This window comes from Azospirillum sp. A1-3 (assembly GCF_023806445.1).
Lineage (GTDB): Bacteria > Pseudomonadota > Alphaproteobacteria > Azospirillales > Azospirillaceae > Azospirillum.
Genome location: NZ_JAMSLU010000001.1, coordinates 170,328 through 225,441, shown reverse-complemented (window position 1 = coordinate 225,441; position 55,114 = coordinate 170,328). Strand labels below are relative to the sequence as shown.

The window sequence follows — 55,114 nt, the reverse complement described above, 5'->3', positions numbered from 1 at the left end:
CCGAGCGGGACGTCGATATCGCCCCGGCCGCGGCCCTGCTCGGCAAGGGCTACATCGCCTTCACGGTGGACCAGGGTCAGGACACCGACCGCTACCAGGGCATCGTCGAGCTGTACGGCAAGACACTGACCGACTGCGTCCAGCATTACTTCCGCCAGTCGGAGCAGATCGACACCGGCCTGACCGTCTCGGTCGACCGCGAAGTGAAGCCGGACGGCACGCCGGGCCAGTGGCGCACCGGCGGCATCATGATCCAGCGGCTGCCGCAGGAGCAGGGTCTGGTCGCGTCCGACAAGGAAGACGACTGGCGCCGCGCCATGGTGCTGATGGCCAGCGTCACCGGCGACGAGCTGCTGTCGACCGACCTCGCCGGGTCCGACCTGCTTTATCGCCTGTTCCACGAGGACGGCGTGCGGATCTACGAGGGCCATGCGCTGCGCTTCGGCTGCCGCTGCTCGCGCGAGCGGGTGGAAAACATGCTGCGCAGCCTGCCCCGCGAAGAGGTGCAGGAGCTGAAGATCGACGACGGCCGGGTCGAGGTGACCTGCCAGTTCTGCTCGACCGACTACCACTTCACCGACGCGGACCTCGACCGCGTGTATGGGGCGTAAGCAATGCGATGGTGGCCGGTGCCTTTGGGCGCCGGCCGTCCGCTTGCGCTTCCCGCCCTCCTCCCCCATACTCTATGTCAATTATTGACATAGAACCCTTAGGGGATGACGGCGATGGCGACGAACGTCCATCTGACTCCGGAGTTGGAACGCTTCGCCCGCGACTGTGTCGAAGGCGGACGCTACAACAATGTCAGCGAAGTGGTGCGCTCCGGCCTGCGGCTTTTGCAAGAGGCCGAGGAGCGGCGGCAAAGCTTCAACGCCATGCTGCTCCAGGCCGAAGCCGAAGCCGACCGCGACGGCAGCATCGCCATCGACGACGTTTTGGCAGAAGCCGACGCGATCATCGACTTCGGCACCCACTCCCGCGACCAATGACCGCCGCACTGCTGTCGCCAGCGGCGCGCCATGACCTGCTGGCGGCAATCCGCTGGATCGCCCGCGACAATCCCGGTGCCGCCCGCGCCTTGCGCGATACTGTCGCCCGGACGGCACATCGCATCGGCACTCATCCCTTGGTCGGAACGCCCCGCCCGGAACTGGCCGAGCCCTCCTATCGCTTCGTCAGCCTGATCGGCTTTCCCTACATCATCGTCTACAATGCCGAACGCCGGCCGCCGTTGATCGTCCGCATCCTTCATGGCGCCCGCGACCTGCCAACCTTGCTCGGCGACCTGTCCTAAGCCCCCTCGCAAGGCCGGCACATTCCGTATGGGAACTCACCGGAATAGGCGTGATGCACCCCTCCGCCTTGCCGGCTATAGTGCGGCGCAATCTTCAACCACCCTCCCTCACCCGGAGCCCCCATGCTGTCGCGCCGCTTTGCCCTCGCCGCCGGAATGGCCACCCTCCTGCTTTCCGCCTGCCAGAGCGCACCGCCGCGGCCGGCGCCGCGGCCGGTCGATTTCTCCAATTTCGGGCCGATCGTGCTGAATGCCGGCACCATTGACGTGGTCGACGCTTACCGCCCGGTTGGCGGCAAGCATGTGGAGAACCGCTCCGCCGTTCCGCCGGCCGAGGCGGTGCGGCGCTGGGCGGCGGAGCGGCTTCAGGCCGCCGGCGGGCCGGGCCGCGTGCGCGTCACCATCCGCGATGCCAGCATCGTCGAGGTGCCTCTGCCCACCAAGAAGGGCATCACCGGCTATTTCACCAACGACCAGGCCCAGCGCTATGACGGGCGCATCGAGGTGGAGATCGCCGGCGAGGTGCCGGACACCGGCAACGGCGGCTTCCGCGGCGTGACCCGTTCCACCGTCACCCACTCCACCACCGTGGCGGAGAACATCTCGCTGGCCGACCGCGAGGCAACCTTCCTCGACATCACCCGCCGGATGATGGAGGATCTGAATGCCCGCCTCGACGCCGGCATCCGCAAGGATCTGGCGCCGATGGTCCGGCGGTGATTTCCCGGCGGTGACCTCTCCATAGGAGTTGGCCCGGCCCTTGCGATGGGCACTCGACCTTTCGTCAGAACGGAGAGTGCCCATGCCGAAATTCGACCTCTACGTCGTCAGGCCGCCGGAGGGATCGGCCACAATCACCGCCATCCCCGAGGAAAAACAGCAGGCGTCCCAGGCGGCGCTCCGCAACCTCAGCCGCTCCGGCTGCGTGGTGAAGTCCTTGGGCGACATCGATCTGTCCTTCGTCAAGAAGTCGGAGGCGCAGATCAAGCTGGAGTTGGCGGTCCGGCAGATGTTCGCCGCCTCCGCCTACAAGCCGCCGGTATCCATCGTCTGGTGAAGGCCGTCTGGTGAACACCGGCCAGTAGCGGCATGAGGCGGGCGGCGTTCGGGCGGGGGCGGCAGAAACTGCCCCCGCCCGCCGCCCCACCGGGAATGTCTGGCCGGCAAAGACTGCCTCAGATCTCCAGCTGCATGCCCAGCTCGACCACCCGGTTGGGCGGGATGCAGAAATATTCCGACGCGCTGGACGACAGCTTCGACAGGAAGATGAACAGCGGTTCCTGCCAGCGCGGCAGGCCGGACTTGCCGTGGGTGCGGATCAGCGTCTCGCGGCTGACGAAATAGGTCGTCTCCATCGACTCGAACGGCAATCCCGGGATGCGCCGGGCCTCCAGCGCCTGCGGGATGTCGGGTTCGTCCTTGAAGCCGAAATGGACGATCAGCCGGAAGAAACCGGCGGACAGCGCCTTCAACTCGAAACGCTGGTCGTCCGGCACATGGGGCACGTCCTCGATGTCGACGGTCAACAGCACTACCCGCTGGTGCAGCACCTTGTAGTGCTTCAGGCTGTGCAGCAGCCCCGGCGGCAGGCCGCGCGGGTTGCCGGTCAGGAAGACGGCGGTGCCCGGCACCCGCTGCACCGACCCGCCCTTCAGCCGCTCCAGCAGCATGTCGAAGGGCAGCGCGTCCTCGGCCAGCCGCTTGCGCACCACCTCGCGCCCACGCCGCCACGTCGCCATCAGCAGGAAGACCATCGCGCCGACCACCAGCGGGAACCAACCGCCCTCCTCCACCTTGATCAGGTTCGACAGGAAGAAGGCGAGATCGACCGACAGGAACACCACCAGCGCCAGCACCGCCTGCCACAGCTTCCAGCGGCCGAGCGAGCGCGCCACCTTGTAGGCCAGCAGCGTGGTCGCCACCATCGTGCCGGTGACCGCGATGCCGTAGGCGGCGGCGAGGTTGCTGGAGGTCTGGAAGCTCAGCACCAGCACGATGACGCCGGCCAGCAGCAGCCAGGTCAGCTGCGGCATGTAGATCTGGCCCTTCTCATGCTCCGAGGTGTGCATCACCTCCATCCGCGGCAGGTAGCGCAGATGCATCGCCTGCAGCGTCACCGAATAGGCGCCGGAGATCACCGCCTGTCCGGCGATGATGGTGGCGGCGGTCGCCAGCAGCAGAAGCGGCACCTGCGCCCAGTCCGGCGCCAGATGGAAGAAGGGGTTCTCGATCGCCTGCGGTTCGTGCAGCAGCAGGGCGCCCTGGCCGAAATAGCACAGCAGCAGCGACGGCAGCACGATGGTGTACCAGGCGCCGCGGATCGGCTTGCGGCCGAAATGGCCCATGTCGGCATAGAGCGCCTCCGCCCCGGTCACCGCCAGCACCACCGCACCCAGCAGCAGGAAGCCGTGCCAGCCGTGGTTGAACAGCATCTCCACCGCATGGCCGGGCCACACCGCTCCCAGCACACCGGGATAGCGGATGATCTGCCCGATACCCAGCGCCGCCAGCGTCAGGAACCAGACCATCATCACCGGGCCGAACAGCTTGCCGACCTTCTCCGTCCCGAACCGTTGCAGGACGAACAGCCCGACCAGGATGGTCAGCGTGATCGGGATGACGTAGCTGTCCAGGGCGGGGGCGACGACATGCAGCCCCTCCACCGCGCTCAGCACCGAGATGGCGGGGGTGATGAGGCTGTCGCCGTAGAACAGCGAGGCGCCCATCACGCCGATCGCCATGACCATCCCGGTCCGCCGGTGGCCCGGCCGCATGCCGCGCAGGGCCAGCGCGGTCAGCGCCAGGATGCCGCCCTCGCCCTGGTTGTCGGCGCGCATGATGAAGACGACGTACTTCACCGTCACCGTGATGATCAGCGCCCAGAAGATCAGAGACAGCACACCCAGGATGACCTCGGGCGTCAGCGGGAAGCCGCCGCCCTCGGTCAGGCATTCGCGCAGCGTGTAGAGCGGGCTGGTGCCGATGTCGCCATAGACGACACCCAGCGCCCCCAGCGCGAGCGCGCGCAGCTTCGCCGCATGCTCCCGCCCGTCCATGCTTGCTTCCATACCCGGTCCGCTCCGATCGTTTCGTACACACGGCCATGCCTAAGGTGGCTTGGCGTCGCCACGCAAGCCCCGAATGGCGAAACGCGCAACCGGCCCGACCGATCCGCCAACAAATGCGCCGCCGGATCCAGGGCCGATTTCGCCGCACATGATTCGAAACGATGTAGACCGGGCGCGGCACTCGGCACCGTTGCATCGACGGCGGCGGCATGGTTCTATCCTTACGTGTACCGTGGACAGTTCCGAGCCGGCAGCCATGTCCCATGATCTCCTGTTCGCCTCGGACGAGTCTCCCGACCCGCGGAATGCCTCCGCCGCGGCGGATGCCGCCGATCCCGGCGCTCCGCCCTGGCTGGTGCTGGTCGCCGACGACGAGCCGGAGGTGCATGCCGTCACCCGGCTGGCGCTCGCCCGGCTGCGCTTCCGCGACCGTCCCGTCCGCCTGCTCGACTGCGCCAGCGCGGCGGAGGCGGAGCGCATCCTGCGCGACACCCCGGACATCGCCGTCATCCTGCTCGACGTGGTGATGGAGACCGAGGATGCCGGCCTGCAGCTGGTCCGCCGCATCCGCCAAGACCTGGGCAACCGCGCCATCCGCATCGTCCTGCGCACCGGCCAGCCGGCCCGCGTGCCGGAGGAGGATCTGGTCCTCGCCTATGAGATCGACGGCTATACCGCGAAGACGGAACTGACGGCGCGCCGCCTGTTCACCAGCGTGGTCACGGCACTCCGCGCCTATGCCGAGCTGGCGGCCCTGGAACAGAAGCTTGCCGAGCGCAGCCGCGCGCTGGAGGAGGCGACCATCCGCCTCAACCGCATGGCGACGCTGGACCCGCTGACCGGCGTGTGGAACCGCCGCCGTTTCCTGGAGTTGGCGGCGGCGGAACTGGCGCGGGCGCGCCGCTATGGCCGGCATCTCGGCGTCTTCCTGCTCGACCTCGACGGCTTCAAGGCGGTCAACGACACCCATGGCGACGCTGCCGGCGATGCGGTCCTGCGCGCGGTGGTGAAGCGGGTGCGGGCGGCGTTGCGCATCTCCGACCACATCGCCCGCTCCGGCGGGGCGGAGTTCGTCGTGCTTCTGCCGGAAACCGACGGGACCGGCAGTGCCGTGGTGGCGGAACGGGTGCGCGCCGCCCTGGCCGACAGCCCCATCCTGCTGGAGGAACGGGCGATCCCCGTCACCGCCAGCATCGGCGTCGCCAGCTGGCTGCCCTTTGAGCCCGGCGTCGAACAGACCCTGCATCGCGCCGAGCATGCGCTGCACGCCGCCAAACAGGCCGGCCGCAACCGGGTGGAACGGGCGGAGGGATAAGGCATTCGTCCCCTACCGGCATGTTTCATGTGAAATATCGTTACAGCGCCGCGATTGAACCACGGCAAGCGAGGGGGTACTCCTTAGGGTCGGAAGCATCCACCCGGATTGCATTCCCGATCGGGGACTCGCACATGTGGCAGGACTATACCAACGCGCTGATCACCGCCTTCGGGTTGTCGGGGCTGGGGTTCGGCATCGGCAAGCTCGTCATCGTGTTCGGCGAACGCGCGATCGAACGCCGCCACGGGTCGGAGGGGGTGCGCGACGTCATCGCCCGCCGCGCCAAGATGGAGACGAAGTTCGAAGCCCGCCGCGGCGATCGCATTCGCGAGCTGAAGGAACTGGACGGCGCGGTCGAGGATGTGCTGCGCCGCCGCAAGGTGATGGAACGCCAGATCGAGGATGCGCGCCAGTCCGGCGAACGGCTGGTCCGCCTGATCGGCGAGGAGGTCCAGGGCAGTCCCTGCTACGTCGCCATGGTGGTGAACAAATATGTCGGCACCGGCGCCGTTCAGCAGAGCCAGCACGCGCTGGTCGACCCGACTTGGGCGCAGCCGCAGATGATCGAGGTGTGGGCGCGCTCGATGGCGGAAGCGCGGACCGAGATCGAGCGGCGCTATCCGCCCGCCTTCGGCTATGCGGTGACGCGGATGCAGGAGTTCCTGTCCGCCGACACGCCCGTCGCCAAAGCGAGCTGAGATAGAGGACGCGCCATGGACAGCATGCCCTACATCTTCGCCGGCCTCGTCGGTCTCGCCTCGCTGGCGGTGTCGCTGCTGCTGGCCCTGCGCCGTCTGAAGACGTCGGAGGAGCGGATCGCCACCGCCGTGGCGCGCAAGCAGGCGCAGGTGGAGCGGATCAAGAAGATCGCTCGCGTCACGCTGCAGCAGGCCCGCGACCTGCGAGATGCCCGCCGCCGCAAGGCGATGGCCGAGCTGGGCTGCGAGGATCTCGAACAGCGCCTGAAGGCGGCCGGCGCCGCCGACCGCCGCATCTATGTGCTGGACGACCGCCGCACCCAAAAGGACCAGGGCTGGCTGCTGCGGGTGGTCAACATCGAATACGCCTCCCGCGTCAACGCCAGCCTCACCCCCACCGCGCTGGACAGCTGGAAGCGCGGCCGGCGCTTCCTGGTCTGGGCGCTGGACGAGAAGAAGGCCCGCGAAAAGGTCAACGCCCGCTTCCCGGAGAACAAGGGCTTCGCTGTCATGGGCGTCGAGTCCTATCTGGGGTGAATGTGGGGCTGCCGCGGGTGCCCCCTCCCCATCCCTCCCCCGCTTCGCGGGAGAGGGGGCAGGAGCTTTGCGGAAGTTCAGCGGCAGTCCCCTCTCCCGCGTTAGCGGGGGAGGGTTAGGGAGGGGGCATCGTCAGCCGACACCTATCCTCTCCCCCGCCACAATAATGACACCAATCCCATTTTCGGACTATCATCCCCGCGCGCACCCATCCACGCGCGCCGGGGAGCCTTGCCATGATCCGTTACGCCGAGTTGCAGGTCGCCACCAACTTCAGCTTTCTGGAGGGAGCGTCGCACGCTGACGAGCTGGCAATGACGGCGGCGGCGCTCGGGCTGGCGGCGGTGGGGGTGACGGACCGCAATTCGCTGGCCGGCGTGGTGCAGATGCACGCCGCGGCGAAGAAGGCGGGCATCCGGGCGCTGATCGGCTGCCGGCTGGACCTGACCGATGCCGACAGCCTGCTGGCCTACCCGACCGACCGCGCCGCCTATGCCCGGCTGTCGCGGCTGCTGACGGTGGGCAAGATGCGGGCGCCGAAGGGGGAGTGCTTCATCGCCCGCGCCGATGTGCTGGCCCATGCCGAAGGCATGCTGTTCCTGCTGCTCGCCCCCCACCAGCGTGACGAGTCGTTCCTGCGCGAACTGCGCGCCTGGCGCGGCGGGCTGGCGCGCGGGCAGCTCTATCTGGCGGCGAGCCACCGCTACCAGGGCGACGATTCCCGGCGGCTGCGCTGGCTGGCCGGGCTGGCGGAGGCGGAGGGGGTGCCGCTGGTCGCCACCAACGACGTGCTCTATCACGGCGCCGGGCGGCGGGCACTGGCCGACGTGATGACCTGCATCCGCCACCACACCACCATCGACGAGGCCGGCTGGCGGCTGTCCGCCAATGCCGAGCGTCACCTGAAACCGGCCGTCGAGATGGTGCGCCTGTTCCGCGACCACCCCGACGCCGTCGCCCGCACCCTGGAGATCGCCGAGGCCTGCCGCTTCTCACTGGACGAGTTGCGCTATGAATATCCCGACGAAGTGGCGGAGGGCCGCGATCCGCAGGACACGCTGGTGACGCTGACCTGGGAGGGGGGTGCAAGACTGTATCCCGGCGGCATCCCTGACAAGGTCCGCGCCGCCGTCAAGCATGAGTTGGCCTTGATCGGGGAGCTGCGCTACGCCCCCTATTTCCTGACCGTCCACGACATCGTCCGATTCGCGAGGGGCCAGGGCATCCTCTGCCAGGGGCGCGGCAGTGCCGCCAATTCCGCCGTCTGCTATTGCCTGGGCATCACGTCGGTCGATCCGACCGAGGTCGATCTGCTGTTCGAGCGCTTCATCTCCACCGCCCGCGGCGAGCCCCCCGACATCGACGTCGATTTCGAACATGAGCGGCGCGAGGAGGTGATCCAGTACATCTACGATAAATACGGCCGCGCCCGCGCCGGCCTGACCGCCACCGTCATCCGCTATCGCGCCCGCAGCGCCCTGCGCGAGGTCGGCAAGGCGATGGGGCTGTCGGCCGATCTGGTGGCGCGGCTGACCGGCTCCATCTGGGGCTGGAGCCGCGACGGCGTCGACGAGGAGCGCGCCCGCTCGCTCGGCGTCGATCCCGACGATCCAAGGCTCAAGCGCACGCTGGAACTGGCACAGGAGCTGATCGGCTTTCCCCGTCATCTGTCGCAGCATGTCGGCGGCTTCGTCATAACCCGCGGCCCGCTGTCGGATCTCTGCCCCGTCGCCAACGCGGCGATGGAGGATCGCAGCACCATCGAATGGGACAAGGACGACATCGACGCGCTGGGCATCCTGAAGGTCGACGTGCTGGCGCTGGGTATGCTGACCTGCATCCATCGCGCCTTCGACCTGATCGAGCAGGTGCACGGGCAACGCTGGACGCTCGACAGCCTGCCCAAAGAGGATCCGGCGGTCTACGAGATGCTGGGGCGGGCCGACAGCCTGGGCGTCTTCCAGGTCGAAAGCCGCGCGCAGATGAGCATGCTGCCCCGGCTGAAGCCCAAGAAATTTTACGATCTGGTGATCGAGGTCGCCATCGTCCGCCCCGGCCCGATCCAGGGCGGCATGGTCCATCCCTACCTGCGCCGCCGCAGCGGGGCGGAGGACATCACCTATCCGATGCCGGCGCTGAAACCGGTCCTCTACAAGACCCTGGGCGTGCCGCTTTTCCAGGAGCAGGCGATGAAGGTCGCCATGGTCGGCGCCGGCTTCACCGCCGAGGAGGCCGACCAGCTGCGCCGCGCCATGGCCGCCTTCCGCAAGACCGGAAAGGTCCAGCTGTTCCACGACAAGTTCATCGCCGGCATGATCGCCAACGGTTGTGACCCCACCTTCGCCGAGCGCTGTTTCCAGCAGATCGAGGGATTCGGCGAATACGGCTTCCCGGAAAGCCACGCCGCCAGCTTCGCTCTGCTGGTCTATGTCTCCGCCTGGATCAAGCGCCACCACCCCGCCATCTTCGCCGCCGCCCTGCTGAACAGCCAGCCCATGGGCTTCTACGCCCCGGCGCAGATCGTCCGCGATGCAAGGGAGCACGGCGTGACGGTGCTGCCGCCCGATGTGAACCTGTCGGGCTGGGATTGCGCGGTGGAGGTTGCTCCCTCTCCACAATCCCCTCTCCCCCCCGGGGAGAGGGGGACGCACCCGCCGGACGTCTTCGGCTGCGCCGACCCCCCTCATCCCGACCTTCTCCCCGGGGGGGAGAAGGAGAAATCGGGGGCATTAAGCCTTCATCTCCGACTCGGTTTCCGCCTGATCAAGGGCTTCACCCCGCAGCACGCCGAGTCCCTCGTCCTCTCCCGCGCCGGCGGCTATCGCGACCCCTACGATTTGTGGCGGCGCGCCCGCCTGCCGGTCGCGGCCCTGGAAAAGCTGGCAAAGGCCGACGCCTTCCGCTCCGTCGGGCTCGACCGTCGGGCGGCGCTGTGGGCGGTGCGGGCGCTGGGCGACCAGCCGCTGCCGCTGTTCGCCCGCCTGGACGGCCCGCTTGCCGAGGAACCCGAAGCGCCGCTGCCGGCCATGGCGCTCGGCGAGCATGTGGTGATGGACTACACCAGCCTGTCCCTGTCGCTGAAGGCCCACCCGCTGTCGCTGCTGCGCGACGGCCTGCCCGGCATCACCCCGGCGGAGCGGCTGGTCCAGGCCCGCGACGGCCGCCGCCTGACCACCGCCGGCCTCGTCCTGGTCCGCCAGCGGCCGGGCAGCGCCGAGGGCGTCGTCTTCATCACGCTGGAGGACGAGACCGGAGTCGCCAACCTCGTCGTCATGCCCGACGCCTTCGAGACCTTCCGCCGCCCGATCATGACCGCGCGGCTGATGGCCGCCACCGGCCGGGTGCAGAACCACGAAGGCGTGGTGCATCTGCGGGTGGAATCGCTGATCGATCTGACCCACCGGCTGTCCGAACTGACCGGCGAGGACCGCCATGCCGCCCCTAATGAGACTCATGCCCCATTTCCCAAGGGCCGCAATTTTCATTGAAGGAGCTGATTGCTCCTGACATCACGCTGTCAGGAGGGGGTGTGCTATCAAGGGGACGTGCCGGCACGAACCACGAACATCCCACTCCCCTCTGTCAGGAGCCAATCCGATGAACATCCCGCACGTCGTCACCTGGTTCGAGATTCCGGTCACCGACCTCGCCCGCGCCGTCGGTTTCTACGAGACCGTCTTCGCCGCCAAGATGGTCCAGGAACCCTGCCCCAGCGGCATGACCATGGCCGTCTTCCCGGCCGAAGGCACCGCCGTCAAGGGCTGCCTGATCAAGCACGAGGCCTGCAAGCCCAGCGCCGACGGCACCACCGTCTACCTGAACGGCGGCGACGACCTCTCCGCCCCGCTGGCCCGTGCCGAGCAGGCCGGCGCCCGCATCATCGTGCCGAAGACGCTGATCACCCCGGAAATCGGCTATTTCGCCCAGTTCATCGACAGCGAGGGCAACCGCGTCGGCCTCTATTCGATGCACTGATCCCGCTCACCGGAGCCGCCGCCATGCGCCGCGCCGACCGCCTGTTCCAGATCGTCCAGCATCTCCGCAAGGGGCGGCTGGTGACGGCTGCCGAGTTGGCGCGCTGCCTGGAGGTGTCGGAGCGCACCGTCTACCGCGACATGCGCGACCTCGCCTCCTCCGGCGTGCCGGTGGAAGGCGAGGCCGGCGTCGGCTATCTGCTGCGCGACGGCTACGACCTGCCGCCGCTGATGTTCACTCAGGACGAGGTGGAGGCGCTGGTGGTCGGCGCCCGCCTCGCCCGCGCCTGGGTCGGCGGCGGTCTGGCCGATGCCGCCGCCCGCGCGCTCGACAAGGTCGAGGCGGTGGTGCCGGAGGCGCGGCGGCGCGAGTTGGCCGACAGCCGCGTCTTCGTCCCCGACTTCTCCTTCCCCGCCCCCTTGCGCGAGCGGATGGACGTGCTGCGCTGCGCCATCAACGCCAGGCGCGTCGTGCTGTTCGACTACCGGCGGCAGGACGGCACCCATTCCGCCCGCGCTGTCCAGCCGCTGGGCCTGTTCTTCTGGGGCCGGGTGTGGACGCTGGGCGCCTGGTGCGAGCTGCGCGAGGAGTTCCGCAGCTTCCGCATCGACCGCATGGAAACCCTGATGCCCCTGGAGCGCCGATTCGACGAGATCCCCGGCCGCGGTCTGGACGACTATCTCGCCCGCTGGCGGCAGGAGGGCTGTCCGCGCGGGTGAGGCCGCAGGTCACTCCACCAGCCTGATCTCCGTCGTCGCCACGCCCGACGCCCCGACCGCCACCGCGTAATCGTCGAAGCCCGGCGGGCCGAAGCTGCCGCGGGCGGAGCGGCTGAAGCCGTGCGGTTCGGCGGGGATGCCGAACAGGCCGGTGGCAAGCTCGCCGTTGTTGTCCAAATCCTGGAAGGCGATCAGCCCATAGCGGCCGGCCGGCAGGTCGGGGAAGACCACCTGCAACTCCGGTCCCAGCGCCGCGACGAAATAGCCGGCGCGCGGCCTCTTCGCCGCCTGCGCCTCGGCGCTGTCGAACAGCGCGACCATCACCTTGCCCTGATTGGGCTTGACGTTGCGGACGGTTGCGCGAAGCTCCCCGGCGGCGGCCGGACCAGCGGCGGCCAGCGCCAGCAGCGTCACTGTCACCGTTCCTGGGGCGACCATCCTTGCAGACCAACGCGCAACCCAACGCCGAAACCTCATCCCCCGCCCTCCCCTGGCAGTCGCCGCCCGTTCCCTATGGCCGGCGCGTGCTGCGCCGCCGCCTGCAGTTGCTGGCGGCCTCCATCCTAGCATTGGCTCTGCTGGGACCGTTCGGCACCTTCCGTGACATGGGTTTCGCCGTCCGGCTTGCCTACTGGGGCGGGCTGATCGCCACTGGCTGGTCGATGTTCGAACTCGTGATTCTGGTCGCCCGCCGCGTGCTGCCGAACCTGGAACGCACATGGCCGCTGATGCTGGCTGCGGCCTTCCTGACCGTCAGCGTCGTGCAGACCCTGGTGGTCGCCCTGCTGGAAAGCCGGCTGCGCAGCCAGGATTTCCTCACCCCCGCCGGGCTGGCCGAGCTGTATGGCTATGTGCTGGTCATCACCCTGCTGGTGTCGGCCCTGCCGGTGTGGCTGGAGCTGCGCGACCATGGCGTGGTCGGCCACCAGCCCCCCGCCCCGCCGCAAGCGTCCGTCCCCGGCGGCGAACCGGCCACCAACCGCCCCGCCCCCTTCCTCGACCGCATCCCCGCGAAGCTGGGGCGCGACCTGCTGGCGCTGGAGATGGAGGACCATTATGTCCGCGTCCACACCGCGCTGGGCAGCGACCTGATCCTGATGCGGATGCGCGACGCGGTGGCGGAGCTGGCGGGCATCGACGGCCGGCAGGTCCACCGTTCCTACTGGGTCGCAGCATCGGCGGTCGCGGCGGTGGAGCGCAAGCCGGACGGCAAGCTGTCGCTGCGCCTGACCAACGGCCTGCTGGTCCCGGTCAGCCGGACCCACGCCCCCTCGGTGCGCGCCGCCGGCTGGACCGAGAAGGCGGTCTCCTAAACGCCGTTAAACGCCTTCACCGCGGAAGGGACGGGACAGCAACCCCTCGATGGTTTCGTCCAGCCCGGCGCCGCGGTTCAGGATGGCATCGACCGCCGTGCAGATCGGCATGTCGACGCCCAGCTTCGCCGCCAGCCCGACCACCGCGGCGGTGGTATAGACGCCCTCTGCCACCGACCGCCGCGCGGCCAGGATCTCGGACAGCGCCTTGCCCGCGCCCAGTGCCGCCCCCAGCGACATGTTGCGCGACTGCAGGCTGGAGCAGGTCAGCGTCAGGTCGCCCAGCCCGGACAGTCCCATCAGCGTCTCCACCCGGCCGCCGAGCGCCAGCGCCAGCCGGGTGATCTCGGCCAGCCCGCGGGTGATCAGCGCCGCCCGCGCGTTGTCGCCCAGCCGCCGCCCCTCGACGACGCCGCAGGCGATGGCCAGCACATTCTTCACCGCCCCGCCGACCTGCGAACCGATGACGTCGTCCGAGCGGTAGGGCCGGAAGGTGTGGCTGCCCAGCGCCGTGACCAGCGCCCTGCCCAGCGCCTCGTCCGCACAGGCCAGCGTCACCGCCGTCGGCAGCCCGCGCGCCACCTCCGCCGCGAAAGTCGGGCCTGACAGGATCGCCACCGGATTTCCGGCCGGCAGCGCGGCGCCGACCGCCTCGCTCATCAGCGCGTGGCTGTCCAGCTCGATCCCTTTGGCGCAGACGACGACCGGCGCCCCCGGCTTCAGCAACGGCGCCATCCGCGCGGTGACGCTGCGCGCATGCTGGGCCGGCGACACCAGCAGCACCGCGTCGCAATCGCCGAGATCGGCCAGATCACCGGTGACCCGCAGCGCGTCGGGCAGCGGCACGCCGGGCAGGTAATCGCGGTTCTCGCGGCGGAGGCTCATCGCCTCCACCACCGCCGGCTCGCGCGCCCACAGCAGCGTCTCGCGCCCGGCCCGCAACGCCGCCAAGGCCAGCGCCGTTCCCCAGGCGCCGCCACCGACGACACCGATGCGGTTGAGGGCGGAGGGGGGCACGGCACTCATGGCAGGTCTCTCACGCTGACGAAGTCCATCACGCCTTCACCCCCGCACCCACCCCTGCGCGCCCGATCACCGGCGCGGCATTCGGGTCCAGCGGCCAGCGCGGGCGGGGGGCGAAGTTCAGCGGGTCGCTCTCTCCCAGCCGGAAGCGCTCGATCCCGGCCCAGGCGATCATCGCCGCATTGTCGGTGCACAGGCGCAGCGGCGGCGCCACGAATTGCATGCGCTGCTTCTCCGCCAAGGTCGACAGCCGGCTGCGGATCGCCTTGTTGGCGGCGACGCCGCCGGCGACCACCAGGGCGCCGCCCTGCGGGTGATCCTCCTTGAAGCGGCGGATGGCGCGGGTGCAGCGGTCGGCCAGCACCTCCGCCACCGTCGCCTGGAAGGCGGCGGCGAGGTCGTCGCGATCCGCATCGGACAAGACGCCCCCAAGTTCCTCCACATGCCGCCGCACCGCGGTCTTCAGCCCGGAGAAGGAGAAGTCGCAGCCCGGACGCCCCAGCATCGGCCGCGGCAGCTCGAACCGCGCCGGGTTGGTGGCGCGCGCCGCCGCCTTCTCCACCAGCGGCCCGCCGGGATAGCCCAGCCCCAGCAGCTTGGCGGTCTTATCGAACGCCTCGCCCACCGCGTCGTCGATGGTGGTGCCGAGCCGGCGATAGCGCCCGACCCCCTCCACCGCCAGAAGCTGGCAATGGCCGCCCGACACCAGCAGCAGCAGGTAGGGGAAGGCGACGTCGTCGGTCAGCCGCGCCGTCAGCGCGTGGCCTTCCAGATGGTTGACGGCGACGAAGGGCAGCCCGCGCGCGGCGGCGATGGCCTTGGCGGTCATCACGCCGACGATGACGCCGCCGATCAGCCCCGGTCCGCCGGTGGCCGCCACCGCGTCCAAATCGCCGAAGCCGATCCCGGCCTCGTCCATGGCGCGGCGGATCAGCCCGTCCAGATGTTCAAGATGGGCGCGAGCGGCGATTTCCGGGACGACGCCGCCATAGGGCGTGTGGTCGTCCAGCTGCGACAGCACGACGTCGGCGCGGATCTCGCGCGCGTCGGTGACGACGGCGGCGGCCGTCTCGTCGCAGCTCGTTTCGATTCCAAGAACGATCATGGCGCCAACCTAGCCGCCTTGGCCGTCCGGGTACAGGATGGAGTTGCGGACAAGTGCGCGCATGAAATTTGATCCGCCTCAATCTTCCGTATGACCGGGCGACGAATCCTTGCAAAGCTGCGCGGATCCCCTAGAACACGCCCTATGACGACCCACCCGCTCCGTATCGGGACGCGCGGCAGCCCGCTGGCGCTGGCGCAGGCCCATGAAACCCGCGACCGCCTGATCGCCGCCCATCCGCATCTCGCTGCGCCCGGCGCCATCGAGATCGTCGTCTTCAAGACCACCGGCGACCGCATCCTCGACCGCACCCTGGCGGAAGCGGGCGGCAAGGGCCTGTTCACCAAGGAGCTGGAGGAGGCGCTGTTCGACGGCCGCGCCGATCTGGCCGTCCATTCGATGAAGGACGTGCCGACCCAGCTTCCCGACGGGCTGGAGATCGCCACCCTGCTGCCGCGCGAGGACCCGCGCGACGCCTTCTTCTCCCGCTCCGGCGGCGGTCTGGCCGATCTGCCGGCCGGCGCCGTGGTCGGCACCGCCGGCCTGCGCCGTCAGGCCCAGGTGCTGGAGCTGCGCCCCGACCTGAAGATCTTCCCGCTGCGCGGCAACGTGCAGACCCGCCTGTCCAAGCTGGACGCGGGCGAGGTGGACGCCACCCTGCTGGCGCTGGCCGGCCTGCGCCGCCTCGGCCTGACCGAGCGCATCAGCGCGGTGCTGGAACCGGAAACCATGCTGCCGGCGGTAGCCCAGGGCGCCATCGGCATCGAGATCCGCAGCACCGACGACGCCACCCGCGCCCTGCTGGCCCCGCTGAACTGTGCGGAGACCATGGTCCGCGTCACGGCGGAACGCGCGCTGCTGGCCGCGCTGGACGGCTCCTGCCGCACGCCCATCGCCGCGCTGGCGATGCTGGACGGCGACGACCTGCATCTGCGCGCCAAGGTGCTGTCGACCGACGGACGCATCATCTTCCGGGCGGAACGCCGCGGCAAGGCCGCCGACGCCGAGTCGCTGGGCGCCGATGCCGGGGCCGAGATCCGGGCGCAACTGCCGCCCGATTTCTTCGCCGCGGCACCGCACTGACCGCCATCCGGGCCGGGTTTTCCGCATGACGGGAAAGCAGCCTCAATCCTCTTCCGCCGACCGCCGTACGCGCCTTCTGGTGACGCGACCGGCGGAGGATGCCGAGCCGCTGGTCCGCCGGCTGGAAGCGCTCGGCTTCGCCACGGCGGTGGAGCCGATGCTGTCGATGGTCTGGCTCGACGGGCCGGAACCCGACCTGTCCGACGTACAAGCCCTGCTGTTCACCAGCGCGAACGGCGTACGCGCCTACACCAAACGTACAAGTCGGCGCGACCGTCCGGTGCACGCCGTCGGCGACGCCACGGCGCGGGCGGCACGGGCCGCCGGCTTCGCCCAGGTCGACAGCGCGTCCGGCGACGTGTACGCGCTGGCAGAGCATGTCCGCCGATTGTGCGATCCGGCCGCCGGTACGCTTCTTCATGTGGCCGGCAGCAAGGTGGCGGGCGACCTCGCCGGCCTGCTGGGGGCGGGCGGGTTCACGCTGCGGCGCAGCGTGATGTACGATGCCGTACCCGCGCTAACCCTGTCGGACGAGACCGCGACATTTTTGCGTACGTCCGGGCTCGATGGCGTGTTGTTTTTCTCTCCCCGTACCGCCGCATCCTTTGTTAGGCTGCTCGCCGAGGCGGGGCTGGTCGATTGTTGTCGTACGGTCGATGCGTTCTGCCTCAGCCCCGCGGTCGCGGAGGCTGCCCGTGCGTACGGCGACGAGGGAGTGATGCCGTGGCGAAGCGTACGGGTGGCGGCGCGGCCGGAGCAGGACGCCCTGCTCGATCTGTTGCCGGTCGCCGGATAAACCCGGCGCGGTCCGGCCGTACGGCTTACACCCCTGGTGCGTCCGGGTGGGTGGGTCAGCCGTACGGGGGACGAGGGGGACCGGTCAGGGGGCTGTGACGTTAAAACGAACAACAGCGAACCGAAGGTACAGCCCATGACCTCTCGTCCAGGCCCCGAACGCCCCGGCACCGACCGTGACGGCGACGGCGCCAGCACCGGCAATGCGGCGGTCGACCGCATCGTCGAACGTTTCGGCGGCATCCGCCCGATGGCCCACAAGCTGGACACCCCGGTGACGACGGTCCAGGGTTGGAAGAAGCGCGGCGCGATCCCGCTGGCCCGCCATGCCGACCTGCGCACCGCCGCCGCCAAGCACCGCATCAAGCTGGACGACGCCGACCTGGACGCGGCCACCCCCAGCGAGGATCGGCCGACCGACGCCTCCGCCGCGTCCGTCATCACCCCGGCCGCCGCGACCGCCACGACGGTCGACGCCGCTCCGGTGGTGGAGCCGGTGCCGACCGCTTCCCCGGCCGACACCATCCCCGGCGCCGAGCCCCCGGCAGCCGAAGCGACCACAGGTGCCGTGACCGAACTGCAATCGTCCGATGCCCTGATCCCGCCGGTCACGCCGATCGGCGCGACCGACAGCCTCGCCGACACGCCGAAGGGCGACGCGGAGAAGGCCGAGGAAGCCAAGGACGAAGCCGTCAAATCAGGCTCCACCAAATCCGACGAGTCGAAGACCACCACCGGCAGCTGGACGCCGTCCGGCACCAGCGGCAGCGCGGGCTACAGCCGCAGCGCCGATGCCGAGCCGGCGCGTCCGACCATCGCCCCCACTATCGCCCCTACTCCGTCCTACCTCGACGAGCCGCGCTCCGGCAGTGGGTTCGCCACCGCCCTGTCGGTGGTAGCACTGCTGGTCGGCGCCGCCGCCCTGTCGGCGCCCTGGTGGGGTCCCGCCCTGCCCGGCTGGCCGTCGCCGTCCGCCTCCTCCACCGCCTCCGCTCCGGCCGACCCGGCGCTGAAGGCACAGATCCAGCAGCTCACCGACCGCATCGGCAAGCTGGAGCAGCGTCCGGCCGCCGCGAACACCGGGGGCGGCAACGGCGCCGACCTCTCCGCGCTGACCCAGCGGATCGACGCGCTGGAGAAGCGCCCGGCCGCCACGCCCGACACCGGCGCCGCCGACGCCCAGAAGGCGCTGGCCGACCGCATCGCCGCGCTCGAGCAGAAGGTCTCCGCCGTCTCCGGCAACTCCCAGGCGGCGCAGGAGCTGCGCAGCGAGGTCGACTCGCTGAAGCAGCAGGTCACCAGCGTCAACCAGGCCGTCAGCGAGCGCCAGGACGCCGCCTCCACCGCGCAGGCGCTGGTGCTGGCCGCCGGGCAGCTGCGCGCCTCCCTGTCGGGCGGGCAGCCGTTCCAGCAGGACCTGCAGGCGGTCCGCGCCCTCAACATCTCCGACGCGGGCGTGACCCAGCCGCTCGACGCCGTGGCGCCCTATGCCGCCAAGGGCATCCCGACCCGCGCCCAGCTGACCGACCGCTTCCAGCCGCTGGCCGGCGAGATCGTCCGCGCCGACATCCGCGGCGAGGGCAAGAGCTGGATCGACACGGCGGTCGGCAAGCTGTCCACCCTGGTCACCGTCCGCCAGGAGGGCGGCGGGGTGGTCGGCACCACCGCCAACGCCATCGTCGCCCGCGCCGAGGCCGCTCTGAACGAGGGCAACCTCGCCAAGGCGGTGGAGGAGCTGTCGGCCCTGCAGGGTCCGGCCGCGCAGACCGCCGCCCCGTGGCTGGCCGACGCCAAGGCGCGTCTGGCCGCCGATCAGGCCGCGCGTCAGCTGAACGACCGCGCCATCGCCCTGATGACCACCGCCGCCGGCGGGAAGGGGACGGCCCAATGATCCGCGCCCTCTGGTTCCTTCTGAAGGTCGCGGTGGTCATCGCCGCCGCGATCTGGCTCGCCGACCGTCCCGGCACCGTCAGCGTCCATTGGCTGGGCTACGCCGTCGAGGCGCCCTTCTGGGTTGCCCTGCTGGTCACGATCGTGGCGCTGGGCATCGCGGCGCTGGGCTATCGCCTGATCCGCGGGCTGATCCGCACGCCGTACCGCATCCGCCGCCACAGCCGGGTCCGCCGCCGCGAGCGCGGTTACCGCGCCCTGACCCAGGGCATGGTCGCCATCGCCGCCGGCGACGCGCAGACCGCGCGCAAGATGGCGCGCAAGGCCGACGGGCTGCTGAACGAGCCGCCGCTGACCATGCTGCTGTCGGCGCAGGCCGCCCAGCTGCAGGGCGACGAGCGCGCCGCCAGGGAGTATTTCACCGCCATGCTGGAGCGGCCGGAGACGGCCTTCCTCGGCATGCGCGGGCTGCTGACCCAGGCGATCAAGTCGGGCGACCGGGTGGAGGCGCTGACCCTCGCCCGCAAAGCGCGCGGGCTCCAGCCCAACACGCCCTGGCTGCTCGGCACGCTCTATGACCTGGAGGCGCAGGCCGGCGACTGGGCTGCCGCCGAAGGCACCTTGCAGCAGGCGATCCAGGCCGGGGCCATCCCGACCGACGAGGGCCGCCGCCACCGCGCCGTCCTGCTGCTGGAGCGCAGCTTCGAGGCGGAGCGCCGCGGCCGGGCCGACGCCGCCCTGTCGCACGCCCAGGCGGCGCACGACATGATGCCGGGCTTCGTCCCCGCCGCCGTCCGTCTGGCCCGCCTGCAGCTCGCCGCCGACCGGCTGAAGCCGGCCGCCAAGGTGGTGGAGCGGGCATGGCGCCACTCGCCGCATCCGGAGCTGGCCGACATCTACCGGTCGATCGTCTCCAGCTACGACCCGCTGACCCGCGTCCGGCTGTTCCAGAAGCTGGTGCGTCAGTCCCCGGACTCGGCCGAATCGCACCTCGCCGTCGCCCGCGCCGCCATCGACGCCCAGCTGTGGGGCGAGGCGCGCCAGCACCTGAACCGCGCCATGGAGATCGGCCCGACCCGCCGCACCTACCGCCTGATGGCCGAGCTGGACCGCGGCGAGCGCCACGACGAGGATGCGGCGAAGGACTGGCTGGCCAAGGCCGCCAACGCGCCGGAGGATCCGGTGTGGACCTGCAGCTCCTGCGGGGCGGTCAGCCACAACTGGGGCGGCCTGTGCGGCCATTGCGGCGCCTTCGACACGCTGACCTGGAAGGCCCCGACGGTCGCCGTCCCGCTGATGGAGCCGACCGACATCCCCCCGGCGCTGGCCCGTCCGGCGACCGCGTAAGGGATCGATGCAAGGTGCAAGAAAAAGCGCCCTTCCCCACCGGGAAGGGCGCTTTCTTCTTTTCAGGATGTCCGTCGGCTTTGGCGGTCTCCCGTCCACCAAAGCCAACGGCCGAATGAGGATCGCTCCAGCCTGTTGCCTCTACCGCATCCCCTCCGGTCCGACACGGTCGAGAGGCAGTTCCTTCTTCGCCAGCAGGCGGTCGAGCAGGCGCCCCCCGGCCGGGGCGTTCGCGGCCCTGGCGGCGCTGGCTACAGCGGCGGCCTCCGCCGTGGGCGCCGCGTTTTCCAGCTGCGTGTTCTCGACCCGGTACTCGCCGCCGGACAGGCTGTTGACGACCTGCTCCTTCGCCGACGGGCCGGCCACCACGTTGCCGTCGGCGACATTGCCGTGCATCCGGCCGGCCGGGCCGGCGCTGGGCACCCATTCCAGCCGCAGGAAGCGGTCCTTGCCGTCGTTCATCATGGTGATGTTGTCCGACACCCGGTTGTTGTCGCCGCCATGCAGGAAGATCGCCGCCATGCCGGTGTTCTCCAGCAGGTTGCCCTGTACCGTCACGCCGCTGGTCATGTCGTCCAGATAGATACCGAAGCCCTTGTAACGGACCAGCCAACGCCCCTGCGCGTCGGTGGCGAGGCCGCCGGTGTCGCGGATGTCGTTGAAGCGGATGATGCTGCGGGTGTCGTTGCCGCTGCGGCCCAGCATCTCGATGGCACCGGCGTCGGCGGTCTGGCGGGCGGTATCGCGGATGCGGTTGAACTCAATGGTGTTGTCGCTGTTCACCGTCTGCGGGTTCCAGTTCTTGATCGAGATGCCGTAACGGGCCGACCGGCGGATGTCGTTGTGGGCGATCAGCGTGTTGCGGATGCCGGCGCCCATGACGCCGCCGCTGAAGAAGCGCACCTCGCCGATGTCGCTGATGCGGTTGGCGAGGATGCGGTTGTCGCTGCTGCCCGGCGCCAGCACCACGCCGGAGCGGCCGAGATGCTCCATCCGGTTGCCCGACACCTCGCTGCGGCTGGCGCCGTCGAGCATCACTGCGGTGCCTACCAGCAGGAAGCGGTTGCCGGCGATCCGCGTGCCGCTGCCGCCCTTCACCAGCACGGCGTTGCCGTCCCACGGCACATCGGTGAAGGTCAGCCCCTCCACCGTCACGTTGCGCGCATTGTCGAGCCGCAGCAGCACCGGCTGCCGCGCCACCACCAGCTCCGCCCCGGCGCTGTTCAGCCCGGTCGGCGGCTTCACCAGCAGGCGCTTTGCCTTGGCATCCCAGGCGAACTCACCCGGCCGCGTCAGGAAATCGGGATGGCCGAGCAGCCGCACGGTCGAGCCGTCGCGGTAAGGATACTGCCCATCGCCGCCAAGGGTCAGCAGACCGTTCGGATCGGCGGACGCCACGCCCAGCAGGTCGTCGGACAGCCGTTCACGGTCCAGCGCCTGCGCCCGCACCCCCGGCCCGGCCCAGCCGGACTTCAACACGCCGGCGGGAAGCCGCATCTGCCGCTTGCTCCCCGGACTTTTGGGATCGGACTGCACCGCCTTGGCCGGGAACCAGCCGCTGCGCGGGTCGCCGGGCGTGAAATCGCCGCTGCGCGCGGCGTCCAGCCGCTGCCCGCCGACCGAGACGTCCAGCCCCGGATCGCGCGCCAGCGGCGCCGACAGCAGGCTGTTCGCCATCTGCGCCCCGCCCACCGCCTCGCCCCCCGACAGCACCGGCTGCTCCCCCTCCACCGCGGTCAGCCGCAGCCCCGGCAGGGAGGCATCGACCACCAGCGGCGCCGTCAGCCGATAGGTGCCGCCATGCAGCCGCACGGTGGCCGGGCCACTTCCCTTGGCGGCGGCCAGCGCGCGGGCCGGGGTGGCGAAGGGACCATCGCGCCCGTCCGCCGACGGCTGGGACAGGCGTCCCGACCAGCGGTCATTGCCGGTCGGCGACACATAGAAGGTCATCTCGGTGAATGTGGTCTGTGCCGCCACAGCCGGCCCCCATCCGGCAGCGGTCAGCAGAAACGCAGATGTCAGCAAAATCCGAGGCAGGATTTGGGCCGCTCCACTCCGATGACGAGGTTGGGAACGGAACATGGGAGAACCTCCTCCAAGACAACGGCGAAGCCGCCGAAGGGGGGAGACTGACCCAGCCCTGCCGCACCGGCAAAAGCGCGAAGGGGGTGTGCGGGTGCGAAGGGGCCACGCCCTCTGCACCCCTGCCGGACCGGGACGGGGCGTATAGGCTGGCTTTTCATCCTAGCCTGACCGGCCGGTCGTACCCGCTTGCCCGCGGGCCGCGCGCCCCGTTCAGGCGGAGCCTAATTACCGGGGACTGTTTGCCGATGATCGAAATGGCGCTGATCGCGCAGGTCCTGGTGCTGGTGCTGGTAACCGTGGTGTTCCTCAGCTCCGGCAGCGCATCGATGTTCCATCCGCTGACGCTGTACCTGATCTTCCACGCCCTGGTCTTCGTCATGCGGCCGATCCTGGTCCACACCCAGAATTTCGACGATGTCTGGCTGTTCATGGGCTTCTGGCCGAACGAGCAGCAGTTCGTCATGACGCTGGCGGTCAGTTCGGTGGGGCTGATCGCCTTCGCCGCCGCCTGCATGTGGGCCGGCCTGGTCAAGCCCGACTGGACCCCGAACGGCGAGCCGGCACCGGCCTTCTCCTTCGACCGCGTCGACGTCGTGGCCTTCCTGACCACCGCGCTGCTGCTGGGTCCGCTCGCCATCTATTCGGCGATCCAGCGCCAGGGCGGCGCCAGCTTCGACGGCACCGGCGACGTGCAGATGGAGCGCGACCCGCTGACCGGCCAGCCGATCTACACCAACACCACCGGCTACATCGCCGAGGCCCATTCGATGGGGCTGCCGCTGACGCTGGGGCTGATCTGGGTCTGCCGCTTCCACCCGCTGTCCTTCATCCCCTTCGCCGGCTTCGTCGCCTACCGCGCCTATCTGGGCTGGGGGCGCTGGGCGATCATCATGGGCATCCTGGGGCTGGTGCTGCTGATGCTGTACCGCACCCGCACCAAGTGGTTCCGGCTGTGGCATGTGCTGGCCGCGATCCCGGTGATGGGGCTGTTCACCGTGCTGGGCAACAACCGCGACGCCTTCCGCGATGTGCTGGCCGGCGACGCCCCGGTCTCGGTCCTGCTGAAGTTCAACGGCGGCAGCGGCAGCGGCCGGGCGCTCGACGCGCTGGCCGGGCAGGATTTGGCGAACTTCGACTTCCTCGCCTACATCCTGTGGGTGGTGCCGAAACAGTCGGCGACCTACACCTGGTTCACCCAGTATCTGCAGCTGTTCACCGAACCGATCCCCCGCCTGCTGTGGCCGGGCAAGCCGGTCGGCGCGCCGGTGAAATGGGTGGACCTGAACGACTACGGCGTCTTCTACAACCTGACCACCTCGCTGCCCGGCGACGGCTGGATGAGCGCCGGCTGGATCGGCATGATCGTCACCATGGTGGTGGTGGGGCTGATCCTGGGCCGTATGCACCGCTGGTTCTGGACCAGCGGATTCCGCAACCGCTACGCCGTGCTGTTCTATTGCGCCTTCCTGCCGCTGTGCCTGCAGTGGTTCCGCGACGGCAACATCACCATCGTGAAGTTCGGCTTCTTCTCGCTGCTGCCGATCCTGCTGTGGATCGGGCTGACCCGCGCGCTCCGCGCCTGGGGAATCCTGGACGACGACCCGCTGCGCCCGGTGGTGGCGCCACCCAATCTTGTCCGGCCCAATCTCGCCAGAAGGGAGCCGTCATGACGCTGACCGTCAGCGCCGTCATCGCCACCTACAACCGCGGGCCGGAGCTGCGCATCGCGCTGACCCGGCTGATGAACCAGACCACCCCGCCGATGGAGATCATCGTCATCGACGACGGCTCCAGCGACGGCACCGGCGCGATGATGCGGGCGGAGTTCCCGACCGTCCGCTATGTCCGCCAGCCGCACAATGGCGGGCTGATCCTGGCCCGCAACTTCGGTTTCGTGAACACCACCGGCGACTGCATCCTGTCGGTCGACGACGACAGCTGGTTCGAGGATCCGGACGGGCTGGCCCGCTGCGTCGCCTATCTGGAACAGAACCCGGAGGTCGCCGCCGTCGCCTGCAACATCGAGACGCGCGACGGGCTGGTCTATTTCCCCAAGGGAGCCGCCCCCTTCGATGTGCCCTGGTATGTCGGCTGCGGCCATCTGCTGCGGCGCACTGCCGTGGAGCAGGTCGGACTCTACATGCCCGAACTCTACCGCCAGGGCGAGGAGAAGGACCGTTGCCTGCGGCTGGTCGGCGCCGGCTATCGCGTCGTCGCCCTGCCCGACGTCATGGTCTACCACGACAAGAGCGAGAAGGGCCGCAAGCCGGGGATGGAGCGCTTCTACAACCACCGCAACGACCTGATCCGCGAGGTGGCGCGCTGCCCATCCTCGCTGATGGCGTGGCGGCTGGCGCGATCCTGGGCCGGCAACAGCTGGAAGAACCTGCGCCACGGTCCGCGGATAACCGATCTGAAGGTGCTGCTGGCCCTGCCGCAGATCCTCCGCATCGGCCTGAAGCACCGCGCACCGGTGAGCCCCGACGCCTACCGCCGCTGGCTTCATCTGGCGAAGACGGCGGCGCCGGCCAGTGCCCCACCTGCGGAGAAGCCCGTCAGCCGGGCTGCATCCCGCCCAGTTGCAGCAGAACGGCCCAGCCCAGCACGATCAGATTGACGGTCAGCGTCATCGCCATGCCCGGCGCGCGGGCGAAGGGATGCACCAGATAGCCTGTCCAGAACAGCAGCCGCCCCAGCACGAACAGCGCGGTCGCCGCCACCGCCGCCCCCAGCGAGGGCTGCGGCAGGGTGGCGACCAGAGCGGCCAGCGCCGGGACGAAGATGGCGGACTGCTCCACGCTGTTGGCGAGCACCCGCTGGGCGACGCGCTGACCACGCGATTCGGGATCCTCGATGGGGTTGAAGGCCTGGGTGCGGCCGCGCATCGCCATCACGCCGACGACCATGCCGAACAGCACCAGCGCCGGCCAGACCACCAGCCGCGCCCACAGCGCCATCCGCGCGCCCGGCGCGTTGACGCCCATCGGCGGCGCCACCAGCGACAGCAGCAGGACGAACAGCAGCACCGTCACCACCGCCGACGCCCCGTTCAGCATCAGGGCGCGGAGCACCAGGGATTTGCGCCTTCGGGGGGCGCTTTGGCGAAGACTGGTATCGGACATCGGGGCGGGGCTCCGTCAAAGGCCGGGGATTCGACAAAGGGCCGGCCCCTTCCCATCTGGAAAGGACCGCACCCTGTTCCTTCGACCAATAACGGCCCGGCTCGTGATTTGGATCAAGGCCCGGGCGACGCGGAGGGTGTCCCATGACGCTATGTTCGGCGGCGTCTACTGGGGGGCTGCCCCGATGGGAGAGATGTTGTCAGTCTCTCTTTTCGCTACCATGTTCTAACCAAGTGCTTCACCATGTGGGTGAACACGGGGATCTCGATGGTGGAGGGCCTATGATGGATCTCGTTCTGCTCGGTGGTGCGGTGGCGACGGCTGCGGCGTTGGCCGGTCTGATCGCCACGATGCCCACACCGAAACCGATCCCGATCCGCGTCCGCGACCGGCGCCGCCAGCGGCGCTGACGACACCGGCCCCCGGCCTTTGCGGTCGGGGATCAGCGGTTCGGTTTGTCTAAGGCAATCAGCGATCCAGATCGCGGATCGCGCGGTTCAGTTCGAATTCCTTCGAGGCGACGTAGGCCTCCATTCCGACGATCCGCTTCTCCATGTCGCGGAAGCGCTGGGTCAGACCGGCGAGCGTCCGGTCGGGCTTGGTCGACACCGTACGCCAGAAGGCCTCTTCCTCGGCATCGCGATACAGCTGCGCCGGACGCACCGGCAGCACCATCAGCGCGATGACATAGGCGATCACCAGCGGCACCGAAAAGAAGAACAGGGCGAACAGCATCGCCAGCCGGACCACGGCCGGCTGCACGCCGAAGTAATCGGCAACACCCGTGCACACCCCGCCCAGCACCCCGCGCTGCGGATCGCGGTAGAGCCGATGCGGATTCGGCGAGTCGTAGGGGGACGCGCGGTCCATGGCGGGCTCGGTCCTTTCGTTGAGTTTCGGGTTGGGAGGTGTCGGCTTCGATTGCCCCCTCCCCATCCCTCCCCCTCTTCGAGGGAGAGGGGGCAGGATGCTTGTCAGCGTGACGTACCTGCCGAAGCTGCGGCAGTCCCCTCTCCCGCGAAGCTCTCGCACAAACCTTCGGTTTGTGCTGACGCGACAGGCGGACCGTAGGTCCGCTGAGAGCGGGGGAGGGTTAGGGAGGGGGCTCCGTCCGCACCCCTCACACCTTGTCGCGCCAGTTCGGCGCCTCGGTATCCAGCACGCGCTCCAGCGAGTGGACGCGGGCCTCCAGCCGGTTGGAGATCTCCCACAATTCGGCCAGAAGCCGTTCGTCCTGCGCGGTCAATCCGCGCTGGGAGCGCCATTTGGTGATGTAGTGGAAGACGATCCAGACCGGCGCCACCACCACCATGAACAGCACCGCGAGGACGAAACCCAGGAACCCCATGGTCGTCGGGCCTTCTTATTGTCGTGAGAAGAGCGGGCGGGGCGTCACCGCCCCACCCCGGCAGCCGGGTCCGGCCGGCCGTCAGCCGTTACGGCGGGCGGCGATGCGGGCCTTCAGCGCGGCCAGATCCTCTTCGACCTTGTGGGTCGCCTCAAGCTCGGCGATCTCCTCGGTCAGGCTCTTGGTGCGGCCGACGTCATAGGCCTCGACCCGGCCCTCCATCTCGTCAAGGTTACGCTCGACCTGCTCGAAGCGCGAGAGGGCGTCGTTGATGCGCTCGTCATGCAGGACAGTGCGGACCTTGACCCGGTTGCTGGCCGTCTGGGTGCGGGCGACCAGCGCCTTCTCGCGGGTCTTGGCGTCGGTCAGCTTGGCCTGCAGGCGGCTGATGTCCTCATTGGCCTTGGACAGCGCGGCCTCGACCTGCACCAGCTGCTCGGCCAGCGCGTCGGCCTGCTCGGCGACCTTGGACTTCGCCATCAGCGCGCCCTTGGCCAGATCCTCGCGGTCGCGGGTCAGCGCCACCTCGGCCTTGCGGTCCCACTCGTCGCGTTCGCGGTGGAGATCGGCGACGCGGCGTTCGATCTCCTTCTTCTCCGCGATGATCTTGACGGTGGAGGAGCGCACCTCGACCAGCGTGTCTTCCATCTCCTGGATGATCAGGCGGATCAGCTTCTCCGGCTCCTCGGCGCGGTCGAGCAGGGAGTTCAGGTTCGACTGCACGATGTCGGTCAGGCGCGAAAAGATGCTCATGGTCGGTGTCCCGTGAATCAGCCGAGGATGGCGCCGGCGACGATGCCGGCGAAGAAGAACAGCCAGCTTTCCGCCGGCCGGGTGGCGAGATAGTTGCGCACGCGGCGCGCCAGCGGGCGGCCCTGCGTGGTGTTGAAGCGGTCACCGCCATAGCGGCGGCGGAAATCGCTGAAGTCGCTCATGGATGACCTCCTTGCCATGCCACCGGTATCGCAACCGCCGTGCCAATCCAGGCGCATCGGCTCCAAACCCTTGGAACGCCTGGGCTTGCCAAGCTTGCGCCGGTGAGCGTCTCCTGTTGCCGCATCGCCAATATGGCGATATCATCGCCAATTCAGCGAAACAGTCGCGAAAAGCACGATGAGCATCACTCCCCCGTCCCTGCTCGGCGAATCGCCGGCCTTCCTGGCGGCGCTGGCGCATGTGTCGCGGGTGGCGCCGCTGGAGCGGCCGGTGCTGGTAATCGGCGAGCGCGGGACCGGCAAGGAGCTGATCGCCGCCCGCCTGCACTACCTGTCGCAGCGGTGGGACCGCCCCTTCATCAAGGTCAATTGCGCGGCGCTGCCTGAATCGCTGCTCGATTCGGAGCTGTTCGGCCATGAGGCCGGGGCCTTCACCGGCGCCACCCGCCGGCAGATCGGCCGGATCGAGCAGGCCGACGGCGGCACCCTGTTCCTGGACGAGATCGCCACCGCCTCCCCCGCCGTTCAGGAAAAGCTGCTGCGCGCCGTCGAATATGGCGAGATCGAGCGGGTCGGCGGCCGCACCGCCACCGTCGATGTCCGGGTGGTCGGCGCCACCAACGCCGACCTGCCGGCGCTGGCCGCCGCCGGGCGCTTCCGCGCCGACCTGCTGGACCGGCTGGCCTTCGACGTGGTGACCCTGCCGCCGCTGCGCGCCCGTCCCGACGACATCCCGCCGCTGGCCGAGCATTTCGCGCTGGGCATGGTGCGCGAGCTGCAACGCCCGCTGTTCCCCGGCTTCACCGCCGCGGCGCTCGACCGCCTGCGCGGCCATGACTGGCCCGGCAATGTCCGCGAGCTGCGCAATGCGGTGGAGCGCTCCGTCGCCGCCGCCGATCCCGACGAGTCGCTCGACCACATCATCCTCGACCCATTCGAATCCCCCTGGCGTCCGGCCACGGCGCCGTTTGTCCGCCCGGAGGCGGCACCCGCCGCCGCGCAAGTCCCCGCACCCGCACCCGACGGCGGCATCCTCGATCAGGTCCGCGCCTTCGAGGCCGCCCGACTGCGCGAGGCGCTGGAGCGCAACCGCTTCAACCAGCGCCAGACCGCCGAGGCGCTGGGGTTGGGCTATCACCAGCTGCGCGGCATGCTGAAGAAGCACGGGCTGATCCCGCCCGCCCATCTGCGACCTTAGGCCGTCCCCGGATTGTGCGTTTCCCGTGCTATACCGGTTGCCCAACCGTCGAGAGAACGGTTCGTCACGATACGGGAAGGGGAGCAGCACGATGGCCAGCAGCATCTCAGGTCTTGAAATCCGTGGTCCGATCAAGCCCGGTTTCGAGGAAATCCTGACGCCGGAGGCGATGGCCTTCCTGGCGGAGCTGGAGGGGCGCTTCGGCAGCGAACGGCTGCGGCTGCTGGACGTGCGGACCAAGCGGCAGGCGCTGCTCGACCAGGGCCACAAGCCTGATTTCCTGCCGGAAACCCGTGCGATCCGCGAGGCCGATTGGACCATCAGCCCGCTGCCCGTCGATCTGCTCGACCGCCGGGTGGAGATCACCGGCCCGGTCGACCGCAAGATGGTCATCAACGCGCTGAACAGCGGCGCCAAGGTGTTCATGGCGGATTACGAGGATGCGACCTGCCCGACCTGGACCAATCTGGTCGAGGGGCAGATCAACATCCGCGACGCCGTGCGCCGGACCATTTCGTACGAGGACCCGGCCAGCGGAAAGAAATACCGCCTCAGCGATCAGCCCGCGGTGCTGAAGGTCCGGCCGCGCGGCTGGCATCTGGAAGAGCGCCATGTGCTGATGGACGGTGAACCGATGTCGGCTGCGCTGTTCGACTTCGGCCTGCATGTCTTCCACAACGCCAAGGAGCTTCTGGCGCGCGGCAGCGGTCCCTATTTCTACCTGCCCAAGCTGGAGAGCCATTTCGAGGCGCGGCTGTGGCGCGAGGTCTTCCTGGTGGCGGAGGAGTATCTCCACCTGCCGCAGGGCTCGATCAAGGCGACGGTGCTGATCGAGACCATCCTCGCCGCCTTCGAGATGGACGAGATCCTCTATGAGCTGCGCGAGCATTCCGCCGGCCTGAACTGCGGCCGCTGGGACTATATCTTCAGCTTCATCAAGAAGTTCCGGAAGGACCCCGCCGCCGTCATGCCCGACCGGGCGGAGGTGACGATGGCCACCCCCTTCCTGTCGGCCTACAGCCAGCTGGCGGTCAAGACCTGCCACCGCCGCGGCGCCCCGGCCATTGGCGGCATGGCCGCCTTCATCCCGGTGAAGGACAACCCGGAAGCCAACGAGGCCGCCTTCTCCCGCGTGCGCGCCGACAAGGAGCGCGAAGCGTCCAACGGCCATGACGGGACCTGGGTCGCCCATCCCGCCCTCGTCCCGGTGGCGCGCGAGGTGTTCGACGCCTACATGACCACCCCGAACCAGATCGCCCGCAAGCGCACCGACGTGACCGTCACCGCTGCCGACCTGCTGGCGGTGCCCGCCGGGCCGAAGACGGAGGGGGGCTTGCGCAACAACGTGGCGGTCGGCATCGGCTATATCGAGGCGTGGCTGCGCGGCCAGGGCTGCGTCCCGCTGTTCAACCTGATGGAGGATGCCGCCACGGCGGAGATCAGCCGCACCCAGGTCTGGCAGTGGCTCCACACCGGCACGGCGCTGGACGACGGGCAGGCCGTGACGCTGGACCTCGTCGACCGCGTCATCGCGGAGGAGCTGTCGGCCTGGAAGGCCCGCGTCGGTGCCGACACCTACGCCAAGGGCCGCTACGCCGACGCCGCGTCCCTGTTCCGCGATCTGGTCGCGCGCGAGGACTTCACCGACTTCCTGACCCTGCCGGCCTACGAGCGCGTGGTGGCGGAGGGGGCGTAAGGGACCTCGCCTTGCTACCCCCTCCCTCCCACGCTGGCGCGTGGGTCCCTCCCTCCCCCGCTTCGCGGGAGAGGGTAGATTCGCAAAGCGGCGGCAGTTCCCTCTCCCGCGAAGCGGGGGAGGGTTAGGGTGGGGGCATCGTCAGCCTACCGCTCCCCCACCCGCCCCAACCGAACCGTCAGCGGCCAGCGAATCCGCCGCTCCGTCTCCGCATCGCCCCACAGCGGCGCGATCTCCTCGGCGAAGCCCTCCAGCGGGTTGCGCCCCAGCGCCTTGGTCGCCGCCTTCACCCCCGACCAGGTGTTCATGTAGCCGAGCAGCCGCGGCAGCGTCCAATCCGCCTCCATCGCCAGCGGCGGCACCGGCAGCTCCGGAAACGGAAACTCCATGCCCCGATAGCCCTCGATCACCTTCCAGCGGTCGGCGGGCCAATAGGGTCCCAGCGTGCCGTTGTGGAAGTGCTCCACCACCGGATCCAGCACGGGATCGTCGAGCAGTTGCCGGCCGTAGCAGACCAGCGCCACCGCCGCCCCCGGCTTCGCCACCCGCCGCACCTCGGCATAGAAGCGCCCCAGGTCGAACCAGTGCGCCGCCTGCGCCGCGACGATCAGGTCGCAGCAGCCGTCAGGCAATCCGCTGTCCTCCGCCGGGGCGACGGCATAGCGAACCCGTGGATGCGCTTCCGCCTGTGCGATCTGCTCCGCGCTGGCGTCGGTGGCGTGAACCGCCGCGAAGTGGTCGGCCAGTGAAACGGAGAACTGCCCGTTGCCGCAACCAACGTCCCAGGCCAGTTCGCGGGCCGGCGCCGCATCGGCCAGGGCGGCGGCCAGACCGGGCGGATAGGTGGGTCGAAAGGCGCGGTAATCGCCGGCATGGCCGGAGAAATGGTCCTTGAAGGAGGTGGGGAAGGAGGGCATGCAGCGATCCGCCTCGTGACAAGCAGGGCAACGATTAGGCTTGGAATTTCCCGGCGGTTAAGGATAAACCCTGTGGGTTCGTCGCGGAACCCTTCCCAGGCTGTCCCGCATCTTTCCGCTGTGGCGCAGGCGCGCCGGGCGTGCTACCAAGCGCGCGCTTTTTTGTGCGCCTCGCCAACCACCCGTGTCCGGCATGCAGACCTTCCTGGAATTCGAAAAGCCGATCGCCGAGCTTGAAGGCAAGATCGAGGAGTTGCGGCACCTGACCAACGCCGGCGACATCAACATCGCCGACGAGGTCGCCAAGCTGCAGGCCAAGGTCGACAAGCTCCTGCGGCAGACCTACGCCAAGCTCACGCCCGCGCAGAAGGTTCAGGTGGCCCGCCACCCCAATCGGCCGCACTGCCTGGACTATGTGAACGGCCTGATCGAGGACTTCACGCCGCTGGCCGGCGACCGCCATTTCGCCGAGGACCGCGCGGTCATCGGCGGGCTGGGTCGCTTCCGCGGCCGCTCGGTGGTGGTGATCGGCCAGGAAAAGGGCAACGACACCGAATCGCGCGTCCGCCACAATTTCGGGATGGCGAAGCCGGAAGGCTACCGCAAGGCCCAGCGCCTGATGGATCTGGCCGACCGCTTCAAGCTGCCGGTCGTCTCGCTGGTCGACACCGCCGGCGCCTTCCCCGGCGTCCAGGCGGAGGAGCGCGGCCAGGCCGAGGCCATCGCCAAGAGCATCGAGCGCTGCCTGCGGCTGAACGTGCCGATGGTCGCCTCGGTGATCGGCGAGGGCGGCTCGGGCGGCGCCATCGCGATCGCCACCGCCGACCGCGTGCTGATGCTGGAACACGCCATCTATTCGGTGATCTCGCCGGAAGGCTGCGCGTCGATCCTGTGGCGCAGCTCCGACATGGCGGGCGAGGCGGCCATTGCGCTGCGCCTGATCAGCCAGGACCTGAAGGAACTGGGCGTCATCGACCATGTGGTGAGCGAGCCGATCGGCGGCGCCCACCGCGACCCGGCCGAGACAATCAAGAAGCTGGGCGACTGCATCGAGGAGTCGCTGGGCGAGTTGGACGGCCTGGACGGCGCCACCCTGCGCGCCAAGCGCCGCGAGAAGTTCCTGGAGATGGGGCAGAAGGGGCTGGGGTAAGACCTCGCCTGTTTGCCCCCTCCCCATCCCTCCCCCGCCTTCGGCGGTGGAGGGGGCAGGAGCTTTGCGGCGTGACGTAGCTGCCGAAGCGGCGGCAGTCCCCTCTCCCTCGAAGAGGGGGAGGGTTAGGGAGGGGGCAATTGCACCTCACCCCAAAAACCCGTGCAGAAACCAGCGCGGGGTCTCCCCCGGCCGATACAGCCCGGCCCTGAACAGCCAGAAGCGGCGGCCGTCGCCATCCTCCACGCGGTAGTAATCGCGCACGGCCAGCCCCAGCGATCCTTCCCCACGCCACCATTCGCATTCGATCCGCTCCGGCCCCTCGGCCCGGCTGACGCGGTGGCGCACGCCGCGCCAGACGAATTGCAGCGGCGGGTCGTCGGGCAGCGGGGCGGTGGCCTCCACCGGCTCGGGCGGGGTCAGCAGGCGCAACGGGCGCGGCTGTCCCGCCGGCCAGGGCTTCGGCGGCGGCAAACTCTCCAGCGGCGGATGCGGCGCCACGCAGCGTTCCGGCAGCCAGCTTTCCCGCGGCACCAGCCGCAGCACCGCCCGTTCCCCCAGCCGCAGAGTCAACCGGTCCACCAGTTCTGCCAATCCACCGTCAACCTCCTCCCCATCCATGCCGGTCTGCACGGCCGACAGCGGCCCGATCTCCGTCGCCGACAGCACCAGCGTTTCCAGCCCTGGCCCCGGCTCGATCCGCTCCAGCAACGGAGCGAACAGCCGGGCCAGCGCCGCCGGGTCGCGGGTCGGGCGGCTGGTGCCGAGCGTCAGGCTCTGCGGCTCGTCATCCACCCGCTGGTCGGTGCGGTGGGCGTCCAACCGCAGCCGGCGCGCCCCCTGCCCCGCCGCCTCCAGTCCCTTGCACAGCCGCCCCAGCAGATGGCGCAACGCTCCGGCGATCGATTCGGGTGTGGCGATCGGTTCGGCGAAGGTCAGGCGCTCGCGATGGTCCGGCACCGGCCGGCGCGGCGAGATCGGCTCGTCCAGCCGGCCGAAGGCCTGATCGTAACGTTGCAGCAACCTGCCCCCGAACCTTGCCGCCAGCCCCGCCCGCGGCATGGCGTGCAGGTCGCCGATCCGGCGCAGACCCAGCGCATGCAACCCCTCCACCATCTCCGAGGCCAAGCGCAGAGCGGCGAGCGGCAGGCCGTCCAGCGCCTCCCGCCGCCGTTCTTCCGAATTGCCGAACCGCACCAGCCCCCAGGCGGCGGCGGGGGTGTCGGCGATGGCGGCGCGGGCGGCGAAGCCGGCGGCGCGCAGCCGGCCGGTGAGATCGGCGGCCAGCGCCTGCTCGCCGCCGAACAGATGGGCACAGCCGGTGATGTCGATCACCACCCCGTCCGGCTCGTCCGCCGCGGTCCAGGGGCTGTAACGCCGCGCCCAGTCGGCGATGCGGCCGAGCAGGGCCGAATCGGCTTCCGGCGTCGCCTCCGCCACCTCCAGCGCCGGTTCCAGCGCGCGGGCATCGCTGAGCGTGTGGCCGGGAGTGATGCCCAGCACCGCCGCCGCCCGGTTGACCGCCACCACCATCCGCCGCTGGCGCTCCGTCCGCAGCAGGGCCAGAGGACGCGCGCGCAGATCCGGTGGCATGAGCCGCTCCCGCGCGTCAGTCGGCAGGCGGGGCAGCCACAGGGCGAGGATGCGGCGACGGGTTCTCTCCGCCCCCCCGCCTTGAGATCCCCTCTCCCCCCCGGGGAGAGGGTTAGGGTGAGGGGGGTGCGCGGTGAGGATTCTCGGCAGGTCTCGCCGCGCATCCCCCTCACCCCGACCCTCTCCCCGGGGGGGAGAGGGAGATAAAGGCGGGTGGGGAGGGGGGCGTGTCATACGGAACCCAACGATTCAGAACAAACAAAGAACACTCTAGCGCTGGCTTGGCCGCAAGGGGAGTCCCTCCTTTGGGGTCATCTTGCCGAAACGATCAGCAGTGCCGACATTCAATCAATGACCCCACATCTCCCGTCCCTCGCCAATCGTCTGGCTCCGCTCGTTCTCCTGCTGGCGGCCGGTGCCTGTGCGCCACCAGACCTGCGCGACGACATGCCCGGCCGTGCCCAGGCATTTCCGCCGATCCACGAGCAGACGGTGATTCCCGGCGGCGGGGAGCGGCGGACCTGGAGCCAGATCCAGGCGGAGCAGTCGCGCGCCGACTCGAAGCCCGCTCCCCAGGCCCAGGCCCGGCAGGCCGAAGAGCCGCAGGCACGCCGCGACTCGGACGGCACCGACCGGCCGCCGCTCAAGCGCCGCCGCGGCAGTTCGTCGCCCCCGCCCGACCCGGCCGTCCTGCCCCAGCCGCCGCGCCCGATCCCGGTGCCGCCGCCGCCCTCGTCCCAGAGCGCCACCGACGCCTTCAAGCGTGACCTGATCCGGCCGGAGGTCGACCGCATGCGCACCGACGACGCCATGGGACGGCTCGATCCGCTGGGCCAGCGCGATCTGATGAAGCGCGAGAACGACTTGCGACAGTGGGGCGACCCGCTGGCGCGGTAGCCTTCTCCCCTCCCCGACCTGGAGCCTGACCGCTTGACCCCGCCCCGCCTCAGCCGCCATACCGGCTGCCGGAGCGAAACGGGATGGGGAATGCGGGCGCATGACGACGCTGACGGGGGCCTTCGGCACCGGGCTGACCACGCCGGTGTGGGTGCTGCAGCATCTGCTGGGCATCCTCGGCATCGGCATGTGGGCGGGACAGGCCGGCGGCACCGCGGTGTGGCAGGTTCCGGCCGCCGCAGTGACCGCCGCGCTGGCGGCGGGCTTCGCCGCGCAGATGGGGGTTCGGCTGCCCTATGCCGGACCGGGACTGGCCGCCTCGCTGCTGGTGGTCGGGTCGCTGGTGGCGCTGGGGGTGCGGGCGCCTGCCGTGCTGGCGGTGCTGATCGCCGCGGTCGCCGCCGTGTTCCACGGCCATGCCCACCAGGGACCGCCGCTCTATTGGGCCGGTTTCGCCGCCGGGCTGATGCTGGTCGCCTGCGGCGGGCTGGGGCTGTCGGTCGCGGTGACGCAGGCCGAGTCGGAGCGCGCGGTGCGGCTGTGTGGCGGTGCGGTAGCAGTCGCCGGCGTTCTTGACCTCGTCGGCGTGATTTGACCGGTTGCGCCTTGAAATGACGGGGTTGCGCGGAAATCTTTGAGGACACGCCCCTCCTTCCCGCCCCGCCCCTCCCTTCCGGGACCAACGGGCCAGACGAACGGAACGCCCCGGTGCCCCGCGCAGTCGCCAAAGCCTGCCTTACCCCGCCGGGGCTCCCTTCACCGGGACTTCGGGACAGTCCCGACATGTCCACCTCCCAGATGCTCACCCTGACCCGCCGCCGCCTGCTGGGCGGCCTGATGGGAGGGGTGGCGCTGGCGCCGTTGCTGGGAAGCGTTCTGTCGGGCAGGCCGGCCATGGCGCAGGATCTGCGCTATTTCCGCATCGGCACCGGCACCACCGCCGGCACCTATTTTCCGATCGGTGGGCTGATCGCCAACGCCATCTCCAACCCGCCGGGCTCCCGCCCCTGCGACAAGGGGGGAAGCTGCGGGATTCCCGGCCTGATCGTGGTGGCGCAGGCCAGCAACGGCTCGGTCGACAATGTCGAGATGCTGCGCGCCGGCACGGTGGAGGCCGGATTCGCCCAGGCCGATGTCGCCTATTGGGCCTACAGCGGCACCGGCAGCTTCACCGGCAAGCGCCCGTTCGCCGAACTGCGCTCGCTCGGCATGCTCTATGCGGAGGCGATCCAGGTCGTCGTCCGCTCCGACGGCTTCATCGACCGCATGGCCGACCTGAAGGGCCGCAGCATCTCGCTGGGCGAGGAGGGTTCCGGCACGCTGGTGGAGGCGCGGCTGATCCTGGACGCCTACGGTTTGTCGGAAAGCACGATCACGCCGCTCTACCTGAAGCCCGGCATGGCGGCCGACCGGCTGGCGAAGGGCGAGCTTGACGGTTTCTTCATGGTCGGCGGCTATCCGGTGGCGGCGGTCGCCGACGTGGCGGCGCGGGTGCCGATCCGGCTGGTGCCGCTGGACGGCGAGCCCGCCGACCGGCTGCTGCGGACTCAGCGCTTCTACATCGAGCATGAGATCCCCGCCAACGCCTACCCCGGCAGCGCCCCCACCCCGACGCTCAGCCTGGGGGCGGAGCTGCTGACCCGCGCCGACCGCGATCCCGACCTGATCTATGGCATCGTCCGCGCGCTGTGGCACGAGAACACCCGCCGCGTCCTGGCCGAAGGCCACCCGCAGGGCCGCAACTTCGATCCCGCCCGTGCGGTCGCCAACGTCTCGGTTCCCCTGCATCCGGGGGCGGAGCGCTTTTACCGCGAGGCCGGCCTGCTCGGCAACGCCGCCAACGAACCGGCACGGGCGCCCACCGGCGGGACCGGCACGGACGCGACCCCCGCCGGCGGCGAGAAGGCCGCGAACGGGAAGCCCCCCGCCGACACGCCTCCCGCCGAGAAGCCCCCTTCCGAGAAGTCCTCTGCCGAGAAGGCCCCGGCCGAAAAGACCGCCACCGGGAAGGCGGCCGGGGACAAGGCGACGCGCTGAACGCTCCATTTTCCGGACAGGACGAAAGGACCGTTCCCGGACGCCCCGGCGGTGGAATACTCTGACCGGAGATCCGGTTGATCCTCAGGATCGGGCGCAACGGGCAGAAGGAGGAAGGCATGCCGGCCGGGGAAGGGGTGCGCATCGCGATCCGTTCCGCCCGCAGCGCCGACTCCGAACGCTGTGCCGAGATCTTCCTGCACGGCCGCCGCCAAGCCTTCTCCTGGCAACCCGCCGACCGCTTCGGTCTGGACGATTATTACGACTGCGTGCGCGAGGATTCGGTGCTGGTCGCCGAGGCGGAGGGAGCGGTGGTCGGCTTCGTCTCGCTCGATCCCCAGGCCGGCGTCATCCACAACCTGTTCATCGACCCCGGATGGCACAAGCGCGGCATCGGCTCCGCCCTGCTGCGCGAGGCGCTGGCCCTGCTGCGCGGCGGCCCCCACCCGGTCGAGCTGGCCTGCGCCGCCCGCAACGCCGCCGCCCGCGCCTTCTACGAACGCAACGGCTGGACGCCGGTGGCGCCCCCCTCCGACCAGCCGGACACGCTGGTGCTCTACCGCCTGTCGCGGATGGGGTGAACCGCTTGCCGCCTGCCCCGCCGACCCACCCCCAACGAGACCCGCAGGCCCGGATGCGCAGGCTGTTTTCCTTTGCGGCGTTGCGGTAAAGTCGCGCCGCCATGCGAACCCTGTACCACCACCCGATCCACGCCCTGTCGCGCACCGCGCGCGTGATGCTCGCCGAGAAGGCCCTGCCCTTCGAACCGGTGGTCGAAAGGCCATGGGAACGGCGCACCGATTTCCTGAAGCTGAACCCGGCCGCCGAGGTTCCGGTGCTGGTGGAGGAGGACGGGACGGTCGTCGCCGGCGGCCTCGCCGTGATCGAATATCTGGAGGAGGCCTATCCCGACACCCCCCTGCTGCCGCGCGAGATCGCGGCGCGGGCGGAGGTGCGGCGGGTCGCCGACTGGTTCCTGAACAAATTCGACCGCGAGGTGACCGAGAATCTGGTGGGCGAGAAGCTGATCAAGCGGCTGTCCGGCCAGGGCCACCCCTTCGCCCCGGCGATTCGCGCCGGGCTGGCCAACGTCACCTATCATCTCGACTACATCGCCTTCCTGTCGGAACGGCGGCCGTGGCTGGCCGGGTCGGTCTTCACCCTGGCCGACATCGCCGCCGCGGCGCAGCTGTCCTGCCTGGACTATATCGACAACGTGCCGTGGGACCGCAGTCCGGAGGCCAAGGACTGGTACGCCCGGATCAAGTCGCGCCCCAGCTTCCGCGCGCTGCTGGCCGACAACATCACCGGCTGCCCGCCGCCCAAGCACTACGCCGACCTGGATTTTTAACCGCCTCTTGGGTTTTGGCTCATCAGGGGCATGGACCGGCCTCGCGTATCAAGCTTAACGTGCTCCCAAATCGTACCCGGGAGAAGTTCCTCGATGCGTCTCAGCCGTCTTTCGCCCGTCCCGGCCCTGCCGGTCCGTTCCCTGAGGCCCGCCCTGATCGCCGGCGGCATGCTGGCGCTGGTCGCCGGCTGGTCGCCCGCCCAGGCCGCCCCCGCCGTCGACGACGCCGGGGCCAAGGCGCTCGCCGCCTCGTTGAAGAAGGACCTGCCCCGCTGGTTCCCGCCGCCCAGCGAGGATGGCGAGGGCATCGGCTTCGAATGGCAGGGCGAGCCCACCGTCAAGCCGGCCGGCGACCATTACGACGTCGCCCTGCCCCGCCTGTCGGCCGAGGATGCCGAAGGCACGCTGTTCGACATCGGCACCGTCCTGCTGTCGGTAACGCCGAAGGATGACGGCCAGTATGGCGTGGCGATCACGCTGCCCAGCGCGATCAAGGTGCAGAACCTCGACGACAACGACGAGTATGTCGACGCCGCCACCATCTCCATCGGCAAGCAGTCCTTCACCAGCACCTGGTCGGGCACGCTGGAGACGCTGCTGACGGTCGATGCCGCCTACAACGACATCGCGGTCAGCGCCGCCGACGGCAAGGGCAAGATCTCCGTCGCCTCCATGACCATGGTCCAGGACCTGAAGCCGGAGGCCGGGACCGGCGGCGCCACCCTGTGGAGCGGCCCGGCCGCCTTCGCCTTCGGCGGCCTGTCGGTGAAGGACGACAAGAACAAGGAGCTGGTGAAGATCGGCGGCGTCACCGCCGAGGCCACCTACACCCGGGTCGACCTGACCAAGGTCAGCGCGCTGCAGAAGCTGTCGGAACAAACCGCCGCCAAGGGCGTGGCGCCGACCAGCGCGGAACTGTTGCCGAAGCTCCAGGGCATGTTCGGCGGCATCAGCGGCGCGATGCGCCTGTCCAACCTGTCCTTCGTCAATCCCGAGGACGGCACCCAGGTCTCTCTCGGCCAGCTCGCCTTCCGCAGCGGCCTGACCGACCTGGATCAGGCGCTGTCCACCGTCAGCATGGGCATGGAGGCGCGCGACTTCTCCATGACGCCGTCGCCGGCCCCCGAAGCCTTCACCCCGCGCGCCTTCGAGGTCAAGCTGTCGGTCGCCAAGCTGCCGAACAGCGCCCTGTGGAAGGCCTTCACCGAGCTGGCCAAGGCCGCCGAGGCCGAAGAGACCCAGCCGAAGAAGGGCGCCAAGGCCAAGGCCGCCCCGCCGCCGCCCTCCTCCGAGATGGTGATGCAGCAGGCGATGACCGCCATGGGCGAGGCGGGGACGGAGCTGCGGATCGACGCGCTGAACCTCGACACCCCGGCGACGGCCGGCACCGCCAACGGCGCGGTCAAGGTCGCCACCCAGGCCGCCTTCGGCGTCACCGGCGGCGCCACCGTCCTGCTGCGCGGCATCGACGCCGCGGTGAAGGCGATGCAGCCGGCGCCGGGCGCCAAGCCCGACAAGGAGACCCAGGATCTGCTGGGCGGTCTGGCGATGGTCCAGGCCATGGGCCAGGCCGGCAAGGACGACACCGGCGCCGATGTCCGCAGCTACAAGTTCGAGGTGACGGAGGCCGGCCAGCTCCTGCTGAACGGCGCCGACATGACCCCGCTGCTGGCCGGCGGCGAACCGGCTCCGGCCCCGGCGGAACAGCCGAAGAAGAAGAAGTAAGGGGGAGCGTCGGGCTCGGCGCCCCCTCCCTAACCCTCCCCCACCTTTGGTGGGAGAGGGAACTGCCGCCGCTTTGGCAGTAACGTCACGCCGCCAAGCATCCTACCCCCTCTCCCGCGGAACGCGGGGGAGGGATGGGGAGGGGGCAAACGCCACCCCCCACCCGCGACACCTGACCGCACACCTCCCGCGGTTGCACGCCACAAGCCTCTTGAACGGCGGAGACACTTTCACATATCTCCGCCGTCTTGACGCCCACCCGTGCAAAACCAACGAAGGTGCCCCCAATGACCGAGGAACGGCTCAGTTTTCAAGCCGAGGTCAGCCGTCTGCTCGACATCGTCGCCCACTCGCTCTACAGCGAGAAGGAAGTGTTCCTGCGCGAACTGGTCTCCAACGCGTCGGACGCCTGCGACCGCCTGCGCTACGCGGCGCTGACCCAGCCCGAACTCTCGGCCGACGATCCGAACCTCAAGGTCCGCCTGCTGGTCGACAAGGACGCGCGGACCCTGACCGTCGCCGACAACGGCATCGGTATGAACCGCGAGGATCTGGTCGAGAATCTCGGCACCATCGCCCGCTCCGGCACCGCCGCCTTCATGAAGTCGCTGGAAGGTGCGGAGAAGGGTGACGGCAAGAAGGACGTCAACCTGATCGGCCAGTTCGGCGTCGGCTTCTATTCCGCCTTCATGGCCGCCGACAAGGTCACCGTGCTGACCCGCAAGGCCGGCGAGGCCACCGGCTGGCGCTGGGAATCCGACGGCAAGGGCGAGTTCACCATCGCCGAGACCGACGGCCTGTCGCGCGGCACCAAGATCGTCCTGCATCTGCGCGAAGGCGACGACGAGTATCTCGACGAAGCCCGTCTCGGCGGCATCGTCCGCAAATACTCCGACCACATCGCCATCCCGATCCTGTTCGGCGAGGGCGAGGATGCCAAGGCGCTGAACAGCGCGTCGGCCCTGTGGACCCGGTCGAAGTCGGAGATCACCGCCGAGCAGTACAAGGAATTCTACCACCATGTCGGCCACGCCTTCGACGATCCGTGGCTGACCCTGCACTGGCGGGCCGAAGGGGCGCTGGAATACACCAACCTGCTCTATGTGCCCTCGACCAAGCCGTTCGACCTGTTCGACCCCAAGCGCGCCCACCGGGTGAAGCTGTACGTCAAGCGCGTCTTCATCACCGACGCGGCGGAAGGGCTGATCCCGCCCTACCTGCGTTTCCTGCGCGGCGTGGTCGACAGCGAGGATCTGCCGCTGAACATCAGCCGCGAGATGCTGCAGCACAACCCGATGCTGGCGAAGATCAAGGCCGGCATCACCCGCCGCGTCCTGTCGGAACTGTCGAAGAAGGCCAAGGACACTGAGAACGCGGCCGAATACGACAGCTTCTGGGAAAACTTCGGCGCGGTGCTGAAGGAAGGCCTCTATGAGGACTACGAGCACCGGGACGATCTGCTGAAGCTGCTGCGCTTCCGCACCACCGCCGGCGACGAGCTGGTGTCGCTGGAGCAGTATGTCGCCCGCATGAAGGAGGGCCAGGACGCCATCTACACCATCAGCGGCGACGACATCGACACCCTGCTGCGCAGCCCGCAGCTGGAAGGCTTCAAGGCCAAGGGCGTCGAGGTGCTGCTGCTGACCGATCCGGTCGACGAGTTCTGGATGCCGTCGGTCGGCGTCTATGAGGGCAAGCCGTTCAAGTCGGTGACCCGTGGCGGTGCCGATCTCGGCAAGATCAAGGGCGAAGAGGCCGAGAAGCCGGAGGAGAAGACGCCGGAAGGCGAACTGACCGACCTGCTGGCCCTGCTGAAGCTGACCCTGTCCGACGCGGTGAAGGATGTCCGCAAGTCCGAACGCCTGACCGACAGCGCCGTCTGTCTGGTGGCCGACGACAACGACATGGACATGCACCTGGAACGCCTCCTGAAGCAGCACAAGCAGCTGAACGGCGAGGTCGGCAAGCGCATCCTGGAGATCAACCCGTCCCACGCCCTGATCAAGCGGCTGGCCGAACGGGCCAAGGGCACCGGCGCCACCGACGCGCTGGAGGACGCCGCCTGGCTTCTGCTGGATCAGGCCCGCATCGTCGAAGGCGAGGCCCTGCCCGACCCCGCCGCCTTCGCCCGCCGTCTGGCAAGCGCGATGGAGAAGGGGCTGGCGTAAGGTTCGACCTGAACCGGAAACTCTGACGAAAGAGCCCTCTCCTCCCCGGAGGAGGGGGCTTTTCCTTTACCCCCGCCCCACCCGCTCGGCCGGGAAGACCAGCGACATGGTGGTGCCCTCGTCGCGACGGCTGACGACGTCCAGACGGCCGCCATGCAGTTCGATCAGGCGCTTGGTCAGCGGCAGTCCCAGGCCGGTGCCGATCTGGCTGCGGGCCAGCGCGCTGTCCACCTGTCCCCAGGGCTCCAGCGCCTTGCCCAGTTCCTCCCCGGTCATGCCGATGCCGGTGTCGTGCACCGACAGCCACAAGGCGCCATCCGCCACCATGCGGGCGCCGAGCGTCACCACGCCATTGATCGGGGTGAACTTCACCGCGTTCGACAGCAGGTTCAGCAACATCTGGCGCAGCTTGCGTTCATCCGCCCGCAGCGGCGGCAGGTCCAGCGGCACCTCGGTGGCGATGCTCACGCCATGGCGCGACGCCCGCTCGGCCAGCAGCCGCGCGGTGCCGATCGTCACCCGCACCACGTCCACCGTGCCATCCACCAGTTCCAGCCGGTCGGCGTCGGCCTTGGACAGGTCGAGCAGATCGTTGATCAGTTCCATCAGGTGCCGGCCGCTCTCGGCGATGTCGCGGGCATATTCGCGATAGAGCGGGATGGCGTGCGGCCCCAGCACCTCCTGCTCCAGCAACTCGGCGAAGCCCATCATCGCGGTCAGCGGCGTGCGGATCTCGTGGCTCATGTTGGCGAGGAAGGCGGTCTTGGCCCGGATCGCCTGCTCAGCCTGCCGGCGCGCCTCCTCCAACTGGCGGGCGCGCAGCTCCGTCTGTTCGGCCGAGCGCGCCATCAGCCCGGTCACCGTGCCGACGCCGAGATAGCGGCCCTGCTCCGCCACCAGGAAACCGGTCACCAGCGCCGCCGGCTTCAGCTTGGCCAGCCGCCGCCCGATCTCCGCCAGCGGGGTCGCCCCTTCGATCAGCAGCGGATGCGGATCCATCGCGTCGGAGACCAGCCGCCGGCCGCCCCCCTCACCCCCGCGATCCGGCAGCAGCCGGCCACGCTCCAGCAGCCCGGCGACGCGGCCGTCGCCGTCGACCACCGGCAGGGCGGCAAGCTCCGGCTGGCGCTGGAAGCGGGCGAGCGCGGCGGCACACTCCTGGTCCAGGGTCAACGGCGGCACCGGAACGGCCAGCCCCGCGGCGGTGAAGGCGGGTTCGTCCATGGCCGGCTCCCCCGGAATCTTCAGGACGGGAGGCGGGACATCGAATGGCGTCATTGCGGCTCCTCCCCCTCCCCATCCGGCATGGTCACGTCCGATCAGGCGCCGTCCCGGACTGCACGGCGCTTTGTCCGGCAAAACCTAGCAGGGGATTATGAGCAATTGGTTTCCGTTCCAACCATCCGTCCCCGCCGACCGATAGCCTGAAAGTACTATGGCTTTGGCCGGCAAAGCCTCTTCCGCTCGGCCGTCCGGTGGGGGCGTGGGTATTTGAGAATGCGTCCGAAACACAGTATATTGCTCGGATATTCGGGATGCCGCGAAGTGCCGGCCGGGATGCAACATCCGGTCGGCGTTCGGTGCTGGCGTTCCCGGGGATCAGGGAGACCGGAGGGGCGAAGCGTCGCCCATCGAACAAAGACAGGAATACAGGGGATGTCCATGCCCTCGCGCCTTGAAGAACTGTGCGTGAAGAAGGGATTGAAGATGACCGACCAGCGCCGCGTGATCTCGCGGGTGCTGTCGGAGGCGACGGACCACCCCGATGTGGAGGAAGTGCACCGCCGTGCATCCGCCATCGACCCGCGCATTTCTATCGCCACGGTCTATCGCACGATGCGGCTGTTCGAGGAGGCGCACGTCATCGACCGGCTTGATTTCGGTGACGGCCGTGCACGCTACGAAGAGACCAGAACCGATCATCATCACCATCTGATCGATGTCGATTCAGGGGAAGTGATCGAGTTCACCAACGATGAAATGGAACGGCTGAAGGAAAGCATAGCCCGCGAACTTGGCTATGACCTGATCGGCCATCGGTTGGAACTGTACGGTGTTCCGCGCAAACGCCGCACTGATAAATCTGAGTCTTAACTGTATACGGAACTTACTGGCGATGCGCACAAGGGGTGCCGGCTGACTCTCCCTTCTCCGGAATCTCCACACGCGTGACGGGCGGGTCAGGCGGCCATCGCTTGCGGGGTGCATCGGGTGCCGGGCTGGACCTTGCCGGCCGCTGGCCCAAGGTTAGGCGAGGAGCAAACCTCACTGACCGGAACCGGCCGCACCATGGATGATCGTCCCGACAATCGCCAAGACCGACGCCCCGACGCCCGGCCCGAAAGCCCGCCAAGCACGGCCGGGCCGGACATTCCCAAGACCGCAGCCAACGCCGCAGGTTCGGGTCCCGACCCCGTCCTCGAACGGCTGGACCGCCTGTCCGACCTGCTGATGCGCCGCATCGACCGGCTGGAAGAGCGGGTCCGCAGCCTGGAACAGGACAATGGCGAGATCATCAACCTGCTGATCGCCGTCAAGGCCGGGCTGGAGGAAGCGTCAGGCGACCTGATCGCCCAGCTGGAGGAGGTGGACGACACCGCCGGGCCGGAATTCGCATCCGACGACGGGTCGGCGGAGGACGCGGAGGACGGACCGCTCTTTGAAACGCCCTGCGGCCCCACCATGCTGCATTGATCGGCGCCGCCGGGGTCGACTTGGCCGGAGTCCAGTTGAAAATCCTTGCCTGCCGCACCGCGCCGGCCGGATAACCATGGTCATGCAAACGTCGTCCGTTCCGCCCCGCGGCATCGAGCCCCGGATCAGCCTCACGCCGCCCGCGCCGCTGCTGGCGACGGCTCCCGCTTCGCCGGTTTCCGGGCCGGCCGGCGTGGCCTTCTTCGACTTCGACGGAACGCTGATCCATGGCGATAGCCTGCCGATGTTCGTCGGCGAGGTGATCGGCCGGCGCCGCGCCGCCCTGGCGCTGGCCGACGCCATCCGATCGGCCCTGCACCGCCATGTCCGCGGCCGTGGGCCGGGCTGCGATTTTCCAGGCTCGGTCAAGGCGATCTACCTGAAGCGCACCCTGCGCGGCTTGCCGGTGGCAGACGCGCTGGCCGCGGCGGAGCGGATGATCCCGCGCGTGCGCTGGCACCAGCCGATGCTCGACGTGCTGAAGGAGCATCGCCGGCAGGGCCGCCGCGTGGTGGTCGCCACCGGCGCGCTCGACCTCTACATGCCGGCACTGCTGCGCGGGCTGGAGGTGGACGATTTGCTAGCGACGGGCATGGAGGTGGTGGACGGCACGCTGACCGGCCGGCTCAGCACCGCCAACTGCGTGCGGCTGGACAAGGCGGAGCGGGTGACCGGCTGGATTGCCGGCAACGGCCCGGTCGCCGCCACCTGGGGCTATGGCAACCATCCCAGCGACCTGCCGATGCTGGCGCTGATGCACAAGGGCGAAGTGGTCCGTATTCGACGAAGGTCGAACCACAGGTAGCGGCGGTTTACAACCCGGCCAACCATCCGCATACTCCGTCCGTCCATAATAAAAACATGATGGACGGAGGGGAAACGTGGCTTTCAGCATCGAAGCGGACATCCGGATGCCGGGTTACGGCGGGCGCCGCGCCGTGGTCGCCGATGCCGACCGCATCCAGCGCGAGGTGCTGGCCGGGCATCTGTCCGGCCGCGGCTTCCAGGTTTCCCAGACCGCCGATCCGCTGGAGGCCCTGACCCTCATCGGGGCGGAGGCGCCGGTCGTGGCATTGCTGCCGCTCGACCATGAGGGCGACGAGGGCGACCGCGCCGCGGCGCTGGCGGCGATGCTCTATCCGCAGACGCGCATCCTGATGACCGGCCCGCGGATGCCGAACCTGCCCTTCCCCATCCTGCCCCGCCCGGTCGATCTGACCGCGCTCGACCGCTGGCTGGACGAGACGACGGCTTAGAGGCCCGCCACACGCTCCAGCTTCTGCGGATTGGCGACCTGATAGACCCGCAGGATTCGACCATCAGCGATGTCGAAGGCCAGCACGCTGCGGAACGACCCGCCCAGCTCGGCCAGCAGCCCCGGCCCGCCATTGACCCGCACCGGCACGAATCGGAAGCTGACGGCGCGCTTGCGCTGGACGCCGATCAGGAAGCGGGCGATGCGGTCGGCACCGAACAGCGGCTTGACCGCCGTCCGCACCATCCCGCCGCCGTCGCTCAGCCACTGGGCGTCGTCGGACAGCAGGGCGACGATGGCGGCATAGTCGCGCCGGACGCTGGCCTCGGCGAAGGCGGCGGCCAGACGGCGGCCGGCATCCGGATCGGCCATCGCGGCGGACGGCTCGGCCATGCGGGCACGGGCGCGCCGCATGATCTGGCGGCAGGCCTCGACCGACTTGCCGAGCATCGCCGCGATCTCCGCGTAATCCAGATCCATGGCCTCGCGCAGGACGAAGACCGCCCGCTGGTCCGGCGCCAGCCGTTCCAGCAGCAGGAGCATCGCCATCGGCACCGACTCGGACTCCGCTCCGTCCTCCGACCCGTCATCCCAATCGGCGACCTCCGGTTCGGGCAGCCACAGCCCGTAATAGCGTTCCCGCGCCACCCGGGCGGAGCGCAACCGGTCGAGCGCCAGCCGCGTCACCAGCGTGGTCAGAAAGGCGGGGGCCGACCCGACGCTGCCGGGCGCCACCGCGGACCAGCGCAGCCAAGCGTCCTGCAACGCGTCTTCCGCCTCCGCCACCGAACCGAGCAGACGGTAGGCCAAGGCGCGCAGCCGCGCCCGCTCGCCCGCGAAGGCGGCGAGCGCGGTGTCCGGGTCGGCCAGCGCCGTCACGCCGCCATCCCGACGGCGGTGCCCTCGACATGCTGGGCGATGCCGACGCGGTTCCAGGCGTTGATCTGCGCCGCCGTCACCGTCAGCTGGGCGATCTGCTCGGCGCTGAAATGGCGTTGCAGCGCCCGGTAGGCGTCGTCGATGCGGTCATGCTGGGTGCGGGTCAGCACCTCGGCCCAGGCGAAGGCGGCGCGCTCGTCCGGCAGGAACAGGTCCGACCGCTCCCACTCGGCAAGGGCGGCGATGCGCTCTTCCGACTGGCCGTCGTGACGGGCTTCCTTGGTATGCAGGTCGATGCAATAGGCGCAGCCGTTGATCTGCGACACGCGCAGGTCGATCAGGTGGATCAGCCCGGTCGGCAGGCCGCAGCCGCGGATGGCCTTGGCGGTGGCGAACAGCGTGGAGTACAGGGACGGGGCATCGGTGGCGACGGTGAAACGGAAAGCCATGGTGTTCATCCTCGTTTGGAGAGTCTTCGCCCCCATGACGGGGCACACATCTCCAGCGTGACGCATGGCTGCCTTGCACTTGGCTCAGGCGTCGCTCAGCAGCCCCACCGCCTCGCGCAGGATGGCGATCTTGGCGGCGAACCGCCCCTCGGGATCGCTCTCTCCGATCAGTTGGATCATGATCCCAAGCGCATGGGCGACGCGCGGCGCCATGCCCGGTCGCTCCCGCACACGGGTCGCGAGGTCGGACAGCGCCGGCCGGTAGGGGCGCCCTTCGAACCCGTCGGTGGCGATCGACTCGAACCGGTTGGCTAGGTCGAGGATCTCGCGGTTGTCGCTCATGCTCGTTCCAGCAGTCTCAGACGAACAGCATGGCGCCGCCGCCCGGCGCCTCGTTGAGGAAGGTGACGACGCCGCCGGTGGCGACCGGAACATCCGCGCGCAGCGAGACGCCCGGCGGCAGCCCCAGGGCGCGCAGCCCCATCTCGCAGGCCATCACCGTGACGTCCATGGCGACGCAGGCCTCCAGCAGCTCCTCGAAGGTGGCGAGGCCATGGGTGGCGAAATAGCGGTCGCGCGCCACTGGCGTGCTGCCGTCGTCGGCCGGGTCCAGATCGTGCCAGCCCAATACCCCCGGCTCCGTCTCATGCACCAGGGCGCGCAGGGCGCGGCCGGTGAAGAACAGCGTGACCTTGCGGTTGGTGGCCGCCGCGGCGCTGGCCATCACCAGCGCGTAATGGACGCGGTCGAAGCCGCCGGCGAACAGCACGATGGATAAAGCCGACGTACCGCCGGCGGTGGTTCCGGAACTGGTGGTGGACATGATCGGCCGCCTCCCGTCTTTGCCGTGGCGCCCGTCAGTGGGCGGAGAGGTCGTGGATCGTCGGATGATCGCCGCAAAGCGCGCAGTCGGGATCCCGCTTGATGGAGATGCGCTGATAGGACGCATAGAGCGTGTCCATCATCAGCAGGCTGCCCGACAGGCTCTCGCCCAGCCCCAGCAGCTCCTTCAGCACCTCCGTCGCCTGCAGCGAGCCGACGGAGCCGGCCAGCGCCCCGAGCACCCCGCCTTCCGAGCAGGACGGCACGGTGCCGCGCGGCGGCGGTTCCGGGAACAGGCAGCGATAGCAGGGGTGAGGCGCGCCCAGATGCGCCTTGAAGGTGGTCAACTGCCCATCGAACCGCAGGATCGCCGCCGACACCAGCGTCTTGCCGGCCAGGAAGCAGGCGTCGTTCAGCAAGAAGCGCGTGGCGAAATTGTCCGATCCGTCGGCGACCAGATCATAGCCGGCGATCAGCTCCATCGCGTTGTCGCGGCTGATCCGCGTCCGGTGCGTCTCGACACGGACATCGGGGTTCAGCGCCCGGATGCGGGCGGCGGCGCTCTCCACCTTCGGGCGGCCGAGCGACGACTCGTCGTGGATCACCTGACGCTGCAGGTTCGACAGGTCAACCGTGTCGTCGTCGACGATGCCGATCGTGCCGACGCCGGCCGCCGCCAGATAGAGCAGCAGGGGCGCGCCCAGGCCGCCGGCACCGACGACCAGCACCTTGGAACGCAACAGCTTTTCCTGGCCGATGCCGCCGACTTCCGGCAACACGATGTGGCGGGAATAGCGGTGAAGCTGGGTATCCGTGAAGTCCATGGCCCGCAGCATAGCGCAAGGACGCTCCGTTGCAGCAACATTCGACGCCGCGTTTTCCGCAAGCCGGCAGCGCCGCCGGTCAGGCCCCGATCCTGTCAGGTCCCAGTCCCGTTATGCTTTGGTGGAGGTGGTCGTGGGCTTCGCTTCCGACGCCCACTGGCGCAGCCGGTCCTGCCGTTCGCGCAGCGTCTTCTGGATGGCGCTTTCCTGGTTGAGGCCGCTTTCCGTCAGGTCCGGATTGCGCGGGATCAGGCTCAACCGGAAATCGGTCGGGCTCTTCAGGTCGGACGGCGGCACCACCACCATGGTGTACTGACCGGGTTCCAGCTTGTAGGTCGGTTTCTGCAGGAAGGTCTGCTGCGAGTCGGGTTTGCCTGTGTCGCTGGCGGCCACCACCTTGCCGTCCTTGTCCATCATCGCCCAGCGCGTGTTGGCGAGCGAGATGTCGGCGGTGAAGGTGCCGCCCTGCACGACATTGAAGGTGTGCTTCTGAATGCCGGTATCGCCGTTGCCGGATGGCTGGGCAGTGCCCTTCAAGGTCGCGCCGCCGCCGGTCACCAGGACGTTCTGCCGCTCCGTGACGTCCATCGAATAGTCGCGCACGCCCGCCGCACGGTTGGCCTGCGAAAAGGTCGCCGTGTAGGTGCCGGGTCCCAGCCGCGCGCTGGCGTCCGCCGCCGATTCCTGCGACCGGATGGTGGTCACCACCTCGTTGCGGTCGTTGCGGATCTCGACGTTGGTGAAGGTGTTGTTGATCTTGAAATTGAACTCGCCGGACTTGCTGACCGTGAAGGTCTGGGTGTCGGCGTTGGCACCGTCCGAACCGATCTTGGTCGTCTTCCCCTTCAATTGGGAGAAGGCGCTGCTCGACAGGTTCGGAACATAGGTGGCGGCGGTAATATCCGTCATGGCGGTCACTCCCCGGCGGCGGCACGGACGGAACGGCGGTGCGGTCACCGGGAAGATTAGCCGAAAGGGCGAATTCCGTCAAATTTCGGGCCGGAATTTCGCCGCCAAGCTGCGAACCGAAGTTGCGAGTGGGGGGCAAGGATCGCCCCCACCCGCACGGGCGCAGTGTTACTCCAGACCTTCGAACAGGGCGGTCGACAGGTAGCGTTCGGCGAAGGATGGCAGGATCACGACGATCTGCTTACCGGCATTCTCCGGACGGGCGCCGATCTCCAGCGCCGCGGCCAGCGCCGCGCCGGACGAGATGCCGACCGGCACGCCTTCCAGGCGGGCGACGTCGCGGGCGGTCTCGAAGGCGCGCTGGTTGGAGATGCGCACCACCTCGTCGATCAGCTCCTTCTTCAGGATTTCCGGCACGAAGCCGGCGCCGATGCCCTGGATCTTGTGCGGGCCGGGCATGCCGCCGGACAGGACCGGGCTGTCCTCCGGCTCCACCGCCACCGCCTTGAAGGAGGGCTTGCGCGCCTTGATGACTTCGGCGGTGCCGGTCAGCGTGCCGCCGGTGCCGACGCCGGAGATCAGGAAATCGACCTGACCGTCGGTGTCCTTCCAGATCTCCTCCGCCGTGGTGGCGCGGTGGACGGCCGGGTTGGCGGCGTTCTTGAACTGCTGCAGCAGATAGGCGTTCGGGTCGGCGGCCAGGATCTCCTCCGCCTTGCGGATGGCGCCCTTCATGCCCTCCGCCGCCGGGGTCAGCACCAGCTCGGCGCCCAGCAGCTTCAGCATCTTGCGCCGCTCCACCGACATGCTTTCCGGCATGGTCAGGATCAGCTTGTACCCCTTGGCGGCGGCGACGAAGGCCAGCGCGATGCCGGTGTTGCCGGAGGTGGGTTCGACCAGCGTCGTGCGGCCGGGGGCGATGGTGCCGGCGGCCTCGGCGGCCTCGATCATGGCGCGGCCGATGCGGTCCTTGACGCTGGCCAGCGGGTTGAAGAACTCCAGCTTGCCGATGATCTGGGCCTTCACCCCCGCCTCGGCGGCGAGGCGGTCCAGCCGCACCAGCGGCGTGGCGCCGATCGTGTCGAGGATGCTGTCGTAGATCTTGCCGCGGAACTCCGGTGCAGCCATGATTCCACCTCTGAAATTTGTGTTATGTGTGATTTCAACACCCCGGAAGGAGCATTATCCAGCACAGGGACACTGTCAAACAGGAAGTGGTGCTGCCGGGCCGTCCGAACGACCCCCAGCGAGTCAGCCGTGGCACCACATCAGGGCGTCAGATGGTGAAGTCGATCCGGTCCTCGGTCTCGCTCTCCACCCCGGCGCGGCGGGCACGCATGCACAGATCCTCGATGGTGATGGTGTCGAGCTTCGCCATACACTCTTCCTGCAGTTCGCCCCACAGTGGGCGCACCACCTGATGGCCCAGCACGGAACCGGCCGGCTCTTCGATCGGATCGGTGGCGGTCTCCATCGCGCGGACGACCTTGACGATCTCGCCCAGCGTGATGCGCCGCCGCTCCCGCGCCAGCCGGTAGCCGCCGCGCGGGCCCCTCACCCCGGCCAGCACGCCTTCACGCACCAGCTGCTGCAGCACCTGTTCCAGATAACGCTTCGGGATGCCCTGGCGCCGGGTGATCTCCCCCGACTGCACCGGCTCGGTGCCCGCGTTGTAGGCGATGTCGAGGACCGCCTCGATGGCGAACATCAGCTTCTTGGAGATGCGGAGCATCACGAACGACTCCCGGTGATCTGTCCATGGGCGGCCCGGCGGAGGAAAACCGCCTTCTCTCCCATTCCCGCCTGTTGGTTAAGAACCGTTTTACACCGTCGGCGCGGTAATTCTCAACAGGATTTGTCGCAGACAGATTCGGGAAAATGCGCCCTCACCCCACCCCGGTCCAGGCCACATCGCCCAAATCCTCGCGGAAGGCGAAGCGCTTCAGATGGTCGATCACCACCCCCTGCATGCGCTCCATCTGCCCGGACTCCTCCACCTCCAGGGTCAGGGTCAACCCCTCGGCGTCGGCCGCCATGCGGCAGCGGCTGTTGGGACCGAAGGGAACGAGACCCTGGGTGTCGTCATAAACGACCTCGAACTTGTGCGCCCAATGCTTGCACAGTTGGGTCATGTAGCGGCGCCCGTTCGGCGTCGCGATGCGCGCTGTCGATGCGGCCATGGTCATCGTCTCCTGTCCGGTCAGATGCGTTCGACGCTGCGGGCGGCGTTGTCGATGATGTCGGCGATGGCCTGGGTCTGCTCCGTCGTCAGGTCGCCGCGTGACAGGCGCATCCGCAGGGCCATCTTGAAGTTCTCGACGGCGCGGACGATCTGCGGCGACGATTCACGCTGGCGGCAGGCCTTCGCATGGGCGATGCGCTCGCGCACCGCCGCCACCGTCGGCTCCGCCGCCGCCAGCGCCGCCGTGCCCTCCGGCATGATCTCGTAGAGCTTCTTGTTGCCCTCGGTGGCGCCGACCCGGATGTGGCCCTGCTCCTCCAGCAAAGTCAGGGTCGGGTAGACGACGCCGGGGCTGGGGCTGTAGGCGCCGCCGACCATCTCCTCGATCGTCTTGATCAGGTCATAGCCGGAGCGCGGCTTCTCCGCGATCAGCCACAGCAGGACCAGCCGCAGGTCGCCATGGTCGAAGATGCGCCGCTCCCCCCGGCCGCCTTTGCCATGGCCGCCCCAGCCTTCCCAGCCGCCGCGATGACCGTGGCGCCCGTGCCTGCCGCGCCTTTCCCCCCGACCCTCCGCCATCTCGTCGTCGAACTCCGGACGCGAGAAGCGGCGGCCGTGATTGTGAAACAGATGCCGAAACATGGAACCCTCTCTTGATGCAGTTTCGATATAACGAAAAATTAGATATATCGAAACCCGCTCTTGGACAAGAGGCGATTTTCGGGCGGACGCTCCGGCGGCGTCCCATACGGCGCTCCTGCGGCCCTCATGTGACGCCCGCCCCCCGACAAATCGGGTTCGTCCGCAAATCTCTGTCGCCCGCCCGGCCGAAGGGGCTATAACCGACGCCCTGGCATTGCTTTCGCGTGTGTGTGTCCTCATGCCCCTTCGGATCGAGACCTTTTCCAACGTCACCGGCGGCTCCAGCTTCTTCAAGGCGGTGGGCCACCCGCTGGCGGCGCCCAAGGCCGCGATCCTGATCGCGCGGCTGGCCTCCTTCGGACCGGTGGCGGTCTATGACCCGCTGGGCCTGCTGTCGGGGCTGGCGGAGTTCTATGACCTGTCGTCGATCGACATCGGCGGGATCTATGTCCAGGACGTGGAGCAGGTCGGCCGCGAGGTGTTCGGCCACGCCGCCCGTCCGGTGACCGACCTGCCGTCCAGCGGCGCCCGCACCGTCTTCGTCGTCGCCTTCGATTCCCAGCGGCTGGAAGGCCACATCGCGCATCTGATCCCGAAGCAGGCCGGCGTCGTCTCGCTCGACGCCATGCGCGTGCCGGAAGACATGCTGAACGACCCCGGCCATTACTTGTCGAAGTTCAACTGGGCGACCAACTTCGCCTGGTTCCGCGACGGCGACGGCCACCACACCCGCGTGGTGTCGGCCAATTACTGGCCGCGTTACGGCGCCAAGGGCACCCGGCTGTGGGCCTGCCTGTTCGACGGCGAGGGCCGCCCCATCGCCGATTGGACGGAGCCGATGCCGCCGACCGACGGCACCGTGGTGATCGACAGCCGGCAGGTGCGCGAGCGCTTCAACCTGTCCGACTTCTGCGGCTCGCTGTTCCTGCACGTCATCGGCGCCGCCGGGCATGACGTGGTGAAATACGCCCTCGACACCTATGGCGACGACGACAGCGTGCTGTCCTGCACCCACGACGCCAACGCCTGGCCGGCCGACCTCTATGCCGGCCTGCCCGCCCCGCGCGAGGGCGAACGGGTGACCCTGTGGATCCAGAACAGCCACCCGACGCCGATCCCGGCCGGCGCCGTCGGCCTGAACCTGATGGGCTCGCCCGACATCCGCAGGCTCGACCAGACGGTCCCGGCCTTCGCCACCGTCGAGCTGGACGTCGCCGGCCTGTTCCCCGAGGCACGCTGGCCCCAGCAGTTCGAGGTTCAGGCCGGCAAGCATTTCGTCCGTCCGCGCTACGAGATCGTCGCCGCCGACGGCCGCCGCCGCATGGCCCATGCCAATGTCGAGCGCACCGACCTGAAGCCCGACCCCAAGTTGCCCCAACTGACCGGTGGCGCCATGGACAAGGGCGTCGTCGGCAAGGGCCACATCCTGCCGGCGCCGCTGCTGCCGATGGGCCGCTGGCGCACCATTCTGCTGCCGACGCCGATGAGCACGGCGCAGACCGAGTTGCCGGTGAAGGCCGTCGTCTACGACCGCAACGGCGCCGCGGTGGCCGAACACTGCTTCGGCAACCTCAAGCGGTCCGACAGCGTGGCGCTGGACGTCACCGGGCTGGTCGCCGACAAGGCGGTCGCCGATGGCTGGGGCCATGTCGAGCTGGTCTATGATTTCGAAGCCGGAACGATTGCCGACGGCTGGCTGCACGCGCTGGTCCGTTACGAGGACGTAACGACCGGCCATGTGGCGGAGACCAGCTTCGGCAGCCACATGTTCAACATGGCGATGGTCTACCGCGACGAGCCGCAGAGCTACCATGGCCGTCCGCCCGGCCTGTCGACCCGCCTGTTCCTGCGGCTGGGCACCGACCCGTGGGACACGCTCTGCCACCTCGTCTACCCTGCCTCGACCCGGTGGCATGACACCTCCGACACCAGCCTGATCCTGGTGCGGCGCGACGGCGTCGAAGTGGCGCGCAAGCGGCTGGCGATCCCCTGCGGCGGCTCACGCTTCTGGCGCTATCACGAGATGTTTTCGGAAGCGGAACGGTTGGCGGCTGGCGAGCATGCCTATGTG

General features: G+C 69.2%; 57 protein-coding genes (2 of these 57 only partly in view). 34 read left to right on the top strand and 23 right to left on the bottom strand.

What is annotated here, in order from left to right:
- The 5 genes from M5E06_RS01030 to M5E06_RS01010 form a co-directional block, all read left to right on the top strand.
- On the top strand, positions 1–611 hold the 3' portion of the coding sequence (locus M5E06_RS01030; RefSeq protein WP_252136850.1) for an Hsp33 family molecular chaperone. Its footprint begins 325 nt before the window's first position; the window shows 611 of its 936 coding nt (coding positions 326–936); its start codon lies beyond the left edge, outside the window; its stop codon occupies positions 609–611.
- A 114-nt stretch (positions 612–725) separates the two neighbouring features.
- Complete coding sequence (locus M5E06_RS01025; protein WP_252136849.1) at positions 726–989, top strand: type II toxin-antitoxin system ParD family antitoxin; 264 nt, start codon at positions 726–728, stop codon at positions 987–989.
- Positions 986–1,294 carry a type II toxin-antitoxin system RelE/ParE family toxin gene (locus M5E06_RS01020; protein ID WP_252136848.1) on the top strand — a complete coding sequence of 103 codons (309 nt, stop codon included), beginning with the start codon at positions 986–988 and terminating at the stop codon, positions 1,292–1,294. The genes M5E06_RS01025 and M5E06_RS01020 overlap by 4 nt, the downstream gene beginning before the upstream one ends.
- Before the next feature lie 123 nt (positions 1,295–1,417).
- Positions 1,418–2,014 carry a hypothetical protein gene (locus tag M5E06_RS01015; RefSeq protein ID WP_252136847.1) on the top strand — a complete coding sequence of 199 codons (597 nt, stop codon included), beginning with the start codon at positions 1,418–1,420 and terminating at the stop codon, positions 2,012–2,014.
- An 82-nt stretch (positions 2,015–2,096) separates the two neighbouring features.
- Positions 2,097–2,351, top strand: coding sequence for a hypothetical protein (locus M5E06_RS01010; RefSeq protein WP_109073709.1), 255 nt, complete (start codon positions 2,097–2,099; stop codon positions 2,349–2,351).
- Between the two features lie 118 nt (positions 2,352–2,469).
- Here the strand turns inward: M5E06_RS01010 and M5E06_RS01005 are convergent, their stop codons facing one another.
- Entirely contained in the window at positions 2,470–4,362 is a 1,893-nt protein-coding gene (locus tag M5E06_RS01005) for a potassium transporter Kup (protein WP_252136846.1), read from the bottom strand.
- A gap of 256 nt (positions 4,363–4,618) precedes the next feature.
- Here M5E06_RS01005 and M5E06_RS01000 point away from each other — a divergent pair, with 256 nt between their 5' ends.
- The 6 genes from M5E06_RS01000 to M5E06_RS00975 all read left to right on the top strand — a co-directional run bounded on the left by M5E06_RS01000 (position 4,619) and on the right by M5E06_RS00975 (position 11,609).
- Complete coding sequence (locus M5E06_RS01000; protein ID WP_252136845.1) at positions 4,619–5,677, top strand: GGDEF domain-containing response regulator; 1,059 nt, start codon at positions 4,619–4,621, stop codon at positions 5,675–5,677.
- Between the two features lie 134 nt (positions 5,678–5,811).
- Entirely contained in the window at positions 5,812–6,378 is a 567-nt protein-coding gene (locus tag M5E06_RS00995; RefSeq protein ID WP_252136844.1) for a hypothetical protein, read from the top strand.
- A gap of 15 nt (positions 6,379–6,393) precedes the next feature.
- Entirely contained in the window at positions 6,394–6,915 is a 522-nt protein-coding gene (locus tag M5E06_RS00990) for a hypothetical protein (protein WP_109154906.1), read from the top strand.
- 236 nt (positions 6,916–7,151) lie between these two features.
- Positions 7,152–10,403 carry an error-prone DNA polymerase gene (locus M5E06_RS00985; RefSeq protein WP_252136843.1) on the top strand — a complete coding sequence of 1,084 codons (3,252 nt, stop codon included), beginning with the start codon at positions 7,152–7,154 and terminating at the stop codon, positions 10,401–10,403.
- A 109-nt stretch (positions 10,404–10,512) separates the two neighbouring features.
- Positions 10,513–10,890 (top strand): VOC family protein, encoded by a 378-nt coding sequence (locus M5E06_RS00980; RefSeq protein WP_109154882.1) that lies wholly within the window; start codon positions 10,513–10,515, stop codon positions 10,888–10,890.
- A gap of 23 nt (positions 10,891–10,913) precedes the next feature.
- Positions 10,914–11,609 carry a helix-turn-helix transcriptional regulator gene (locus M5E06_RS00975; protein WP_252136842.1) on the top strand — a complete coding sequence of 232 codons (696 nt, stop codon included), beginning with the start codon at positions 10,914–10,916 and terminating at the stop codon, positions 11,607–11,609.
- Between the two features lie 9 nt (positions 11,610–11,618).
- Here M5E06_RS00975 and M5E06_RS00970 read toward each other — a convergent pair whose 3' ends face one another.
- Positions 11,619–12,047 carry a DUF2141 domain-containing protein gene (locus M5E06_RS00970; RefSeq protein WP_252136841.1) on the bottom strand — a complete coding sequence of 143 codons (429 nt, stop codon included), beginning with the start codon at positions 12,045–12,047 and terminating at the stop codon, positions 11,619–11,621.
- A 2-nt stretch (positions 12,048–12,049) separates the two neighbouring features.
- Here M5E06_RS00970 and M5E06_RS00965 point away from each other — a divergent pair, with 2 nt between their 5' ends.
- Positions 12,050–12,922: a LytTR family DNA-binding domain-containing protein gene (locus M5E06_RS00965; protein WP_252136840.1), complete on the top strand. Its 873-nt coding sequence runs from the start codon at positions 12,050–12,052 to the stop codon at positions 12,920–12,922.
- Positions 12,923–12,928: 6 nt separating this feature from the next.
- On the opposite strand, the gene M5E06_RS00960 is transcribed toward M5E06_RS00965, so the two are convergent.
- On the bottom strand, positions 12,929–13,948 hold the full coding sequence (locus M5E06_RS00960; RefSeq protein WP_252136839.1) for an NAD(P)H-dependent glycerol-3-phosphate dehydrogenase: 1,020 nt from the start codon (positions 13,946–13,948) through the stop codon (positions 12,929–12,931).
- Between the two features lie 28 nt (positions 13,949–13,976).
- Positions 13,977–15,050: a tRNA (adenosine(37)-N6)-threonylcarbamoyltransferase complex transferase subunit TsaD gene (tsaD, locus tag M5E06_RS00955; RefSeq protein ID WP_252136838.1), complete on the bottom strand. Its 1,074-nt coding sequence runs from the start codon at positions 15,048–15,050 to the stop codon at positions 13,977–13,979.
- 144 nt (positions 15,051–15,194) lie between these two features.
- Here tsaD and hemC point away from each other — a divergent pair, with 144 nt between their 5' ends.
- The 4 genes from hemC to M5E06_RS00935 all read left to right on the top strand — a co-directional run bounded on the left by hemC (position 15,195) and on the right by M5E06_RS00935 (position 20,165).
- A complete protein-coding gene (hemC, locus tag M5E06_RS00950; RefSeq protein ID WP_109154886.1) occupies positions 15,195–16,133 on the top strand; it encodes a hydroxymethylbilane synthase in 939 nt (312 codons plus the stop codon).
- A 25-nt stretch (positions 16,134–16,158) separates the two neighbouring features.
- On the top strand, positions 16,159–16,929 hold the full coding sequence (locus M5E06_RS00945) for a uroporphyrinogen-III synthase (RefSeq protein ID WP_252136837.1): 771 nt from the start codon (positions 16,159–16,161) through the stop codon (positions 16,927–16,929).
- Between the two features lie 135 nt (positions 16,930–17,064).
- Positions 17,065–18,819, top strand: coding sequence for a mitofilin family membrane protein (locus M5E06_RS00940; RefSeq protein WP_252136836.1), 1,755 nt, complete (start codon positions 17,065–17,067; stop codon positions 18,817–18,819).
- Positions 18,816–20,165: a heme biosynthesis protein HemY gene (locus M5E06_RS00935; RefSeq protein WP_252136835.1), complete on the top strand. Its 1,350-nt coding sequence runs from the start codon at positions 18,816–18,818 to the stop codon at positions 20,163–20,165. Before M5E06_RS00940 ends, M5E06_RS00935 begins: the two co-directional genes overlap by 4 nt.
- A gap of 141 nt (positions 20,166–20,306) precedes the next feature.
- Here M5E06_RS00935 and M5E06_RS00930 read toward each other — a convergent pair whose 3' ends face one another.
- Positions 20,307–22,142: a right-handed parallel beta-helix repeat-containing protein gene (locus tag M5E06_RS00930; protein ID WP_252136834.1), complete on the bottom strand. Its 1,836-nt coding sequence runs from the start codon at positions 22,140–22,142 to the stop codon at positions 20,307–20,309.
- Positions 22,143–22,495: 353 nt separating this feature from the next.
- Here M5E06_RS00930 and M5E06_RS00925 point away from each other — a divergent pair, with 353 nt between their 5' ends.
- Positions 22,496–23,920: an O-antigen polymerase gene (locus tag M5E06_RS00925; RefSeq protein WP_252136833.1), complete on the top strand. Its 1,425-nt coding sequence runs from the start codon at positions 22,496–22,498 to the stop codon at positions 23,918–23,920.
- Positions 23,917–24,867, top strand: coding sequence for a glycosyltransferase family 2 protein (locus M5E06_RS00920; protein WP_252136832.1), 951 nt, complete (start codon positions 23,917–23,919; stop codon positions 24,865–24,867). Before M5E06_RS00925 ends, M5E06_RS00920 begins: the two co-directional genes overlap by 4 nt.
- Here M5E06_RS00920 and M5E06_RS00915 read toward each other — a convergent pair.
- Positions 24,806–25,321 (bottom strand): MAPEG family protein, encoded by a 516-nt coding sequence (locus M5E06_RS00915; RefSeq protein ID WP_252136831.1) that lies wholly within the window; start codon positions 25,319–25,321, stop codon positions 24,806–24,808. The two genes, M5E06_RS00920 and M5E06_RS00915, sit on opposite strands and share 62 nt — an antisense overlap.
- A gap of 332 nt (positions 25,322–25,653) precedes the next feature.
- Here M5E06_RS00915 and M5E06_RS35435 point away from each other — a divergent pair, with 332 nt between their 5' ends.
- On the top strand, positions 25,654–25,782 hold the full coding sequence (locus M5E06_RS35435; protein WP_256379242.1) for a hypothetical protein: 129 nt from the start codon (positions 25,654–25,656) through the stop codon (positions 25,780–25,782).
- A gap of 58 nt (positions 25,783–25,840) precedes the next feature.
- Here M5E06_RS35435 and pspC read toward each other — a convergent pair whose 3' ends face one another.
- The 4 genes from pspC to M5E06_RS00895 all read right to left on the bottom strand — a co-directional run bounded on the left by pspC (position 25,841) and on the right by M5E06_RS00895 (position 27,655).
- The gene (gene pspC, locus M5E06_RS00910; protein ID WP_109154894.1) at positions 25,841–26,242 is read right to left on the bottom strand and encodes an envelope stress response membrane protein PspC; all 402 of its coding nucleotides are present in this window, start codon (positions 26,240–26,242) and stop codon (positions 25,841–25,843) included.
- A 250-nt stretch (positions 26,243–26,492) separates the two neighbouring features.
- Positions 26,493–26,720, bottom strand: a complete 228-nt coding sequence (gene pspB, locus M5E06_RS00905; RefSeq protein WP_109073729.1) for an envelope stress response membrane protein PspB — start codon at positions 26,718–26,720, stop codon at positions 26,493–26,495.
- A gap of 81 nt (positions 26,721–26,801) precedes the next feature.
- On the bottom strand, positions 26,802–27,473 hold the full coding sequence (gene pspA, locus M5E06_RS00900) for a phage shock protein PspA (protein ID WP_252136830.1): 672 nt from the start codon (positions 27,471–27,473) through the stop codon (positions 26,802–26,804).
- Positions 27,474–27,490: 17 nt separating this feature from the next.
- Entirely contained in the window at positions 27,491–27,655 is a 165-nt protein-coding gene (locus M5E06_RS00895) for a hypothetical protein (protein WP_169055040.1), read from the bottom strand.
- 178 nt (positions 27,656–27,833) lie between these two features.
- On the opposite strand from M5E06_RS00895, the gene pspF reads away from it, so the two are divergent.
- Both pspF and aceB read left to right on the top strand, forming a co-directional pair.
- Positions 27,834–28,853, top strand: a complete 1,020-nt coding sequence (pspF, locus tag M5E06_RS00890) for a phage shock protein operon transcriptional activator (RefSeq protein ID WP_252136829.1) — start codon at positions 27,834–27,836, stop codon at positions 28,851–28,853.
- A gap of 91 nt (positions 28,854–28,944) precedes the next feature.
- Complete coding sequence (gene aceB, locus M5E06_RS00885; RefSeq protein WP_252136828.1) at positions 28,945–30,549, top strand: malate synthase A; 1,605 nt, start codon at positions 28,945–28,947, stop codon at positions 30,547–30,549.
- Between the two features lie 146 nt (positions 30,550–30,695).
- Here aceB and M5E06_RS00880 read toward each other — a convergent pair whose 3' ends face one another.
- Entirely contained in the window at positions 30,696–31,466 is a 771-nt protein-coding gene (locus M5E06_RS00880) for a class I SAM-dependent methyltransferase (RefSeq protein WP_252136827.1), read from the bottom strand.
- Between the two features lie 193 nt (positions 31,467–31,659).
- Here M5E06_RS00880 and M5E06_RS00875 point away from each other — a divergent pair, with 193 nt between their 5' ends.
- Complete coding sequence (locus tag M5E06_RS00875) at positions 31,660–32,616, top strand: acetyl-CoA carboxylase carboxyltransferase subunit alpha (RefSeq protein ID WP_085087729.1); 957 nt, start codon at positions 31,660–31,662, stop codon at positions 32,614–32,616.
- Between the two features lie 147 nt (positions 32,617–32,763).
- On the opposite strand, the gene M5E06_RS00870 is transcribed toward M5E06_RS00875, so the two are convergent.
- Positions 32,764–34,209 carry a Y-family DNA polymerase gene (locus tag M5E06_RS00870; RefSeq protein ID WP_252136826.1) on the bottom strand — a complete coding sequence of 482 codons (1,446 nt, stop codon included), beginning with the start codon at positions 34,207–34,209 and terminating at the stop codon, positions 32,764–32,766.
- Positions 34,210–34,560: 351 nt separating this feature from the next.
- On the opposite strand from M5E06_RS00870, the gene M5E06_RS00865 reads away from it, so the two are divergent.
- From M5E06_RS00865 to htpG, 7 genes are all read left to right on the top strand, one after another.
- Entirely contained in the window at positions 34,561–35,106 is a 546-nt protein-coding gene (locus M5E06_RS00865) for a hypothetical protein (protein ID WP_252136825.1), read from the top strand.
- Between the two features lie 100 nt (positions 35,107–35,206).
- Positions 35,207–35,701 (top strand): HupE/UreJ family protein, encoded by a 495-nt coding sequence (locus M5E06_RS00860; protein ID WP_109150332.1) that lies wholly within the window; start codon positions 35,207–35,209, stop codon positions 35,699–35,701.
- Between the two features lie 188 nt (positions 35,702–35,889).
- A complete protein-coding gene (locus tag M5E06_RS00855) occupies positions 35,890–37,143 on the top strand; it encodes a TAXI family TRAP transporter solute-binding subunit (RefSeq protein ID WP_252136824.1) in 1,254 nt (417 codons plus the stop codon).
- A 77-nt stretch (positions 37,144–37,220) separates the two neighbouring features.
- A complete protein-coding gene (locus M5E06_RS00850) occupies positions 37,221–37,724 on the top strand; it encodes a GNAT family N-acetyltransferase (protein ID WP_252136823.1) in 504 nt (167 codons plus the stop codon).
- A 101-nt stretch (positions 37,725–37,825) separates the two neighbouring features.
- Complete coding sequence (locus M5E06_RS00845; protein WP_085087706.1) at positions 37,826–38,494, top strand: glutathione S-transferase family protein; 669 nt, start codon at positions 37,826–37,828, stop codon at positions 38,492–38,494.
- A 93-nt stretch (positions 38,495–38,587) separates the two neighbouring features.
- Positions 38,588–40,219 carry a hypothetical protein gene (locus M5E06_RS00840; protein WP_252136822.1) on the top strand — a complete coding sequence of 544 codons (1,632 nt, stop codon included), beginning with the start codon at positions 38,588–38,590 and terminating at the stop codon, positions 40,217–40,219.
- Positions 40,220–40,506: 287 nt separating this feature from the next.
- The gene (htpG, locus tag M5E06_RS00835) at positions 40,507–42,387 is read left to right on the top strand and encodes a molecular chaperone HtpG (protein WP_252136821.1); all 1,881 of its coding nucleotides are present in this window, start codon (positions 40,507–40,509) and stop codon (positions 42,385–42,387) included.
- Between the two features lie 66 nt (positions 42,388–42,453).
- On the opposite strand, the gene M5E06_RS00830 is transcribed toward htpG, so the two are convergent.
- Positions 42,454–43,665: a sensor histidine kinase gene (locus M5E06_RS00830; protein WP_252136820.1), complete on the bottom strand. Its 1,212-nt coding sequence runs from the start codon at positions 43,663–43,665 to the stop codon at positions 42,454–42,456.
- A gap of 384 nt (positions 43,666–44,049) precedes the next feature.
- Between M5E06_RS00830 and M5E06_RS00825 the strand changes: the two genes are divergently transcribed.
- From M5E06_RS00825 to M5E06_RS00810, 4 genes are all read left to right on the top strand, one after another.
- Positions 44,050–44,481 carry a Fur family transcriptional regulator gene (locus M5E06_RS00825; RefSeq protein ID WP_085090580.1) on the top strand — a complete coding sequence of 144 codons (432 nt, stop codon included), beginning with the start codon at positions 44,050–44,052 and terminating at the stop codon, positions 44,479–44,481.
- A gap of 195 nt (positions 44,482–44,676) precedes the next feature.
- Positions 44,677–45,081, top strand: coding sequence for a hypothetical protein (locus tag M5E06_RS00820; protein ID WP_109150336.1), 405 nt, complete (start codon positions 44,677–44,679; stop codon positions 45,079–45,081).
- 82 nt (positions 45,082–45,163) lie between these two features.
- Positions 45,164–45,886, top strand: coding sequence for an HAD family hydrolase (locus M5E06_RS00815; RefSeq protein WP_252136819.1), 723 nt, complete (start codon positions 45,164–45,166; stop codon positions 45,884–45,886).
- 76 nt (positions 45,887–45,962) lie between these two features.
- Positions 45,963–46,337 (top strand): response regulator, encoded by a 375-nt coding sequence (locus M5E06_RS00810; RefSeq protein ID WP_252136818.1) that lies wholly within the window; start codon positions 45,963–45,965, stop codon positions 46,335–46,337.
- Here M5E06_RS00810 and sigJ read toward each other — a convergent pair.
- From sigJ to M5E06_RS00760, 10 genes are all read right to left on the bottom strand, one after another.
- On the bottom strand, positions 46,334–47,215 hold the full coding sequence (gene sigJ, locus M5E06_RS00805; protein ID WP_252136817.1) for an RNA polymerase sigma factor SigJ: 882 nt from the start codon (positions 47,213–47,215) through the stop codon (positions 46,334–46,336). The two genes, M5E06_RS00810 and sigJ, sit on opposite strands and share 4 nt — an antisense overlap.
- Complete coding sequence (locus tag M5E06_RS00800) at positions 47,212–47,664, bottom strand: carboxymuconolactone decarboxylase family protein (RefSeq protein WP_252136816.1); 453 nt, start codon at positions 47,662–47,664, stop codon at positions 47,212–47,214. Before M5E06_RS00800 ends, sigJ begins: the two co-directional genes overlap by 4 nt.
- 84 nt (positions 47,665–47,748) lie before the next feature.
- Positions 47,749–48,006 carry a hypothetical protein gene (locus M5E06_RS00795; RefSeq protein WP_109150340.1) on the bottom strand — a complete coding sequence of 86 codons (258 nt, stop codon included), beginning with the start codon at positions 48,004–48,006 and terminating at the stop codon, positions 47,749–47,751.
- Positions 48,007–48,022: 16 nt separating this feature from the next.
- Entirely contained in the window at positions 48,023–48,487 is a 465-nt protein-coding gene (locus M5E06_RS00790; RefSeq protein WP_252136815.1) for a DsrE family protein, read from the bottom strand.
- 34 nt (positions 48,488–48,521) lie between these two features.
- Positions 48,522–49,322 carry a HesA/MoeB/ThiF family protein gene (locus M5E06_RS00785; protein WP_109150342.1) on the bottom strand — a complete coding sequence of 267 codons (801 nt, stop codon included), beginning with the start codon at positions 49,320–49,322 and terminating at the stop codon, positions 48,522–48,524.
- A gap of 99 nt (positions 49,323–49,421) precedes the next feature.
- Complete coding sequence (locus M5E06_RS00780; RefSeq protein WP_252136814.1) at positions 49,422–50,219, bottom strand: hypothetical protein; 798 nt, start codon at positions 50,217–50,219, stop codon at positions 49,422–49,424.
- Positions 50,220–50,387: 168 nt separating this feature from the next.
- Entirely contained in the window at positions 50,388–51,347 is a 960-nt protein-coding gene (gene cysK, locus M5E06_RS00775) for a cysteine synthase A (RefSeq protein WP_109150344.1), read from the bottom strand.
- A gap of 148 nt (positions 51,348–51,495) precedes the next feature.
- Positions 51,496–51,951, bottom strand: a complete 456-nt coding sequence (locus tag M5E06_RS00770) for an RrF2 family transcriptional regulator (protein WP_042701959.1) — start codon at positions 51,949–51,951, stop codon at positions 51,496–51,498.
- A 154-nt stretch (positions 51,952–52,105) separates the two neighbouring features.
- A complete protein-coding gene (locus tag M5E06_RS00765) occupies positions 52,106–52,399 on the bottom strand; it encodes a DUF2218 domain-containing protein (protein ID WP_252136813.1) in 294 nt (97 codons plus the stop codon).
- A gap of 20 nt (positions 52,400–52,419) precedes the next feature.
- A complete protein-coding gene (locus tag M5E06_RS00760; protein WP_252136812.1) occupies positions 52,420–53,043 on the bottom strand; it encodes a PadR family transcriptional regulator in 624 nt (207 codons plus the stop codon).
- A 238-nt stretch (positions 53,044–53,281) separates the two neighbouring features.
- Between M5E06_RS00760 and M5E06_RS00755 the strand changes: the two genes are divergently transcribed.
- Positions 53,282–55,114, top strand: partial view of a hypothetical protein gene (locus M5E06_RS00755; RefSeq protein ID WP_252136811.1) — the 5' portion only. The gene runs 96 nt beyond the window's last position; only the first 1,833 of its 1,929 coding nucleotides appear in the window; the start codon lies at positions 53,282–53,284; its stop codon lies off the right edge, out of view.

Bases quoted from the DNA above. Each gene is read 5' to 3' on its own strand.
- M5E06_RS01025 (WP_252136849.1), top strand. From the start codon at position 726: ATGGCGACGAACGTCCATCTGACTCCGGAGTTGGAACGCTTCGCCCGC.
- M5E06_RS01020 (WP_252136848.1), top strand. From the start codon at position 986: ATGACCGCCGCACTGCTGTCGCCAGCGGCGCGCCATGACCTGCTGGCG.
- M5E06_RS01015 (WP_252136847.1), top strand. From the start codon at position 1,418: ATGCTGTCGCGCCGCTTTGCCCTCGCCGCCGGAATGGCCACCCTCCTG.
- M5E06_RS01010 (WP_109073709.1), top strand. From the start codon at position 2,097: ATGCCGAAATTCGACCTCTACGTCGTCAGGCCGCCGGAGGGATCGGCC.
- M5E06_RS01005 (WP_252136846.1), bottom strand. From the start codon at position 4,362: ATGGAAGCAAGCATGGACGGGCGGGAGCATGCGGCGAAGCTGCGCGCG.
- M5E06_RS01000 (WP_252136845.1), top strand. From the start codon at position 4,619: ATGTCCCATGATCTCCTGTTCGCCTCGGACGAGTCTCCCGACCCGCGG.
- M5E06_RS00995 (WP_252136844.1), top strand. From the start codon at position 5,812: ATGTGGCAGGACTATACCAACGCGCTGATCACCGCCTTCGGGTTGTCG.
- M5E06_RS00990 (WP_109154906.1), top strand. From the start codon at position 6,394: ATGGACAGCATGCCCTACATCTTCGCCGGCCTCGTCGGTCTCGCCTCG.
- M5E06_RS00985 (WP_252136843.1), top strand. From the start codon at position 7,152: ATGATCCGTTACGCCGAGTTGCAGGTCGCCACCAACTTCAGCTTTCTG.
- M5E06_RS00980 (WP_109154882.1), top strand. From the start codon at position 10,513: ATGAACATCCCGCACGTCGTCACCTGGTTCGAGATTCCGGTCACCGAC.
- M5E06_RS00975 (WP_252136842.1), top strand. From the start codon at position 10,914: ATGCGCCGCGCCGACCGCCTGTTCCAGATCGTCCAGCATCTCCGCAAG.
- M5E06_RS00970 (WP_252136841.1), bottom strand. From the start codon at position 12,047: ATGGTCGCCCCAGGAACGGTGACAGTGACGCTGCTGGCGCTGGCCGCC.
- M5E06_RS00960 (WP_252136839.1), bottom strand. From the start codon at position 13,948: ATGAGTGCCGTGCCCCCCTCCGCCCTCAACCGCATCGGTGTCGTCGGT.
- tsaD (WP_252136838.1), bottom strand. From the start codon at position 15,050: ATGATCGTTCTTGGAATCGAAACGAGCTGCGACGAGACGGCCGCCGCC.
- hemC (WP_109154886.1), top strand. From the start codon at position 15,195: ATGACGACCCACCCGCTCCGTATCGGGACGCGCGGCAGCCCGCTGGCG.
- M5E06_RS00945 (WP_252136837.1), top strand. From the start codon at position 16,159: ATGACGGGAAAGCAGCCTCAATCCTCTTCCGCCGACCGCCGTACGCGC.
- M5E06_RS00940 (WP_252136836.1), top strand. From the start codon at position 17,065: ATGACCTCTCGTCCAGGCCCCGAACGCCCCGGCACCGACCGTGACGGC.
- M5E06_RS00935 (WP_252136835.1), top strand. From the start codon at position 18,816: ATGATCCGCGCCCTCTGGTTCCTTCTGAAGGTCGCGGTGGTCATCGCC.
- M5E06_RS00925 (WP_252136833.1), top strand. From the start codon at position 22,496: ATGATCGAAATGGCGCTGATCGCGCAGGTCCTGGTGCTGGTGCTGGTA.
- M5E06_RS00920 (WP_252136832.1), top strand. From the start codon at position 23,917: ATGACGCTGACCGTCAGCGCCGTCATCGCCACCTACAACCGCGGGCCG.
- M5E06_RS35435 (WP_256379242.1), top strand. From the start codon at position 25,654: ATGATGGATCTCGTTCTGCTCGGTGGTGCGGTGGCGACGGCTGCGGCG.
- pspC (WP_109154894.1), bottom strand. From the start codon at position 26,242: ATGGACCGCGCGTCCCCCTACGACTCGCCGAATCCGCATCGGCTCTAC.
- pspB (WP_109073729.1), bottom strand. From the start codon at position 26,720: ATGGGGTTCCTGGGTTTCGTCCTCGCGGTGCTGTTCATGGTGGTGGTG.
- pspA (WP_252136830.1), bottom strand. From the start codon at position 27,473: ATGAGCATCTTTTCGCGCCTGACCGACATCGTGCAGTCGAACCTGAAC.
- M5E06_RS00895 (WP_169055040.1), bottom strand. From the start codon at position 27,655: ATGAGCGACTTCAGCGATTTCCGCCGCCGCTATGGCGGTGACCGCTTC.
- pspF (WP_252136829.1), top strand. From the start codon at position 27,834: ATGAGCATCACTCCCCCGTCCCTGCTCGGCGAATCGCCGGCCTTCCTG.
- aceB (WP_252136828.1), top strand. From the start codon at position 28,945: ATGGCCAGCAGCATCTCAGGTCTTGAAATCCGTGGTCCGATCAAGCCC.
- M5E06_RS00880 (WP_252136827.1), bottom strand. From the start codon at position 31,466: ATGCCCTCCTTCCCCACCTCCTTCAAGGACCATTTCTCCGGCCATGCC.
- M5E06_RS00875 (WP_085087729.1), top strand. From the start codon at position 31,660: ATGCAGACCTTCCTGGAATTCGAAAAGCCGATCGCCGAGCTTGAAGGC.
- M5E06_RS00870 (WP_252136826.1), bottom strand. From the start codon at position 34,209: ATGCCACCGGATCTGCGCGCGCGTCCTCTGGCCCTGCTGCGGACGGAG.
- M5E06_RS00865 (WP_252136825.1), top strand. From the start codon at position 34,561: ATGACCCCACATCTCCCGTCCCTCGCCAATCGTCTGGCTCCGCTCGTT.
- M5E06_RS00860 (WP_109150332.1), top strand. From the start codon at position 35,207: ATGACGACGCTGACGGGGGCCTTCGGCACCGGGCTGACCACGCCGGTG.
- M5E06_RS00855 (WP_252136824.1), top strand. From the start codon at position 35,890: ATGTCCACCTCCCAGATGCTCACCCTGACCCGCCGCCGCCTGCTGGGC.
- M5E06_RS00845 (WP_085087706.1), top strand. From the start codon at position 37,826: ATGCGAACCCTGTACCACCACCCGATCCACGCCCTGTCGCGCACCGCG.
- M5E06_RS00840 (WP_252136822.1), top strand. From the start codon at position 38,588: ATGCGTCTCAGCCGTCTTTCGCCCGTCCCGGCCCTGCCGGTCCGTTCC.
- htpG (WP_252136821.1), top strand. From the start codon at position 40,507: ATGACCGAGGAACGGCTCAGTTTTCAAGCCGAGGTCAGCCGTCTGCTC.
- M5E06_RS00830 (WP_252136820.1), bottom strand. From the start codon at position 43,665: ATGACGCCATTCGATGTCCCGCCTCCCGTCCTGAAGATTCCGGGGGAG.
- M5E06_RS00825 (WP_085090580.1), top strand. From the start codon at position 44,050: ATGCCCTCGCGCCTTGAAGAACTGTGCGTGAAGAAGGGATTGAAGATG.
- M5E06_RS00820 (WP_109150336.1), top strand. From the start codon at position 44,677: ATGGATGATCGTCCCGACAATCGCCAAGACCGACGCCCCGACGCCCGG.
- M5E06_RS00815 (WP_252136819.1), top strand. From the start codon at position 45,164: ATGCAAACGTCGTCCGTTCCGCCCCGCGGCATCGAGCCCCGGATCAGC.
- M5E06_RS00800 (WP_252136816.1), bottom strand. From the start codon at position 47,664: ATGGCTTTCCGTTTCACCGTCGCCACCGATGCCCCGTCCCTGTACTCC.
- M5E06_RS00795 (WP_109150340.1), bottom strand. From the start codon at position 48,006: ATGAGCGACAACCGCGAGATCCTCGACCTAGCCAACCGGTTCGAGTCG.
- M5E06_RS00790 (WP_252136815.1), bottom strand. From the start codon at position 48,487: ATGTCCACCACCAGTTCCGGAACCACCGCCGGCGGTACGTCGGCTTTA.
- M5E06_RS00785 (WP_109150342.1), bottom strand. From the start codon at position 49,322: ATGCTGCGGGCCATGGACTTCACGGATACCCAGCTTCACCGCTATTCC.
- M5E06_RS00780 (WP_252136814.1), bottom strand. From the start codon at position 50,219: ATGACGGATATTACCGCCGCCACCTATGTTCCGAACCTGTCGAGCAGC.
- cysK (WP_109150344.1), bottom strand. From the start codon at position 51,347: ATGGCTGCACCGGAGTTCCGCGGCAAGATCTACGACAGCATCCTCGAC.
- M5E06_RS00770 (WP_042701959.1), bottom strand. From the start codon at position 51,951: ATGCTCCGCATCTCCAAGAAGCTGATGTTCGCCATCGAGGCGGTCCTC.
- M5E06_RS00765 (WP_252136813.1), bottom strand. From the start codon at position 52,399: ATGGCCGCATCGACAGCGCGCATCGCGACGCCGAACGGGCGCCGCTAC.
- M5E06_RS00760 (WP_252136812.1), bottom strand. From the start codon at position 53,043: ATGTTTCGGCATCTGTTTCACAATCACGGCCGCCGCTTCTCGCGTCCG.